The organism is Faecalibacterium prausnitzii (assembly GCF_019967995.1).
Classification (GTDB): Bacteria; Bacillota; Clostridia; order Oscillospirales; family Ruminococcaceae; genus Faecalibacterium; species Faecalibacterium prausnitzii_E.
In genome coordinates, this window is record NZ_CP065377.1 from 113578 (window position 1) to 171248 (window position 57671).

Below are 57671 nucleotides of genomic sequence, written 5' to 3' on the forward strand. Positions count from 1 at the left end.
ACGATGGAAATGCAGTATTTTAAGGATTACAGCCCCGCGCTCGGCCGCGAGATGGAGTGCAAGGTCTACGGCCACGCCGGCCGGCCGATGCTCTACATCCCCTGCCAGGATGGCCGGTTTTTTGACTTCGAGGGCTTCCACATGGCCGATACGCTGGCCCCGTGGATCGAGTCCGGCCAGGTGATGGTCCTCTCCATCGACACCATCGACAAGGAGACCTGGTCCGACACGAACGGCGACCCCTACTGGCGCATCCGCCGCTATGAGCAGTGGATCCGCTACATCGTGGAGGAAGCCGTGCCCAAGATCCGCCACATCGCCCGCGAGCGGAACGGCTGGAACGACGAACCGGGCGTCATCGCCTTTGGATGCAGTCTGGGCGCGACCCATGCCGTCAATCTGTATCTCCGCTTCCCGAACATCTTCTGCGGCTGTCTGGCCCTCAGCGGCATCTACACTGCCCACTACGGCTTCGGCGATTATATGGATGAGCTGGTCTATATGAACTCCCCGGTGGATTATATGGTCAACTTCCCGGAGGACCACCCCTATATGGAGCTGTTCCGGAACCAGAAGGCCGTCATCTGCTGCGGTCAGGGCGACTGGGAGCAGCCGGACACCACCTGGTATCTCAAGCGCATCTTTGAGGCCAAGCACATCCCCATCTGGGTAGACCTGTGGGGCCACGATGTCAACCACGACTGGAACTGGTGGTATCAGCAGGTCGTGTATTATATGCCCTACATTCTGGGCTGAACGCCCCTCGCAGAGGGATGGGTGGAAAGTATAGCGTATCAAAAGAAAGAGGAATCAACAAGACACCATGAGCAATTTTATCTTTATCTCTCCGAACTTCCCGACGAACTACTGGCAGTTCTGCCGGGAGCTGAAAAACGATGGCATGAACGTTCTGGGCATCGGCGACCAGCCGTATGATGAGCTGAAGCCGGAGCTGAAGGCCAGCCTGAACGAATACTATAAGGTCGGCAGCCTCGAAAATTACGACGAGGTCTACCGCGCCGTGGCGTTCTTCGCCTTCAAGTATGGCCGCATCGACTGGCTGGAATCCAACAACGAATACTGGCTGGAACGCGACGCCGCCCTGCGCACCGATTTCCACATCACCAGCGGCTTCCAGACCGAGGATATGCCCCGCATCAAGTACAAGAGCAAGATGAAGGAGTATTATCAGAAGGCCGGCATCGCCACCGCCCGCTACCACATGGTGGACGATTTCGAGGGCTGTAAAAAGTTCATCGACGAGGTGGGCTATCCGGTCGTCGTCAAGCCGGACAACGGCGTCGGCGCGTCCGATACCCACAAGCTCTCCGATGACGAGGAGCTGCGCAGCTTCCTGATCTACAAGAGCGCCCACCATGCCGACGTCTCCTACATCATGGAGGAGTTCGTCCGCGCCGAGGTCAACAGCTACGATGCCATCATCGACGGCAGCGGCAACCCCATCTTTGAGGCGGGCAACGTCAGCCCGATGTCCATCATGGACATCGTGAACAACGACGACAACTCCATCTACTACATCATCAAGGACCTGCCCGACGATACCCGCGCCGCAGGCCGTGCCGCCGTCAAGAGCTTCGGCGTCAAGAGCCGCTTTGTCCACTTCGAGTTCTTCCGGATGACGGAAGATCAGACCAGCATGGGCCAGAAGGGCCAGATCGTGGCGCTGGAAGTCAACATGCGCCCCTGCGGCGGCTTTACGCCCGATATGATCAACTTTGCGCGCTCCACCAACGTGTACAAGATCTGGGCCGATATGATCGCCTTCGGCGGCACCGATATGCCGGTGGGCGAGCACTATTACTGCCCGTTTGCGGGCCGCCGCGACGGCAAGCACTTCGTGTACAGCCACGAGCAGCTGATGCAGAAGTATCAGGCCAACATGCGGATGGTGGACCGCATCCCCGACGCCCTCTCCGGTGCCATGGGCAACCAGATGTACGTCGCCACCTTCTCCACCTTTGAGGAGATGGAGCAGTTCTATGCCGACGTTCTGGCCGTGACCGATGCCGACAACGACACCGTTCAGAGGGAACTGAGCGAGGTGCTGGCCCTCGGCGAGCCTGCCGCCACTACGGCCCTCACCAGAAAGCCGAACCTCTCCCCCGCCGTCAAGCCCACCACGGCCGTGACAAAGACCACGACCAGAGCGGTGACGAAGACGAAAAAACACTGAATCCCAAGGAAAAGGGCCGTCCTGCCGTGCGTTGCAGGGCGGCTCTTTTTGTCAGATTGCTCTAAAAACAGGACGAAAATTTTCCATATCCGATGAACTTTTCAAAAGGCGTTGACAGGAGTTTTGGAAGAGAGTAAGATGAGAAAAAATGGATGGCTTGTTTTGGGGAGTTGTCCATAAAAACAAAATGGAGGAATGAACTATGCGTATGATGAAACGTGTTGCAGTCAGCATTTTGGCGGCGGCAATGGCTCTGTCTCTGATGACTGCCTGCGGTGGCGGTGATGCCCCCAGCGCTCCGGAAACGCCGAGCAATCCGGGCACTTCGCAGGGCGAAGAAAAAAAGGACGATAGCACCGGCGGCAAACCGGAGGACAAGAAAGACGACGAAAAGAAAGACCCGCCCGCAGAGAGCAAGCCGGAAGACAAGAAAGACGAAGAAGTGGCAGATGGCTCGACGATCGAATTCAACAAGAGCCGCACCTATAAGTGGGCGCTGGAATATAGGTCTGCGCAAAAAGTATACATCAAGGTGGAACCGGTAAAACCGGCCTCGCAGGATGTTGTTTGTATGGAATCGGTTGCGGATGGACGAAAGTCGTATACCAAAGTGACCTATAAAAATGGAAAGGCAGCAGAAACGCTTGTCGATTTGTCTCAAAACAATGTTGTGAATCAGTATGAACTGTATTCGAACCAGAAGATCGCGATTATGAAAAGCCATTCTGTGACAGTAACGAATCCGGATGATAACACAGTTCTTGATCCTGAGACGAATTATACTGTGAAGAAGACCACGCGTGTCATCAATGCGGTCCCTTATTACACGGAAGCAATCACGATGGAAGATAAGGATGCGAAGAGGACGGAGACCCAGATGTTCTGCTATGACAATACGGGCAGTCTGGTGTATTTGGTTTCTTCTCCGGATACGGCGGATGAACAGATCGTTCACATTCAGTGCAGTAAGTCGATCCCGGATTCTGCGATCCTGAGCATTCCGAATGGCTGGAGTGTCTATACGGTTACGTACGGTGCAAGCTATAACGATAAGACTGTAAAAGACCAGAACGGTCATGAACTGACAGACGAAGAAAAGGAAGCTCTTGAGAAGAAGATCGGCGGAACCATCTGATGAAAACAAAGGCCCGAACCGGAAATCTCTGCCCGGTTTGGGCCTTTTTGTGCTTATCGCAGCTTCATTTTCAGGTTTCGCAGTTGGTTCAGCTGGTCACGCCGTCCATAGATGACGGCAAGGACCTGGACCCGGTGTGAGTCGGAATCCGGCCAGAAGTAGATCAGAAAATTTCGGCATAGAAGTTTCCGGATGTTTTGTGAATGCCAGGGTTCCTCTTCGACAAGGGGTGCCCGCTGAGGCAGAAGGCTCAGAGAAGCCATGGCCTGTTCCAATGCGGTCAGGAGTGCATCTGCGGTTTCGGGTTCCAGAAGTTCATGTGCGATATGGTGGACGATGGCACGGAGCTGCTGTTCGGCCTGCGGGGTGAGCGCGACAGTATATTCCTCCATGGCTCAGATCTCCGCGCGGAGCCGGGCAAAGGCCTCGTTCAAAGGGGAAGATTCTCCGCGCTTGGCCTGGTCCAGGCCGGTCTGCATCATGGCGTCAAATTCGTCACGGCTCAGAGCATCGCGGGTGGGGAGCCGGGTGGCCAGGTCCAGCGAAAATGGGATGCCGTCCCGCAGGATGACCTGACGGTACGCCATATCAATGAAGACCGAAACGGGAATGCCGAGCTGAGAAAGAATGGCTTCGGCCTGCTCCTTGATCTCTGGCTGGATGCGGGCGGTGACATTTGCGGTTTTTGCGGACATAAAGATCGCCTCCTATTGCTTTTATTGTACCACGATGTACTGCAATGCGCAATACGATAGAAGAAAGCGGAAAGCAAGGTTTGTCCCGCTCGGCAGAATGTGCTATACTGTCCTCAAAGACACTGTTGAGAATGAGGTACAGATATGAAAATTCCCGCAAATGGTTTTACACACGCTGGCAAGTTCCATGCAGACGACGTGTTTGCCACCGCGCTGCTGCAGATCGTCCGGCCGGATATCAAAATTACCCGCGGCTTTGTGGTGCCGGACGACTTCGACGGCATCGTGTATGACATCGGTTTCGGTATGTTCGACCACCATCAGGAGCCGCGCGAGACCCGCCCCAACGGCGTCCCCTATGCGGCCTTCGGTCTGCTGTGGCGGGTGCTGGGGCCGGGGCTGGTCGGTGAGCGGCAGGCACGGCTCATTGATGAAAACTTCATCCAGCCGCTGGACCTGAACGACAACACCGGCGAGCAGAACAGCCTGTGCGACGCCATCGGCTTCTTCAACCCGGTGTGGGATTCGAAGGAAGATCAGGACACCTGCTTCTTCAAGGCCGTGGCCGTGGCCAAGCAGATCTTGGAACACCAGATCGACAGCGCCAACGCCGTGAACCGCGCCGACGAGAAAGTCCAGCAGGCCTACAAAAATTCCCGCGACGGCATCGTCGTGCTGCCCTGTTACCTGCCCTGGAAAAACGGTCTGTACCGGACGGATGCGCTGTTCGTGGTCTACCCCAGCCAGCGCGGCGGGTGGAGCGCCCAGTGCGTGACCGACCACAAGACCAAGAAGCCCAAGCTGCCCTTCCCGCAGTCCTGGGCGGGCCAGCCGCAGGAGGTCATCGAGCAGAAGAGCGGCATCGAGGGCATCAGCTTCTGCCATGCCAGCCGCTTCCTCATCACGGCCAAGGATAAGGAAACGGCTCTTGCAGCCTGCCGTCAGGTGCTGAAAAACAACGGGAGACTGTAACATGAGCGCAGGAACCGAACAAGAGACCGAAGAGCGGGCCTACGTGTATATGGTGCGGTGCGCGGGCGGCCAGCTCTATACGGGCTGGACGAATGACCCCGGTGCCCGCCTGCACGCCCACAAGACCGGCAGGGGGGCCAAGGCCACGCGGGCCATGGGGGCGGAGCGGTTCGCCTATCTGGAACGGTGCGCGGACCGGTCGGCGGCGCTGCGCCGGGAAGCGGCCCTGAAAAAGCTGCCGAAAGCGAAAAAGGAAGCCCTCTGCGCCGGGTGGGAGGAGAAGAACCTCCCCCGCCTCTCGGTGGCGTCCCGCGCCGATGCAAAGGATATCCTGGAACTGTACAACTGGTATGTGCTGCACCACACCGCAACGTTTCAGGTCACGCCCTCCACGCTGGAAGAATACGAGGACTGGGTGGATAATACCCTGAAGGTGGCCCCGCTGCTGCTGGCGCGGGACGCAGACGGCAGGCTGCTGGGCTATGCCTGCGCTCACCGCTGGCACCCGCGCGAGGCCTACGACTGGTCGGTGGAGAGCACCATCTACTGCGCCCCGGATGCCCGCGGCTGCGGGGTGGGCACCCTGCTCTACCGCGCACTGCTGGAATTGCTGGCCGCCTGCGGCTACTGGAACGTCTATGCACTTGTGGCCGACCCGAACCCCGCCAGCGAGCGCATCCATGCGCAGTTGGGCTTTTCCTGCGTGGGCCGCACCCCGCACACGGCATATAAATTCGGCTGGCTGGGTCTGTCTACCTGGTGGCTGGCGCTGCGTACCGGCAACGAAAAGCCTGCCCCCGTCCGGATGGTGACGGCAGAGCAGACGCAGGCCGTGCTCTGCAAATACGGAAAAACAGAATGAAACGAAACGAAGGGCTCCGGCATCTGCCGGGGCTCTTCTGCGTTTCGGAAAGCGGTGCTGAAACCTTGGCACCTGCCCGGCGGGACGGATGAAACGGCTTTCAGAATGTGCAGGAATATATACACCAGAACTGCATAAAGTTTGCATAAATAATAAAATATTTGCATAAACATGCAAAGTGCCACAAACGGCACTGGAAAAGGGCAGAAGGTTTGGCGGTTTTCCGCATTGACGGAAAAGCCGCGCCGCGTATAATAAAAAGCGTGATAAGCAACCGAGAGATCGAGCGCACCGGGAGGGACGCCCGGTGCAGGAAAACAAAAGTGTAAGCATGAAAACAAAGGAGCGTTCATCATGAAAAAGGAAAACATCAAAAAAGTCGTTCTGGCCTACTCTGGCGGCCTGGATACCTCGATCATCATTCCCTGGCTGAAGGAAAACTACAACAACTGCGAAGTCATCGCTGTCTCCGGCGATGTGGGCCAGGGCACCGAGCTGGACGGTCTGGAAGAGAAGGCCAAGAAGACCGGCGCTTCCAAGCTGTACGTTCTGGACCTGAAGAAGGACTTCATTGAGAACTACATCTTCCCCACCCTGAAGTTCGGCGCAAAGTATGAGGACTACCTGCTGGGCACCAGCTTCGCACGTCCCTGCATCGCAAAGGCTCTGGCCGACATCGCCATCCAGGAAGGTGCCGACGCCATCTGCCACGGCTGCACCGGCAAGGGCAACGACCAGGTGCGTTTTGAGCTGACCCTGAAGGCCCTCTGCCCCGATATGGCCATCATCGCTCCGTGGCGTGAGTGGGACATCAAGAGCCGTGACGAGGAGATCGACTACGCCGAGGCCCACAACATCCCCCTGAAGATCAACCGCGAGACCAACTACTCCAAGGACAAGAACCTGTGGCACCTGAGCCACGAGGGTCTGGATCTGGAGAACCCCGCCAACGAGCCGCAGTACAACAAGCCCGGTTTCCTGGAGCTGGGCGTCTCCCCGGAGCAGGCTCCCGATACCCCGACCTACCTCACCATCCACTTCGAGAAGGGCATCCCCACCGCCATCGACGGCAAGGAGATGGGCGCTGTGGAGCTGGTCGAGTACCTGAACAAGGTCGGCGGCGAGAACGGCATCGGCCTGCTGGATATCGTTGAGAACCGTCTGGTCGGCATGAAGAGCCGCGGCGTGTACGAGACTCCCGGCGGTGCCATCCTGTACAAGGCCATCAATGTGCTGGAGACCATCACCCTCGACAAGGAGAGCGCACACCTCAAGGAGCAGCTGGCGCAGAAGTATGCCGACATCGTCTACAACGGCCAGTGGTTCACCCCGCTGCGCGAGGCTCTGGATGCCTTCGCCAACAGCCTGGCAAAGACCGTGACCGGCGACGTCAAGCTGAAGCTCTACAAGGGCAACATGATCAACGCAGGCGTCACCTCTCCGTACACCCTGTACGATGAGCAGACCGCTTCCTTCGGCGAGGACGAGGATTACAACCAGGCCGATGCAGCAGGCTTCATCAACCTGTTCGGCCTGTCCATCAAGGAGCGCGCAAAGCTGTCCAAGAGCTGGCCGAAGGTCGAGGACTAAGCGGCTGAACGAAGCCAACTTTCCCCGCTGTGTGTTTTCTACACTTTCACACAGCGGTTCCAAGACCGGCAGAGTTGCCGGCGGCACCGCCGCAGGAGCGTTTTCCCCTGCGGCGGCTTTGCCGTTTTTAGAGCCCTCTCAGTCTCGCTTCGCTCGCCAGCTCCCCCAAAGGGGGAGCCTTTGGCAGACCGGGAATGTCTGAGCAGGCTGAAAAATCGCTGCGGTTCGTAAAATACATCGCTCCGTTCTCAAGGTGAACAGCGCCTCGGCCGGTTTTGGACGAAGGAATGTCTTCCCGACATGCCAATGCCTCTCACTTTGGGAGAGGTGGCAGCGCGTGAGCGCTGACGGAGAGGGCAAGCCCGACTGAGAGGTTGTACGAAGGACCGCGTTATAAATAGATGTGTTACAATCGAGATAAAAGGAACAGGAACTATGGCAGAACAACTCTGGAAAGGCCGTTTCTCCAAGGCGGTCGATTCGCGCGTCAATGATTTCAACTCTTCCATCCGCTTTGACCAGCGGATGATCGCACAGGATATGCGGGGCAGCGGCGTACACGCCACCATGCTGGCCAAACAGGGCATCATCTCCGAGCAGGATTGTGAGGACATCCTCAACGGTCTGGCTTCCATCGCCGATGATCTGGCCAGCGGCAAGCTGGAGATCGACCCCAACGCCGAGGACGTCCACACCTTCGTGGAGCAGACCCTGACCGCCCGCATCGGCGACGCCGGCAAGCGCCTGCACACCGGCCGCAGCCGCAACGATCAGGTGGCGCTGGACATCCGCCTGACCCTGCGCGATTACAGCCGGATGCTGCAGGGCCGTATCGTCGAGCTGGTCCGGGTCATCTGCAAGAAGGCAGCGGAGAACACCGCCGCCGTCATGCCCGGCTACACCCACCTGCAGCGTGCCCAGCCCATTACCTTCGGCCACGCGCTGATGGCCTATGCCTGGATGCTGCTGCGCGATCTGCAGCGCTTTGAGGATGCCACCGCCCGCATGGACGCGCAGTGCCCGCTGGGCTCCGGCGCGCTGGCCGGCACCACCTACCCGCTGGACCGCGCCTTCACCGCAGAGAAGCTGGGCTTTGCCGCACCCTGCGCCAACAGCCTGGACGGCGTGTCCGACCGTGATTTCTGCATCGAGCTGGCCGCCGCCATCTCCACCTGCATGATGCACCTGTCCCGCCTGTCGGAGGAGATCATCCTCTGGTGCAGCTGGGAGTTCAAGTTCATCGAGCTGGACGACGCTTTCACCACCGGCTCCTCCATTATGCCGCAGAAGAAAAACCCGGACGTCACCGAGCTCATCCGCGGCAAGACCGGCCGCGTCTACGGCGACCTGAACACCCTGCTCGTCATGATGAAGGGCATCCCGCTGGCCTACAACAAGGATATGCAGGAGGATAAGGAGGCCATCTTCGACGCCGTCGATACCCTCGACCTCTGCCTGAAGACCGTCACCCCGATGCTGGACACCATGAAGACCCTGCCCGCCAACATGCGCCGCGCTGCGGCCAAGGGCTTCATCAACGCCACCGACTGCGCAGATTACCTGACCAAAAAGGGAATGCCCTTCCGCGATGCCTACAAGCTGACCGGCTGCATGGTCTCCGACTGCATCAGCAAAGACAAGACCCTCGAAGAGCTGACGCTGGACGAGTTCCGGGGCTACAGCAGCCTGTTTGAGAACGATATCTACGATGCCATCGACCTCATCAAGTGCTGCGAGGGCCGCACCAGCTACGGCGGCCCCTCCGAGGCAAGCGTGAAGAATCAGATCGCACTGGCATCTGCACAGGTGGACGCATGGGAGGCGAACAACGCATGAGCGTGAAAGTTTTTATCGACGGTTCCTCCGGCACCACCGGTCTGCGCATCGCGGACCGTCTGGCGGCCCGGCCTGAGATCGAGCTTCTGAGCATCTCCGCCGAGGGCCGCAAGGACGTGAACGAGCGGGCCAGCGTCATCAACTCCGCAGACCTCGCCTTCCTCTGCCTGCCCGATGCGGCTTCCAGAGAGGTCATGCCCCTGCTCCGCCCGGACGTCAAGGTGCTGGATACCTCCACGGCCTTCCGCACCGACCCGGCATGGGACTATGGCTTCCCGGAGCTGAAGGGCCAGAAAGAGAAGATCCAGAACTCCTGCCGGGTGGCTGTGCCCGGCTGCTACGCCAGCGGCTTCATTAGCATTGCGCGGCCGCTGGTCGAGCTGGGGCTGGCCCCGGCGGACTATCCGTTCAGCTGCACGGGCCTCTCCGGTTACTCCGGCGGCGGCAAAAAGATGATCGCCGAGTACGAGAACCCGGACCGCCCGGCCCACAGCAAGATCGACGCGCCCAAGAGCTACGGCCTCACGCTGGCCCACAAGCACCTGCCGGAAATGCAGAAGATCAGCGGGCTGGCCCACACGCCCGCCTTCGTGCCGGTGGTCTGCGATTACTATTCCGGGATGCAGGTCCTCGTTCCGCTGGACCTGAAGCTGGCGGGCACCACCGCCGGGCAGGTGGCCGAGGGCATCGCCGCCTATTATAAGGACGGCGCGACGGTCTCCGTCCACGCCCTGAACGAACCGCTGCCCGAAAACGGCCTGTACTCCAACGCCCTCTCCGGCAGCGACCGGATGGAGCTGTACCTGACTGTGAACGCAGCAGGCGACCAGATGATGCTCATTTCGCTGTTCGACAACCTGGGCAAAGGCTCGTCCGGTGCGGCCGTGCAGTGCATGAACCTGATGCTGGGTCTGAATGAGACGGAAGGATTAGAGTGAAACCTCTCCGCCATCGCTCACGCGAGGCCGGAAAGGTCGATAGGGGGAAGAACGATATGTCTTACAAGGAAGTATCGGGCGGCATCTGTGCGCCCAGAGGATTTGCAGCGGCCGGTGTCCATTGCGGCATCCGGGCCAACCACAACGAAAAATACGATCTGGCGCTCATCAAAGCGGAAGTCCGCTGCGCGGCCGCCGGTGTCTACACCACCAACAAGGTCTGCGGTGCGCCCATCAAGGTGGACCGTGCCCATCTGAAGGACGGCTATGCACAGGCCATCCTTGTCAACAGCGGCAACGCCAACACCTGCGCCGCCAACGGTGTGGCACTGGCCGAAGAGTGCTGTGCGCTGGTGGGCAAGGCGCTGGACATCCCCGCTGCGGATGTTCTGCCCGCCTCCACCGGCGTCATCGGCCAGCCCATGGTCATTGATCCGTTTGCCCGCGGCATCCCCGCCGCAGCGGCCAAGCTGGCCGCCACCGGGCAGGGCAGCACCGATGCGGCGACTGCCATCATGACCACCGACACCCACAAAAAAGAGTACGCCATCCAGTTCGAGCTGGGCGGCAAGACCTGCACCGTGGGTGCTATCGGCAAGGGCAGCGGGATGATCGCCCCCAATATGGCGACCATGCTGGCCTTCTACACCACCGACGCCGCCGTCTCCCCCGCCCTGCTTGAAAAGGCGCTGAAGACCGTCGTGCCCGGCACCTACAACCAGATGAGCGTGGACCTCGATACTTCGACGAACGACACCCTCATCATCTTGGCATCGGGCCTTGCGGGCAACCCGGAGATCACCGAGGAGAACGCCGATTACCAGGCCTTTGTGGCAGCGCTGACGGCCATTGCCGAGCACATGTGTGCCGAACACGCCGGTGACGGCGAGGGCGCGACCCACCTCATCACCTGCGAAGTCACCCATGCGCCCGACCTGAAGACGGCCCGCGCCGTCTCCCGCAGCGTGGTCTGCTCCAACCTGTTCAAGGCGGCGGTCTTTGGCCGCGATGCCAACTGGGGCCGCATCCTCTGCGCCATCGGCTATACCCCCGGCGACTTCTCCATCGACAAGGTCTGCGTCTGGCTGTCCAGTGCCGCCGGGGAGGTCTACGTCTGCGAGAACGCAGCCTACCACCCCTACAGCGAGGACGAGGCCGCCAAAGTGCTGGCCGAGCACGATGTCCTCGTCAAGGTGGACATGGGCACCGGCGACGCCAGTGCAAAGGCCTGGGGCTGTGACCTGACCTATGATTACGTCAAGATCAACGGCGATTACCGCACCTGAGAAGCGGTTCGAAACAGAGCATCGAGCGGGAAGAGGAAACGTATGAAGAACGAAGAAATGGCCCTCCTGTTTTCGGAGGCGACCCCTTACATCCAGAAGTACCACGGCAAGACCATGGTCATCAAATACGGCGGCAACGCCATGATCAACGAGACGCTGAAGAACGCCGTCATGAACGACCTCGTCACCCTGACGCTGCTGGGCGTTCGGGTGGTACTGGTCCACGGCGGCGGCCCGGCCATCAATGAAATGCTGAAAAAGGTCGGCGTGGAGAGCCATTTTGCCAACGGTCTGCGCGTGACCGACGACGCCACCATGGAGATCGTCCAGCAGGTGCTGGCCGGCAAGGTGAACAAGGACCTCGTGGCAAAGCTGCGCGGCCGCGGCGTCGGCCTGTGCGGCATGGACGGCCAGATGCTCCGCTGCACCGAGCTGGACCCCCAGCTGGGCCATGTGGGCGAGATCATCCATGTGGACCCGACCCTGATCGAAAATCTGCTGAACGGCGGCTACATCCCGGTCATCGCAACGGTCGGCATGGACGACCTCGGCCAGGCGTACAATGTCAACGCCGACACCGCTGCCGCCCAGATTGCCATTGCGCTCAAGGCCGAAAAGCTCGTCTCCATGACCGATATCGCGGGCCTGCTGCGGGATAAGGACGACGAATCTACCCTCATCCCCGAAGTGGAGGTCTCCGAGATCGAGGGCTACAAGGCCGCTGGAGTCATCGCAGGCGGCATGATCCCCAAGATCGGCGGCATGGCCGATGCCATCTATCAGGGCGTCCACGAGGCCGTCATCATTGATGGCCGTGTCCCCCACTCCATCCTGCTGGAGCTGTTCTCCGACCGCGGTTCCGGCACCCGCTTCTACCGCCGGAGCCATCAGGAATAAGGGTTGCTTCGCATCCTCATCTGCTTTATAATGAAAGAAAACGGGCTAGGAGGGCAAACTTATGGATTCCGAAAAAGTCATCAAGCGGGACAATGACTATGTCCTGCATACCTACAACCGCAATCCCATTGCGCTGGAAAAGGGCCACGGTCTGTATGCCGAAGGCCCCGAAGGCCAGAAGTATCTGGACTTCACCAGCGGCATCGGCGTCAACAGTCTGGGCTATTGTGATGTGGACTGGGCCGAGGCCGTTTCCGAGCAGGCCCACAAGCTGCAGCACACATCCAACCTCTACTACACGGCCCCCTGCGGCAAGCTGGCCAAAAAGCTGTGCAAGCGCACCGGCATGAGCAAGGTCTTCTTTGGCAACTCCGGTGCCGAGGCCAATGAGGGTGCCATCAAGGCGGCCCGCAAATACAGCTTCGACCACTACGGCAAGGGCCGTGATGTGGTCATCACGCTGGTCAACAGCTTCCATGGCCGCACCATCGCTACCCTGACCGCCACCGGGCAGGAGGTGTTCCACAACTACTTCGGCCCCTTCAACGAGGGCTTCCAGTACGTCCCGGCGGGCGACCTCGAAGCTCTGACCGAACTGGTGGACCGCCACACCTGCGCCGTGATGCTGGAGCTGGTGCAGGGCGAGGGCGGCGTCGTGGCGCTGGAGCCGGAATACGTGCAGGCCGTCCGCAAGCTCTGCGATGACAGGGACCTGGTCCTCATCGTGGACGAAGTGCAGACCGGCGTGGGCCGCACCGGCACCTTCCTGTGCTGTGAGCACTACAACCTCAAGCCGGATGTCGTCACCCTGGCCAAGGGTCTGGGCGGCGGCCTGCCCATCGGTGCCGTGCTGATGAACGAAAAGGTCGCGGCCGGGATGGGCGCAGGCACCCACGGCTCCACCTTCGGCGGCAACCCGGTGGTCTGCGCCGGTGCCAATGTGGTCGTGGACCGGATGGACAACGGCTTCCTGGCGAACGTCAATGAGCGCGCCGTCCAGCTGCGCACCGGTCTGGCAAAGCTCCCCATGGTCAAGAGCCTGTCCGGCATCGGCCTGATGGTGGGCATCGAATTTTTCGGCGATGTCCGGGCGGCGGATGTCCTCGCCGCCTGCCGCGAAAAGGGCCTGCTGGTGCTGACGGCCAAGACCCGCCTGCGCCTGCTGCCGCCCCTGACCCTGACGGCACATGATGTCGAGAAGGCACTGGCCATCCTGAACGAAGTGCTGCGCGAGATGGCCCAGAAGTCTCCGGAGGAACAGGCATGAAACATCTGCTGAAACTGAGCGACCTCTCCCCCGAAGAGCTGCACCACATCCTCGATGTGGCCGACCGGCTCAAGGCGGAGCAGAAGGCCGGAGGCACGGCACCGCTGCTGCACGGCAGGAGCGTGGCGCTGATGTTCTCCAAAAACTCCACCCGCACCCGTACCAGCTTTGAGGTGGGCGTGTACCAGCTGGGGGGCCTTGGCAACTACATGAACGCCGCCACCGAGCTGCAATCCGGCCGGGGCGAGCCGCTCAAGGATACCGCCCGTGTGCTGGGCCGCTACTACGACTGTGTGGTCTGGCGCACCTACCGCCAGTGCGACCTTGAAGAGTTCGCCGAACTGGCCGGGGTCCCGGTCATCAACGGCCTGACCGACTATGCCCACCCCTGCCAGGTGCTGGCCGACCTGATGACCATTCGGGAGCGCCGCGGCGCACTGGAAGACCAGAAGCTCTGCTTCATCGGCGATGGATGCAGCATGGCGAACAGCCTCATCGTGGGCGGTCTGCTGGCCGGGATGACCGTCAGCTGCGTTTGCCCGCAGGGCTACCGCCCCGCTGCCGATGTGCTGATGTTTGCCCACAAATATGGCCCGAAGTTCCATCTCCTCACCGACCCCGCCGAAGGCGTGAAGGACGCCGACGTGGTCGTGACGGCGGCCTGGAACACCGCCCCCGGCACACCGGAGAGCGAACGCCGCCTGCGCGATTTTGCGGGCTTTCAGGTCACGAGCGGCCTGCTGAGCGGAGCAAAGCCCGACGCGATGCTTCTCCACTGCCTGCCCGCCCACCGCGGTGAGGAAATCTCCACGGCGGTCTTTGAACAGCACGCCGACGAGATCTTCACCGAAGCCGAGAACCGCCTCCACGTCCAGAAAGCCGTTCTGGCCATCCTTCTGGCGAACCAATAAGCGGGAGCATACAGACTTCATAAAACAGCCGTTTGAACGGATAGAAAGAAAACCAGAACGGCGCAGTTGGATCAGCTGCGCCGTTCTGGTTTTCTGCTGTTTGTAAGAGCAGGGGGCGTCCTGCGGTCACAGATTTTCAGTTTCTGAAAATCCTTGCCATTTTGGGACCGCTTCTTGTTGGGCGTACCTGTGCCCAAAACCCTGCTGGGAACGTGTGCGACAAACCGGAAGTTATCGCTTTGTTCCATCCTCATTGAAATTGTTTTTTAATGCCTTTTCCGTCGGGAAAATAGAGCCTATTAAAAATACCAGTTGTATTACAATGATAATAATGCTTAATATTCCTATTGTATCATCACTTGCTCCATAAAAAGGAATATGTATAAGCATTGTAGGTCCCAACAGACCAATACCGACTTTCCACCAAAGTTTTCCTGCATGGTCATGTGCAAATCTCCAAGTATCCATATTTATCATTGACATCTTAGTTCGGTATCCCATAATTCCATTGATTTTCTTTGGACAATGTTTCCACATCATTCTGCCCGCAATTATCATAATCGCTGGAATAAAACAATCACAAATCAAAATGAACCACCAAAACCACATACTATTTCCTCCTCAAATTCCGATTTGTTGAACTAAGCCGAGTATACCACACGCGCGGTCGAATGACCACTCATATCTATGAGAATTTGCCCGAAATGCACCCTTCTGGTACAAAGTCCAGTGTGCGGCACCTTGCCAGCGGTGGATGCGCTTCGGATATGAAAAAGTCCCATGCCGACACCGTGGCGGTGCAGACATGGGACTTGATGCTTTTTCGGCCTGGCCGGGCAGCCGTGACCGATTCGGACCGGCGTTTACAGAGCCTTACACGTCCGAATAGGCGGAGAAGCCGCCGTCTACGGGCAGGCAGATGCCGGTGATGAACTCGGCGGCGTCGGTGTTCAGAACGTTCTTTTCCATAACAGATCTCCTCTTCGTTGCTTAAACTTTGCCTGCGCCCCTGTCCAGGATCTTATCGAACCGGGAGAAGAAGGTAGCGGCGGTGACGGCGGCGGCGATGATGTCGCTGACCGGCTCGGCCAGGAAGACGCCGAACACCGGGTCTGCGACCACATGCGGCAGGATGAAGATGAGGGGGATGAGCAAAATCAGCTTGCGCAGGCAGGCCAGCAGCAGGCTGACCTTGGCCTGACCCAGCGCCATAAAGCTCTGCTGGCAGGCGATCTGGATGCCCAGCGAGAAGATGCCAGCCATGTAGATGCGCATGGCCCAGGTGGTGTACTGGATCAGGGTGGCGTCCGAGGTGAAGATGCCGGCCACCACACCGGGCACCAGCATCATCAGCACCCAGAAGATGGCCGTGTAGCCGAAGCAGACCAGAAGCTGGAAACGGAAGGCCTCCTTGACGCGCTCTTTCTTGCCTGCACCGAAGTTGAAGCTCATCACCGGCTGGCCGCCCTGGCAGACGCCGGAAACCGGCATACTGGCCAGCTGGGAAACGCTGGTGATGACCGTCATTGCGCCCACGGCCACGTCGCCGCCGTAGCGGGCCAGGCTGGAGCTGAAACTGATCGAGAGCAGGCTCTCGGTGGACATCATGACGAAGGTGGAGATGCCCAGCGCCAGGACGGGCAGCACGATCTTCCCTTCGGGCTTGAGGTACGCTTTCTTCAGCCGGAGGGTGGTCTTGGGGCCGGTGAGGAAACGGATGATCCAGATGGCACCCACAGCCTGGCTGAGCACGGTGGCGATGGCGGCACCCCGCACCCCCAGACCAAAGAGGAAGATGAGGATGGGGTCGAGCACGATGTTGATGACCGCACCGATGACGGTGGTCAGCATACTGATCTTGGCAAAGCCCTGTGCGGTGATGAAGGGGTTCATGCCCAGCACGATGAGGACGCAGACTGAGCCGAGGATGTAGATGCGGCTGTACGCCAGCGCATAGGGCAGGGTGGCGTCGCTGGCACCGAACATCCGCAGCAGGGCCGGTGCAGCGGCGTAGAACACGACGGTCAGAAGCACCGAGAAGATCAGCAGCATGGTGAAGCTGTTGCTGACGATCTTTTCCGCCTGGTCTTTGTCGCCCTGGCCCATGGCGATGGCGGTGCGGGGCGCACCACCGGCACCGATGAGCATCGCAAAGGCGTTCAGCAACATCAGGATGGGGGTGAACAGGCCCACGCCGGTCAGCGCGGCTGCGCCGATTCCGGGGATGTGGCCGATGTAGATACGGTCCACGATGTTGTACAGCAGGTTGACGATCTGGGCCACTACGGCCGGGATCATCAGCTGGAGCAGCAGCTTTTTGACGCTGCCGGTGCCCATATCTCCTTGTTTTTTCTGTGTTTGTGCCATTGGTTTCTCCTTGCATGAAAAGGGCGGCCAGCACCGAAAAGAGGTGCTGACCACCGCATATTTTAATACGACAGGCCGAAATTCAACTCATAGTAATTGCCGGCGGCGTCACGGTAAGCGTAAGCCTTGCCGTTTTCGTCCTTCATGCTGTCGGGCATGTAGGCATCCTTGGCGTAGCCGGGCACATCGTTGGGGCTGATGCAGACGCCGTCTGCATTGACGGCCAGCACTTCGTCGCCCTTGGGCAGGGTCAGCGGCAGCTTGCCGACCGGGGCAAAGCGGCCGAACAGGACGTCCAGCGTTGCGGAGGGGTAGGTATCGAAGCCGACGGTCAGCGCGTCGGAGACTTTTTCGATGTTGCCGACTTCCCAGGCCAGCGGGCAGTTGATGTTGGAAACGACCTTGCCGCCGTGTGCGTGGACCGCCTCGGCGATGCCGGGGATGCGGCTGGCACCGACCAGCGTGGTCTCCTGATGGGCCTCGGCGGTGGGCTTGCCGCTTTCATCCACGTTGCAGACGGTCTTGCCTTCGCAGATGTCCAGCTCCAGATAGCCCGGCGTTGCATTGAAGTATGCACCGGACTGCGGGCTGACCATCAGCAGGGCGACATCGGCCTCGGCGGGGTCGGCCACCAGCGTGACATTGCCCAGCATCTCGCGCAGGGCCTTGGTGGCAGCTTCGCCGGCCTCGGCGCTCTTGCCGAAGGCCTCGGCGTAGACCTTGCAGCCATCCTTCAGGGGCAGGGTGCCGTCATTCTTCAGCAGGACGACGCTCTCGCGGTGGACACGGCTGGCCTCTTCCCAGTCGGCCTTGGTGGCCACGACCTCGGCAGCCTTCCGGGGGTCTGCATAGGGGTCTTCGAACATGCCCTGACGGAACAGCTCGGTCAGGGTGCGGCGGACGGCGCGGTTCAGGCTCTCGTCGGTCAGGACAAGGTCTTCCTTCCGGAAGCCTGCGGGCACCTCGTGGGTGTCGTAGTAGCCGTTGGCAGCACGGGCGTAGCTCTCCTCGCCGAACGCATTGTCCAGCAGACCGGAGATCAGGTCCACGCCGCTCTGGGTAACGGCGTAGCCGATGCGCTCCGGCTCATCCAGCATATCGACGCCCCAGCACATGTTGTGGACGATGCCGGTGTCGGAGTTGATGTAGCCCTTGAAGCCCATCTGGCTGCGGAGCATCCCGTCGATGAAGACCTTGTTGTAAGCGAAGCCATAGGGGTCCAGCGCGATGGGGTTGCCCTCGAAGTCCTCCTGCGGGGCGCTCTTCTCAGCGGACGGCTTGGAGTAGTAGGGCATGATGGACTCGGCGTTGTGGCGGATGGCCGCACGGAAGGCCGGGATGTGGTACTTCTGCAAGGAACCGGGGGTGGCGTAGATATTCCACTGACCTGCTGCATAGTGGGGGTCGAAGCCGTTTTCACGGGCACCGCCGCCGGGGAAGTGCTTCACAGTCACGGACACGCCGTCTGGGGTGACGCCGTTGCTGCCGCCCTGGATGCCGGGGATGAGGTGGTCGAAGATCTCCTCGATCAGCTCCGGGTCCTCGCCGAAGGTGCCGAAGGTGCGCTGCCAACGAGGGTCGGTGACGCAGTCGGCCATGTACATGTAGCCCTTCTTCAGGCCGCAGGCGTTCCACTCGCGGCGGATGGTGTCGGCGAACTTGTCGATGATGTCGATGCGGGCGGTGCCCTTGACGGCCGCTGCGATGCCCAGAGTGCCGGGCCAGGTGGCGAAGACACCGGCGGCATCGTTCATGCCGAAGACGACCTCACCGTTCTCGTTGCGGCTGTTGGACATGACCTGCATGGGCACGAAGTGCTCACAGGTCTCGGTCAGGTATTGCAGCTGGTTCAGATAGTCTGCCAGATCTTCGGGGGTGGGGTTCTCGCGCAGGATGACGTGGCGGTTGAAGCACTTTTTGACCATGTCGGAGGTGCTGGGCAGCGCCTGATGGCCGAAGATGCTGTCGGAAACGTCCACCGGTGCCTCATCCAGCAGGCCGGAGTCATCGCCCACGGGCTTGTGGCCGTTGGCGGCCAGACGGGGCGAGGGGTACTTGGGGCCCATCCGCCAGTCAGAGGTGAACAGCTGGCCGATCTTCTCGCTGGTGGTCAGGGTCTGGACATAGGCTTTGGCGCGCTCTTCAGGGGCAAGGCGCCAGTCGTTGACGGCGCTGACGGTGCCGGTGCCGTCGATATCCTTGAAATAGAGGCCGTCCTGTTCGATGACCCGGCGCTCCACCGTGCCGATGGTGGGGCCGTTTGCGTTGACATAGCGCTGGACGCGCTGGGATGCTTTCGTTGCCATGTGATTTCTCCTTTTTATTTTACGCCGTCTGCGGTGGGGTTCGTGATACCTATATTATAATGGCAGACCCCAGAAAGGGATTAGAAAAATTTTTGGAAAAATCCGCACTTTCCTAATATTCTTTTCCATGCAGGTCCATGCAGACGGAGAAAACTGGCAATGTGCTGTACTAGTATATCAATGCCATGTGCAATTTGACCAATAGGTTTTTGGAAAGTTGTGAAAATTGCTTCAAAATAGTAAAATCGTCCTGTTTTACCTCAAAATATTACTAACAGAATTTCAAAATATCGTTCATAATAAGGACATAAAGTCCCGATGTGCCGCACAGTGGCAGGTGCGGTTTTCAAACGGGGCAAAAACGGAGAACGCCTTGTTTACAAATTAAGGAGAGAAAACGAAATGGCAAAAACGAGAAGTCTGCCGGATAAGTACTACGACAAAGACTACGAGCACAACGGCATCCACCGCGTTCCGCTGTGGCGCATCGCATGCTTTGCACTGAACAACACGGCTACCAACCTGTACATGATGATGATGGGTTACGCTACCTACTACCTGATGGGCTGGGTCGGCGTCGGCATGATGATGGCCTCTTCCCTGAGCATGATCATGCGCATCTGGGACGGTGTCACCGACCCGTTCGTGGGTTTCATGGTCGATAAGACCAACGGCAAGTTCGGCAAGAACCGCCCGTTCATCGTCATCGGCAACATCATTCTGGCTGTGACCAGCTTCATCCTGTTCCACGTCACCCACCAGCTGCCGCAGGCAGTCCGCTTCCCCTTCTACGTTGTGGTCCTGATGATCTACTATCTGGGCTACACCTGCCAGTGCGTCGTTACCAAGTCTGCACAGTCCTGCATGACCAACGACCCCAAGCAGCGCCCCATGTTCGCTTCCTTCGACGGCGTGTTCAACACCGTTCTGTTCGCTGGTCTGGCGGTCGTGTTTGCGAATATGGCAAACAGCTACAAGGATGTCGGCGGCTATGCTTCCACCCAGTTCTTCCACAGCCTGTGGGTCATGACCGCCATCGGTTCCGGTATCTTCACCCTGCTGGCTGTCATCGCCATCGCCCCGAAGGACCGTCCGGAGTTCTTTGGCACCGGCAAGCCGGTCAAGGTCGGCCTGAAGGATTACTGGGATACCCTGAAGAACAACCGCGCCATCCAGATGCTGATTCTGTCTGCATCTACCGATAAGCTGGGCTCCTCTGCCCGTACCAGCGCTGTCTCCGTTGCAATGTTCGCCTGCATCGCCGGTTCTACCGTTCTGCAGGGCAACGTGACCGCTCTGACCACCATCCCCAGCGTCATCGTCACCTTCCTGGCCATCTCTCTGGTGGCTACCAAGTTCGGCCAGCGCAAGGCCATGATCATCGGCTCCGTCGGCGGTCTGGTCGTCAACGCTCTGACCATCGCCCTGTGGCTGCTGGGCGACCCCACCACCATGACCTCTGACCCCGCTAAGGGCACCCTGAACTGGGGCTACTTCCTGATCCTCCATGTTGGCCTGAGCATCATCTACGCAGGCTTCCAGGGCATCTCCGGCAACATCGTCATCCCCATGACTGCGGACTGCGCCGACTACGAGGTCTATCGCTCCGGCAAGTACGTCCCCGGCCTGATGGGCACCCTGTTCAGCTTCGTTGATAAGCTGGTCTCCTCCTTCGCACCCATGATCGCCGGTGTCATGTTCACCATCTGCGGCTTCGCTGACCACAACCCCGTTGAGGGCGACGTGGCTACCATGAAGCTCCGCATCGGCTGCGCCTTCTGCTACAGCGGCATCATCATGATCGGCCTGCTGTGCAACCTGATCGCCATGAAGTTCTATCCCCTGACCAAGGAGAAGATGGCTGAGATCCAGGACGAAGTTGCTGCCATCAAGATGAAGGCAATGGCTGAAAACGCATAATCAAGCTGCCACGCTTTCTGATTCTGCGGAAACTACATCCCATGGGAAAGACCGCTCACCGGCCAAGTGCGCAGTGGGCGGCTTTCCCGATTTTATGAGACAAAGACAGAGGTACGACAATGGCAAATACCCAATGGATAAAAGACCCCGACCACGGTTTTATCTGGAATTCCATCGAACATTACTTCTATTGGAAGGAAAACCGCCAGCGCCATGAGGTGAACCGGAAAAAGTATCTCCGCCTTTGCATTCTGGGGGCCTTTGGGGCGCACCAGTTCTACGCCAGGCGCCCGGTTTTGGGGGTGCTGTATCTGGCCACCTTCTGGACCGGCTTCTCGGCAGCCATGACCATCGTGGATGCTGTCATCGCGGCCCCCATGAAGCCGGACGAGAACGGCAGCATCTGGCTGTGACCCCCACCTCTTCTGAGCGGTTCCGCCGGGACCGGAAAGGTACAGTTCTATGAGCAACGTTTTGCAGACCCTGTTCAATACCAATCACGAGCTGCCTGATCTGCAGGTCATCGTGATTCTGGCCATCCTTGCGATCGTTGCGCCCTCGGTGGCCAAGTATCTTCATCAGCGGCGTTCCAGCGGCAGCACCAAGACCTCTGCCGCCTCGGCAAAGCCCCGCGCTCAGCACAAGAAAAAGCGCTGAGCGGCTGAACGTTCTACGACATTTCCCTCTATTCATTCATCTCATTTACCTCCTTTCTTTTCGAAGAAACACCAGAAGCCCGCAGCTTTCGCTGCGGGCTTTTGGCGTTGCGGCCTCACCTCTCAGGTACTCTGGAAGGGTTGGCAAGGTGCACAGCCGCTGCCCGTTCCGGCGGAGCCCGGCAGCCTGCGCAAAGACGAGACCTTGTTCGTCCAGCACAGCCAGCACCGGCCTGCCAAGGCCTCTCCCTCCGGGAGAGGTGGCAGCGCTTGCGCTGACGGAGAGGGCCGTGTGTGAAAGAAGGTGCCGCCGAACAGGATGACAAAATGCCCCGGCAGGTGCTGCACAGCATCTGCCGGGGCGGTTTTATGGGGCTTTAACTTTGGGTCCTATCCGGGAACGCTCAGACCTTCTTGATCTTGATGAGCTGTGCGTTCAGGCTCTCCAGGAAGCCATCGGGCAGAGCCATGACGTTGCCCAGATTCTCCGGGGACATGGTCTTCAGCATATCCCACATACCGGAGCCGGGCTTCACATCAAAGTTGGTGGTCAGCTTCACGACCTTGGCAACGAGGGCGAAGGCTTCGGGGCACTTGGAGACTTCTTCCATGTTGTCCTTGATGCTGTAGTAGCCTTCCGGGAACTCCATGGGAGCCTTGAGGTCCAGATCCAGGCTGCCGACCTGCTTGAACCAGTTGGCAACGCCCTCCTGGCGCGCGTTGAACTCCGGCAGGGTGTAGTAAGCGGGCTCCTCGGCGACCTTCTCCAGGGTGATGGAATCCTTCACATCACCGGCCACAGCCAGGATGGTGTTGAAGCCTTCGTTCAGAGCAACGTCGAACTTGAAGACGCGGTGCGCGGTCTGCTGGCCGACTTCCTTGCCGTTGACGTACAGAACGACGGTGTCCTGGTTGGAGTAGACCTTGATCTCGGTGGTCTCGCCTGCGCGCTGTGCGTGGCGGCGGCCAGCGATGTGGACCATCGGGGTCTGGGTCCAGTAAGCCTGATAGACAAAGTAGCTGTCCTTCTTGGTCTTGCGGTCCATGGTGACGAGGCCCTTGTTGTTGCGGCCGCTCACGCCGCCCTCGTTACGGGCAGCGCAGCCGAAGTCGAACATATTCCAGACGTGGGAAGCCCACACCCAGGGACGGTCCTCGAAGACCTGTGCCATGTGCTCGTGGTACAGTGCCTGATACTCCTCGGTGTAGTCCTTGCACTCCGGCGTGTTGCTGTGCCAGTTGATGATGCCCTCGCAGCCGTACTCGGAAATGCCGATGCAGATGTCGGGGTGGTCGGCGTGGAACTTGTCCAGCCAGGGGCCGTTCTGCTCCATCTTGCCGCCGTACCAGCCGAAGTAGTGGTTGTAGCTCTCCAGGTCGGTGATGTGGTGCATGGGGCCGTCCACGGGGGTGTGAGAAACGTGTGCAATGGTGGTCAGGCGGGTCGGGTCAAGCTCCTTGCAGAGCTTTTCCAGATCGTGGTGGGTGTCCACCAGCTCCTGAGAGATGCCGCCGATCAGGATCTCGTTGGAGATGCCCCAGAACATGATGGAGGGGTGGTTGTAGTTCTGGATGATGAGCTCCTTCATCTCCTCCATGACGTGGGTGTGTGCGCCCTCGCCCTTCTTGAAGACGCTGATGAAGGGGATCTCAGCCCAGACGGCGAAACCGATCTCGTCGCAGGCATCGTAGAAGTCCTGGCTGTGCTGATAGTGTGCCAGACGGATGGTGTTGGCGCCCAGCTCCTTGATGAGCATGGCGTCGTCATAGTGCTCCTCGGCGGTTAGAGCGTTGCCCTCGAACACGCGGTCCTGATGGCGGGAAACGCCGCGCAGCGGGGTGGGCACACCGTTGATGGAGAAGCCTTCGTTGGGCGTGACCTTGAAGGAACGGACACCGACGTTGGCGCAGATCTCATCGACGGCCTCGTTGTTGCGCTGCAGGGTCGCAGTGACGGTGTACAGGTTGGGCTCGTCCATGCTCCACAGCTGTGCATCGGGCACGTAGATGGTGACTTCGGTCTCGGCAGAACCGCGGACAGCGGAAGCGACCTCGCGGCCGAAGCAGTCCTCGATGCTGTACAGAACGGTCAGGTCGTCAGCGGGGTTGGTGACGAAGCTCTTGATGGTGAAGTTTGCACCGCCGTCCTCCGTGGGGACCGGGGTGACCATGATGCCGGGGCCGCCGTAGTAGTCCAGATCAAAGTGTGCATTGGGCACGCTGATCAGGTTGACGCCGCGGTACAGGCCGCCGTAGAAGGTGAAGTCGGCGGAAGCGGGGTACATGGACGGGGTGTCCTCGTTGGAGACCTCGATGGTCAGCTCGTTCTCACCCTCGTGGCACAGATCGGTGACATCGGTACGGAAGATGGAGAAGCCGCCCTCATGGGTGGTGGCGACCGTGCCGTTGACCTTCACGGTGGCGTTCAGCGCAGCAGCGAGCACCTCAACATAGGTGCGGCCGCCCTCACGGGGCTGCTTGGGCTGCTCGAAGGTGCGGGTGTAAACGCCGGTGGTGCGCAGGTAGCTGCCGTTGCCGTCGTTGCCGTCCACAGCGTTCCAGGTGTGGGGCAGGTTGACCTGCTCCGTCACATGGTCGCCTTTGGGGAAGGACAGGGTCCAGTTTTCGTTCAAGGAAATGATCTCTCTCATTGATACGACTCCTTCTCAGTTTTTTCTCTGTGTGGGTCTGCGGTGCAGACCTTGTTGTGAGATTAGTATATCACAGGAAACCACCGGAACGTTTGTACAAAATCGCGTCAAAATAGTAATATTTTGTGAAAATTCCAACGACCGGCCCGCTTTTGTGCAGAAGAAAACGGCCCCGGCAGCTGCCGGGGCCGTTTTCAGGCTTGCATCAGATCCCGCATTCGTCCAGGATGCCGCGCAGGGTGTCTGCGGACTTCTTGAGATCGGCGGATTCCTTCTCGCTCAGTGCGATGGGGACCAACTCTTCGAGGCCGTCGGCACCCACCACGGCGGGCATGCTCAGAACGACATTGTCCACGCCGAAGTCGCCGTGCATCATCGAGGAGATGGGCAGGATGGACTTCTCGTCCCGGATGATGACCTCGCAGATGCGCTTGACGGCCATTGCGACGCCGTAGTAGGTGGCGCGCTTCTTCTCAATGATCTCGTAGGCGCTGTTCTTGACCTTCTCCGCGATGTTCTCCTGCGACTGGTCGTGGTTGTAGTGGCCGCGCATCTCGCAGAAATCGTCCAGCGCAATGCCGGAGACGTTGGCGCTGCTCCAGGCCGCGATCTCGCTGTCGCCGTGCTCGCCGATGATGAAGGCGTGGACGCTTTTGCTGTCCACGGACAGGTGCTCGCCCAGCTGATACTTCAGGCGGGCGGTGTCCAGCACGGTGCCGGAGCCGATGACCCGGTGCTCCGGGAAGCCGGACAGCTTGATGGCGGCATAGGTCAGGATGTCCACCGGGTTCGCCACCACCAGCAGGATGCCGCGGCATTCCCGTTTGGCAATCTCCGGGATGATGCTCTTGAAGATGTTCAGGTTCTTGTGCACGAGGTCCAGCCGGGTCTCGCCGGGCTTCTGGCCTGCGCCTGCCGTGATGACGATGATGGCGGCATCCACGATGTCATCGTAGGTGCCGGCATAGATCTTCATGTTGCCCACAAAGGGGATGCCGTGGCTGATGTCCATGGCTTCGCCTTCGGCCTTGGCGTGGTCTGCGTCGATCAGGACGATCTCCGAGAACAGCTTGCTCTGCATCAGCGCAAAGGCGGACGCCGAGCCGACGAAGCCGCAGCCGATGACGGCGATCTTGCGTAAATTGACGTTGTTCATAGGTTGCTTTCCCTCTTCTGCCGCCCACGGCGGCTCCATTCATTCCAAGACCTCTCCCGCCGGGAGAGGCTGCCGGGCGAAATCGTTAAACTTTTGCCAAGCTTGGATACATTACCAGAAATCACGGCATCTGTCAAGTGCAGGCGCAACGACGCCGCTGCTTTTTCACAGGATGCCGCACAGCCCCTGAAAATATACCCGGCAGACGCAGAAGAAAACCAGTTGACGGAAAGCGGGAACTTTGTTATAATAATAGGGCTATCAAGCGGCTCTGGCAGCTTCTGCCCGCCGCTCCGAAGCGCGAAGTGAATAGGGAGATGTATCGAAGTGGTCGTAACGAGAACGACTCGAAATCTAACTGGCTTTTTGGAAGTGGATTTCCGATTTTGCTAGGTTTCATGCGGGTTTTCCGGCTTCGAGAGCGAACGATTTTCGGTCGTTCTCTCCTGAAATTCTCTCCAAAATTTTCCCAGAATGCACGGAGCATTCTAAAATTTAATATGTGGAGCATTACTCAAGTGGTCGTAAGAGGTCGCACTCGAAATGCGATAGGCCGGGAGACCGGTGCCAGGGTTCGACTCCCTGATGCTCCGCCAAATCGAATGGACAGATGAATTTTATTCGTCTGTCCATTCTTTTTTGCCGGAACATCGCCCGTCCACCCTGTCTTTGGGACGTATGGCATCATGCTGACGCATTGCCATAGCCCAGCCCTTCCAGCATCGCCTGTGCAGACGAGAGTTTGGAAGCATAATCGAGGTGGGCGTAGATGTTGGCGGTGGTGGAGAAGTCGCTGTGACCCAGCCATTCCTGAATCTGCTTCATAGGAACGCCGTTTGCCAGAAGAAGGCTGGCGCAGCTATGACGCAGGTCATGAAAGCGGATAGGACGCAGACCGTTTTTCTCCAACAGCTTCGGGAACTGCTCGGAAACATAGTTGGGGCGGATGATGTTCCCGATCTCGTCCACACACAGATAGCCCAGATACTCCCGGTTGTAGCTTTTACCGCACAGGCGGCGGTAGGTTTCCTGCTGACCTTTCAGCATCAGCAGGCGGTCACGGATGGGCGGCACAAGGGGCAGCGTCCGCAGGCTGGACTTGGTCTTTGCACGGTCTGCCTGCACCAGAACCTTTTTGCCGTCGATGGATGCCTGCGTGACGATGTGCTTGACCTCCAGCGTGTTGGCTTCAAAGTCGATGGCATCCCATTTCAGACCCAGCACCTCGCTGCGGCGCAGACCGTAGAAGGATGCCAGCAGAACCGGGATCTCCAGCTTGGTGCCCTCTGCGATCTCCGTCAAAGCATGAATCTCATCGGCACTGTAATAGCTGCCTTTGAACTCGTTCTTCTTCGGACGCTCGACCTTATCTGCCGGATTGGTGGGGATCAGGTCGATCTTGACCGCATACTTCAACGCCTTGTGGATGTTTGCGTGATAATGGATCACGGAATTTGCCTTGACCCGTTCAAGCTGCTTGGTGTAGAAGTCCTGCAAGTCGGTGGCTTTCAGGTCTACCAGCTTGATGCCGCGCTTGCGGAAATACGGAACGATGATGCGCTCCACCATTCCCTGATAGCTGGCATAGGTTGTGATCTGGATAGAGCTTTTCGTGACTTCCAACCATTTCAGCATGAAGTCCGAAAAGAGAATGTCATCGTCTAAGCGAATTTCCGCAGGTGCGGTAGGAACCATGAAGTTTCTCCGACGTTCCAGCAAAAGAGCCTCGGCTTTCTTCTTGTTCCTCTTGACGGACAGACCGGTGGCTTCCCACTTGGTCTTTCGCTTTCCGTCTGTGTCCTTGTAACTCAGAACGATGTAGTAGAAGTCGTTTTTTTCTTGCAGATGCCCTGCTACCATAGTGTTACCTCCTGTCTTTGCATCCACTTGAATATGTAACTTCTGCCGCTGACACCATCAGTGTACCCAACGGCAGGAGAGAATGCAAGGATGTCACGCCCGGACAGCGTGACCGGGGTGCGAATCCGATGAGATAAGTCAAAAGATGTGCCTTGGGGATGCGGTAGGAGCGTCCGACCTTCAAATGCTGGACGCTCCCTTTTTTCAAAAGAGCATACCCGGTTTTTGTGCTGACGCTCAATATCTCGCACATCTGGTCGATGTTCAGCACGTCCGGGTAATCCCGGAGCATCACACGGTACGCATCACGGGGATTCAAATTTTCCTCACCCAAACAGATTTCCCCTTTCCGGATTCATATTTTCCCGATCCAATGCCAGACTGCATTTCAGGGCTTTTTCAATTTGCGCCATCTCCCACTCACTGGTCATCCCCATAAAACTGTTGATGCGCTCTTTATCAATGGTGAAGATCTGTTCCAGCAGCACCACAGACGGACGGCTGAACGCAGGGTTCTGCTCAATGAGAACATGGGTGGGCTGGTTTGGCTTTTTGGAGACTTTTGAGGTTACAGCAGCCACGATCACAGTCGGCGCAAATTTATTTCCTGTATTATTTTGGATCACAATAACAGGACGTTTACCACCCTGCTCGGAACCATAGTGCGGGTCAAGGTCTGCAAAGTAGATCTCGCCCCGGCGAAAGCCGAAATTCTTCGTTACATAAACGGTAGCAATCATCCCCCTTTTCCTTATGTAGGCAAAAGCCGCCCTGCGGACGGCTTCTGCGACGTTTTAGGACTGTTGCCATAGGAGAGAACATCACTGCTTGATAGGAAGGCTCCTAGAACGGCTGGAGCCGTTGTAGACCTTCAGGATCTGGTGCATATACTTCTGATAGTTCGGGCCGCTCATCGCCTGCCCGCTGCGGTAGATCGTCAGGGGGCTGATGCGTTTGAGCTGCTTGATCAGACGAATCGGGTCATACTCGTGGTCGTACAGCGCAACGAAACGGGCAACGCCCTGCAGCACCTCAGAACGGAGCGAGTTGATGTCACCCTCCCATGCTTCTGCCAGAACACGAAGTGCATCTGTGTAAATGCGTTCGCCGTGCTGCCGATATTCGGCAAATGCGGTAGCGATGCAGGCAATCTTCCACTTGGCGTGACTCTGGTTGAAACTCAGACCAAAACCGGCGCGCTGGGTAGCACTCTGGAATGCGATGGCTTCCGGGTCGCCGCCGTGGATCTTGGCACGCAGCTTTGCACCGGCTGTAAGCGGCGCCGAAATACCCGTCTGCTGTGCAAACAGCATGGCTTCTTGCTGCTCGGTCAATCCCGAATAAACCTTGCAGACGATGTTCAGATCGCAGTTGTTATTCAGCAGCTTGCGGGCGGCAATGGTGTGTTGACCATCGAAAACATAGTAGTGACCGTCCCGGTAGCTGACCTTGGGGGCATTGGCGATGCGCTCGTCAAACTCGGCGGCGATTCGCTTGACACGGTTGGCGTTGAGAGTCCGCTGGTAGTAGCTGCGAGGCACCTCCAGAAACTTGCTGTTGATGACCATTTCGTGATGAACAAGTTTAATCATAGGCAAATTCTCCTTCCAGTTTTACGATATAATCCTTTGCTTTCTGCAAAAGTCCAACGACTTTCTGACGGATTTTTGGGTTTTTGAGGAATTCCGGGTAATTTTCAAAACAGACATCCAGACGGTAGATCATCGTATCTGCCGCTGATGCCACTTCGCTGAGCATTCCTTCTGCATCAGCTACTTGTTCGACCGATTCCATTTTTGCGGATAATGAGCGAATCGTTTGTAGCGCAGTCTGGTTTTGCTTTGGTTGAACAATCTGTTCGGATGGAACTTCAATAACCGGTGGCTCTGCTTGTGATTCACACGGAGTAGTCGAAGTCGCGGACTTTTCAACATTCTTTGCTTTGGATGTTGATTTACTGCGGGGCCTTTTTGTTTCTTTTGGCGCACAGATTTTCTCAACAAGAGCAGGACGATCTTCGGGAGGTGCACGGGCAACAGATGCAATCTCGGCGGCGGTCGGCTTGACCTCGCCGGAAAGCACTTTCTGGCGTGTGCCGGGAACGGCTTCTTCAGCGGCATCTACACCTTTTGCAAATTCTTCAGATCGTCGAACAAATATTGGAGTTGCACCTATTTCTGTTGCGATTTTCTCGCAGGTTTTCTGACGTTTTAGTTGGTGCTCATTTTGAGCACCAACTAAAACTGTATATCGATTCGTTCCTTTTTCATTAGGAACGAGTGCCTTTTCTGCTTCATATTGCTTTCCAACGAGATATTTCTTTTGCTCGACTGTCAGGTTGCGCCGCCCAAGCTGGTTTTTACAGATCCAGATGATGGCTTCATAGCGGTCTGCAAACTCTTTCTCGTGGACGGTATAAGGGATGTCGGGATGCTTCCTGAGAATCGTGTATCGGTTATGACCGTCTACGATCACGCCATTCCAGACGATGATGGGATTGATAACTTTGCCATCGTTGACAATGTTCTTCTCCAGCTGTTCCAGCTCCTCAAAAGTGAGCGGCGGGATCTTGCCCTGAAACTCCGGGTCAATCTTAAGCGCATTCAGATTCATCATCAAACCGTCCCTTCTTAAAGTAGGTGGATTTCGGGCTGCTGGGCTGGATGTAGTAGTCGTAGCCGAAGCTGGTCTGGCAGTAGGTGCAGGGTTCCTTTACGATCTGACCGGGGTCTGCACGGCGGACACGGATGCCACGGGTGTTCCGAAAGGCATTCAGGCAGCGGGGGCAGAGGGTGGTCAGGGTCGATTCATCGGTCTTGTGGGTAAAAGTACGGCTCATAATCAATACCTCCGTGTCATCAGAATGAATATTCGGTATGGAAAAAGCCCACTGCCTTGATTCAGAAGAATCCCGGTGGTGGGCTTTGAAGTTTTGCTTTAAGTTTTTCCAACCTATTTGTCCTCGACGCCCGTTGGATTTGGAATGCACCTCGGTAAGTGGGGACTTGCACCCACACTCCACATTGGCTTCTTCAGCCACCCCGTCTTCTTTATGACCGGGCCGCGAGTTACGGAAGTTTCATTATTTTGTCCGAGGGAATGATATTCAGTTTTCAAGGTACGCTTTACAGCTCCGGGCTTCTCCCCGTCTGGGGTGTTGCCCTTGCTGTGACCATAGTGTACCTGAAAACTGAATGCTTTTTTAGGACGTAACAGGTCCGCTTTTTCACTCTAAAACCGGACCTATCACGTCCGGTTTTGTATAAAATCATACACACTTACGTCTTGTTTTGTTTTGCAATTTTCAAAAATGCGATTTTGCTTTTTTTCAAAGAAAAAAGCCCTTCCAGATAGCAGCTCATTTGAGCCGACTATCCAGAAGGGCAGTCGTGTGTAATTATAAATCGTCCGCAACGGCATCTAAGCTACGCGCGATACGATGCAATTTTGTACAGATTTTCTTCCTTAACAGTTCTTCTTCCTCAGAGGGGGACTTTCCCACAATCAAGTAGTCCAGCGTGGTACGAAAAGTCTCCTTGATCTCAACAAAAAGGTCAATCGACGGTGCTTCTTCCCCTCGTTCAATTCGACGGAGATGACGGTCACTGATATTCAGTTTGATTGCCAACTCCTCCTGCGTCATGCCGTTGACCTTGCGCAGGTACTGGATACGTTTGCCGGCGGCGTAAAAATCAAAGTACATAAGTCAGCCCTCCGACCACAGTGCAACGCAGTCGCAAGCTGCGCCATAAGGTCGGAGTGCAAAGATACAGTCGGCGGCGAACCAAGTTCTGGTTGCCGGGGCTCAGTTGGTACTCGATCAATCTCCTTTTCATAGTTCTTCGTCCTTTCTTTGTCGATGATGGCAAGGCGGGCGGAGTATGAAGGACGTACAAAATGTCCCTCATAATAGTAAAAGAGCCGAAACTCTATTGCTATCCATGTAAAATCAGGGAATCGTATTCAGCAAATTCAAAAAAGCTTCCTGCTGGTCAGGGCGAAGTATCGACCATTTCTCAATGACTTGCATCTGCTGGGGCGTAAGTGCCACCGGGACAGACTCACTTCCCTCTGCCTTTGCAAAAAACTCGGAAAGTGTGATCTGAAAGGCATCGCAGATCTTTACAAGCGAAGGAATGGTCGGGATCGCATTGTCATTATACCATGTAGAAATGGTGGAAGATTTCAGCTCGGCGTGAGTCGCTAAATCGTATAGCGACCATTTGCGTTCTTCACGGTAGGCGGTTATGGTATTCAGAATGTTATCCACCGCCACTCCTCACTTTCGTACAATAAACTTTTCGCTTATTATACCGTACTACGCACAAAATTATAATCCTTTTCGCCGTATAAAAAGTACGGAGTTCGGGAGTGGCAGATACCTTGCGGTGGGGGCTATTTCTTATGATTTGCACACTAAAAACAAATGCCGCCCGAAGGCGGCATGGGAATTTTATTGGACGGAAAACAGAGTGCGATATTGAAATACCTTACATAGCATATACTGCCGGTTTATGGCGGCAAAATCAAAGTGTTTGAGCAAGGTATTCCACGTTCCGTGCGGGCAGCGGAAATCAGCGCCGAGGGCAAGAGTATCTTTGCCCATGACCCCAAAGGCAAGGTGGCGGAAGCCTACCGCGCCCTGACAAAGGAGGTGCTGCGCAATGCCGAAAAACGGCGCAAACATCAGCTTGAGCAGCTTCGATGATATTTTTTCCACCGACGAAAGCCGCAATGTTGAAAAAATCCAGCAGATTTCAATTTCAGAACTGCATCATTTTAAAGACCACCCATTCAAGGTGCTGGACGATGAGGCCATGCAGCGGACGGTGGAGAGCGTGGCACAGTTTGGAGTATTGGCTCCTTTGATCGCCCGCCCCCGGGAGGACGGGGGTTATGAGATTATTTCGGGCCACCGGCGGCAGCACGCGGCAGAGTTGGCCGGGCTGAAAACCCTGCCGGTAATTGTCCGCAATATGGACGATGACCAGGCGGTGATTCAGATGGTGGACAGCAATTTGCAGCGCGAACACATTCTGCCCAGTGAGCGGGCCTTCGCCTACAAAATGAAGCTGGAAGCTATAAAAAGAACGGCAGGCCGTCCTTCTAAAAATGTGTCCCAAATTGGGACACAAAAACGTTCGGATCAAATTATGGCTGAAGAAATGGGTGAAAGCCGTAACCAGATTCAACGGTTTATCCGCTTTACCAACCTGATCCCGGAACTTCTGGACCTGGTGGACCAGAAGAAAATCTCCTTCAATCCTGCTGTGGAGCTGTCCTATCTGGCAGACTCGGAACAGCAGGATTTTTTAGAGGCCATGCAGGACACCCAGAACGCTCCTTCCCTGTCCCAGGCTCAGCGGATTAAGAAACTGAGTCAGGAGGGCCAGTGCAGCTACGAGGCCATCTTCGACATTATGGGCGAGGAAAAGAAGGCCGAAATGGACCGCGTGACCATCAAGAACGACGTACTGCGCAAGTATTTTCCCAAGTCCTACACCCCGAAACAGGTGGAAGATACCATTCTGAAACTTTTGGAAAAGTGGCAAAAGAAACGCCAGCGCAGTCAGGAACGCTGACTATCTGGCATCAATCACAAAATACAACACAAAAATTTGGAGGTAACGCCTATGGCAACCAAGAAAACTACGTCCACCATCACTACCCGGCAGGTTTATGAGAAGGTCTGTGCCGTAGAGAAGATGCTCAAGGAGTGTTTGGAGATGCCGCCTTCTTCGGCTTCTGCAAAGCAGCGCTAGCGGCAACTCCCCAAAAAGCTCGAAGGGGTACGCTTGAGCAGCTCGATATCCAGATCGTCGGTCAGCAGCTTGCCCAGATCAACCACCCGTTCTTCCAACAGACCGGCTACGCCATTGCACATACCGTACACCACCTGAGCGCCGCGGCTTTTGCAGCTCTCAAATACGCCTGCAAGGCTTGCGTTGATGACCGAAGTCGGGCCGCCGGACTGTCCCACGATAGCATTTTTACCCATGATGATTTCTCCTTTTTGTTGTGTTCCGTCTCTGCTTTTATTCTATTGCAAATGCAATAAAAACTGAATAGGTGGCATCGCCTGGATTCATAGCACTACTCAGTGGGCATATGAAACCCCAAGGGATGGATCTTAGGCCAACCATCCTATTGAGGATAGCGGCAAAGCCTTGCTGATCAGGAAAGACAGTGGATATGTTGCCCACACTCTGTTGGGGAGAATACAAGCTTATTCCGAGTTGCTGTGCGCAGCTCAATACAGGAAGTGACATTTTAGAGGACAAAACAAACCGGATGCCAGAGAAAATCATCTATATAAATGATTTTTTATCTCTTACTGTGGATTCAAGACGAGTCTATTGTAACGTTTTTGTTGTATGCAAGTCCTGAGCGGTCAAAAAATTAAAATTATAAAAAAATGGAACCTCAGCAAAAGAACCGTTCAGGGTTTTTACTGAAGTTCCACCGGAGGCAAACAGCTCAACAGGCTGTCCACTGTACCGAAAGCCGGGAATTTTGATTTATAATTTGGGAATCAATTTTGTGTGTAGGCCACAATTTTGGAAATTTCAGCCGCAGCAGCCTTTAGGTCATTGGCCATCTGGAGATAGTTTTCGTTTGATTCAGCGATGTCTGCCAGAGAAATTGCAGCTACAGCGTTACCTTGAGAATCAAGGATCGGAACACTGCAACACGCAGTCAAGTGGCCCAATTCAGCAAATTCGGTTGCATAACCCTGCTTTTTAATCTGTTCCAACTGTGCAATAAATTCCTCTTTAGAAGAGATGGTCTGATCGGTATAAGAGGTGAGTTCTATGTTATCAATCAGTGTGCGTTGCGCTTTGGGTGGGAGAAAAGCAATCAGCGCTTTGCCAAGAGCTGTCGCGTGGGCCGGCTTGCTGGAGCCGATGGAGCAGGTGGCAAGCCGTGCGTTTTCTGCGACATATTTATAAAGATAAACCACATTGGAGCCGTTCAATATGCCAAGAAAGGCAGTCTTGTTGTATTTTTCAGCCAGCCCGGGGAGATGAATGACACACTGCTGAACGAGGCTTTGATTGTTAGCATACTTCATCCCGAGCGCAAAAGTCTCGACCCCCAAGCAGTATTTTTTATCATTGTTTTCAACCGTGCTGATGTAGTTCAACTCCAATAGGGTATGGACAATTGCAAAAGCACTGCTTTTTGCCATGTCCATTTGATTGGCAATTTCCTGCAGGGTAATGCCATGCTCGCTATTGGCAATAATTTTGAGGATTGCCAAAGTGCGCTCAACGGTTCGATTCATGATTTACTACATCCTCCTCCAGGCCAAAACAACTTTAAGCTAGAATGTATATTATCATTATATCGTTCTGTCGTCAAGCACTCCTGCCTAAAGTGCCTAAAGAGAGGGGAGTGCCGTATATGCACGAATGGTTTTGAAGGATACCATAGAAACTCAGGCAGACGTATCAGACCAAGATCCATAATCAGGCTCAAAAGATTCAGTGAGATTCTTATGATCCCCTACAGGTTGCACAATTCGCAAGTTGAATCTTTGTCAAAATGCGAGAAAAAGAAAAAACGGGTTGACAGAATCAGGCGAATTTGTATATACTAAAAATGCGGAACTTAGTTCTTAAATACGAACCGCAAAGGCTTAACGATTCAGCAGTCATCATATAAAATAGTGGTTCTGGATGAACCACTATTTTATCGCTCCGATAAATGAACCGGGCTCTTAATTAAGAACCCATGCAGAGAGGAATCAACATGGGCTTGCAGGTAGATCCAAAAGAACTTAAAAAAAGGCAATTCTTTTTAGAGGGAAATATACCCAAGGCAGTTCTTTCTGTCTGTTTGCCCATGGCACTGTTCCAGCTGATCAATGAGTTGTTTCGGGTGTTTGATCTTGTAATTACCTCTCAGATCAACCCTGAATCCGTCTCGGCGGTGTCGTTTTTCAACCAGCTTAACAACTCCATCGTCTCGGTGGGGACCGGCCTTTCCATCGGTGCAGGGATTCTAATTGCTGGTTTGTATGGAGCTGGGGAGTATGAGAGGTTAAAAACCACCGTAAATACCACCTTTTTTTTGGCCGGAGCCGCTGCCCTTGTCCTGGTGGCAGGGCTTATCCTGGGGGCTAGGCCTATTCTGCGTTTGGCAAACACTCCCGCCCAGCTTGTGGAAATCGGATTGAACTACTACCGGATCACTGCGCTGAATCTGGTTTTCACCTTCTTCAATAATGTCTATATCGCCATTGAAAAGGCCCGTGGGAATGGTTCCAAGATCATGCGGATCAACTTTGCAATGGCACTTACCAAGTTCTCGTTTTCCGCCTTTTTTGTTCTGGTACTCCACCAAGGGATTGTCATGATCGGAGTGGCCACCCTACTTTCCAACCTGGTGGTAACAGCAATCGGCCTTTATAATCTGCGTAACCCTGAAGATGTCTTTGGGCTGTCGCTCCGATATGTCAGGCTAAAGAACGACATCGTCAAAAAGATTGTTGCCATTTCCCTTCCGGTTATCGCCGAAAAATTCTCCTTCAGTGCAGGCAAAGTGGTTGTCAACTCGGTTGGCGTGAACTACGGCACCCAAACTGTGGGTGCGCTGGGCGTTTCAAACAGCGTCAGCGCTCTGTCTACGGTCCCGGCAGGAAGCATTGGAGATGGTGGGGCTGCTTTGATTCGACAGAACATCGGCCATGGAAATCCACAGCGAGCCCTGAAAATTTTTCGGTGCGTCTTTATAGTAGATTTTGTCTGGGGCGTTTTGGGATTCATTTTGACTTGGGTGTTTCTGGATCCGATCCTTGCGAGTTTCTCCAAAGGGGATGTGGCCTTTGCAGAGCTGATTGCACAGATCTTTACTCTCGAAATGATCTCAAACGTATTTTTGGCAATCCATTCGGCAGTTATGGCACTGTTGTATGCCTTTGGATATACCAAATTGTCCTTCTATGTAAATTTCGCAAGACTCTTTGTTTTCCGGATTCCGATTCTCCTGTTCTTCCAGCATTGTACAACGCTTGCGGGCGGTCAGGCGATGGGTTTGGTGATGATGATCAGCAACGGCATGACCGGTCTGCTTGCTTTGGTGGTCGCTGCGGCGGTGCTGCACAAAGAATATGGAGCGGGCTGGACGAAGCAACTGCTCAGTACTTGAATGAGTCTGATGCCAAAGTTGAATGCAGTACAGAAGAAAGGCGGTGACACTGTAAGATAGCGGGATCCCAGCAAAAATTTGCCCGAAATGCCTGGCGCAAACGGATTGCAAGCGGTATTTCTGGGCGCACGACAAGGAGGACGACACAAAGAATGGATCAACTTAAAATTAAGATGCGACAGCCGCACGGCAAAAAGCTCTTGCAGTCTTTGGTCAGTGATTGGCAGATCTATGTGCTGCTGTTGCCGGTGGTGATCTGGTTTGCACTGTGGGCCTATAAGCCGATGGGCGGTTTGCTCATCGCCTTTAAGCGATTTGATTCCAGCCTGGGCGTATGGAACAGCGACTTTAAAGGCATTGCAAACTTTATGACCCTGGTATCGGGTGTCTACCAGACACAGTTTTGGCAGGCGTTCCGGAATACCTTTGTAATTAACGCATACAGCTTGGTATTTGGTTTCCCTGTGCCGATTATCCTGGCTATCCTGTTTGCGGAGATTGGCAACAATTTTGTCCGGAAATTGACCCAGACGGCGACCTATCTGCCCCACTTTTTGTCTGAGGTTACCATCACCAGCATTACCATCATGCTGGTGTACAGCGGCGTAAACTCTACAGGCGTTCTGGCGGCATTGTTCCAGAGGCTGGACCTCATTGAACCGGGCGTTTCGCTGCTTTCCAACGCGAACTATTTCCGTCCACTGTACATTGCTGTTGGAATCTGGAAAGAGAGCGGCTACAGCTCGATTGTGTATTTTGCCGCCATCATGGGTATTTCGCCCACATTGTATGAAGCTATGAAGGTGGACGGCGCAAACAAACTCCAGGAACTGCGGTATGTCACGATCCCAGGCATGGCACCGACCTTGATTATCATGGTGATTATGCGAATCGGCAACATGCTGTCTATCGGTTATGAGCGCGTCCTGCTGATGTACAACTCCAACATCTATGTGACCGCAGACGTTCTGTCTACCTTTGAACAACGCATCGGTATCCTTTCGGCCAACTATGGCGTTGGTGCGTCGGTTAGCTTGTTTAACTCTCTCATCGCCTTTGCGCTGGTGATTGGGGCAAACACAATTAGCCGGAATATTTCGGATACATCTTTGTGGTAAGGGGGGAAAAGAAAGATGGACCTTCTCAACCGAAGCGAAAAAATATTTAAAGTATGTGCGTATCTGCTGGTAATCGCCTTTGCAGCCGTGACGCTCTACCCGATCGTGTATGCGTTCAGCGTCTCCATCAGCGGCCGGGTGGCCTACGAGAGCGGGAGCATCGTGCTCCTGCCCAAGGATGTGACCCTGCAGGCTTACGACATGGTGCTCCACAGCAAGGGTTTCTGGATTGCCTATGCAAACACCCTGTTCTATACGGTGGTTGGCACGGCGTGGAGTATGTTTATCTCTCTGACCGGTGCCTACGCCCTGCAAAAGAAAAAGCTCAAGTTCCGCCGTCAATGGAACTTTTTGCTGGTGTTCACCATGTGGTTCAGCGCAGGCATGATTCCGCTTTATCTGAACTATAAGAGCATGAACGTGGACAACCGCTGGGGCATGATCATTGCCTTTGGCGTGCAGGCCTACAATATCATCCTTCTGCGGAACTATTTTGACAGCATCCCCAAGGAGATCGAAGAGGCTGCCCTGGTGGACGGCGCTACCGAATTCCAGCTGTTCTCCCGGATCTATGTGCCCATGTCCACGGCCAGTATTGCAACGGTGACCCTGTTCTATGCCATCAGCCGCTGGAACGGTTACTATTGGTCGAGAATGCTCCTGGCCGACCCGAACCAGCAGCCCCTCCAGGTTTATCTGCGGCAGCTGATCGAAAACTACCAGAAGTTGTACGACGAATCTCCGGTGGTTCTTTCCTATTCAGCAGACAGCCTGGCCTATGCAATCATCGTCTGCTCTATCATCCCGGTTTTGGTCATTTATCCCTATATCCAGAAATATTTTGCCAAGGGCGTCAACGTCGGCGGCGTAAAAGGATAACTTTTTAAAGAATAACACCCTGATAGAAGAAAAGGAGAAAAACATGAAAATCAAACGGAGTGATTTTTTAAAGCTCATGTCTGTGACCGCTGCTTCGGCAGTTCTGGCGGGCTGCGGCTCGTCTGTCGTAGAACAGGCGGCCCAGAGCACGGCCAATTCCCAGGCTAGCAGTGGGCCGGCCCCGGCGGCTGAGCTGGATCTCAGCGAGAACATCGCCCTGAAAATCAACTATGCTGCGGGCAACAAATCCCGGACCATCACCTATAACCAGGAGTCTCCCTTGAATCTGCCCGACGGCACCAATGTCACCGCCGGTATGCTCAAGCCGGTGTGGAGCCACCTGCAGCAGGTGCTGAATGTGACCATCACCGATGTCACCACCCAGGACCAGAAGGCTACCGAGATGATCGATACCGCCTCCACCACCAACTTTGCAGAGGCAAATATTTTTGGCGGTAACTCCATCGCAGATGATCTGATGTACTATGGCACCGAGGGCAAATTTGTCAATCTGAGCCAGATGATGGATCAGGGTTACCTGCCCAATTTCCAGAATTATTTGGACGAGAATCCTGACGTTCGACGTGCAATCACCGCATACGACGGTAACATTTATCACATCCCCTACATTGCAGAACTGAATAACTTTGCTCGCTCGTTCTGCGCCCGCCAGAGCTGGGTCGTGATGCTGCTGGATGTAAACAACGCCCCCTACGACACTGCCACCGAGCTGACCTGCCATTACAAGGGCTTCTATGCTGGCGCAAACGCCCGCTATGGCGCCAACGGCGGCAGCGTGTCTCCCATGGAAGGCGTCACCATTACCAAAAAGACCGATCAGAACATTGTGGAGTTGCAGAACGCCCTCTCGGTGAAAAACGGCGAAACTCTGACCAAGACCTTTATCCAGTACATCAAGGACAACTACGACTACGCTTCTCCCTCCGAGCTGTTCCTGGGCGAGAAGGCCGCCTACGACATCGACGAGCTGGTGGCCCTGATGCGCTGCATCAAGGCAAACCCCGGCTACCTGACCGACGGAAGAGCGGATACGGTCTGGCCCATGTTCACCCGTCAGTCCAGCTATCGGGAGGATCTGCTGCGCCTTAGCACCTATTTTGACGGCGTGAAAGCACACAGTGCGGACTCCTACACCGCTCGCTGGTACATTGATGCAGATAATAATGTGCAATACACCTACTCCACCGAGGGCATGTACAATGTGCTGTGCTATCTGTCTGATATGGAGGCCGAGGGTCTGATCTACTCCGATTGCTATGACCTGACCAACAAGACCAACTTCCGCAGCACTCTGTGGGGAACGGATTCCAGTGACGCGCCTTCCTTTGGCTTCATCACCTTCGACTGGCAGGCATCCTCCACTGCGGACTCGCTGAACAGCGATGTTGTGGTGATCCTGCCGCCGGTCGCCAAGGTGAACGGCGTGTGGCAGTACTACATCGACAACGGCCGCGCCATCAAACCCGACGGCTGGGCAATTTCGGCAGCGGGCTGCACGGACGAAAAGACTCTGCGCCGCGCCTGCGCTCTGTTTGACTACTTCTTCACCGAAGAGGGTTCCACGCTCCAGAACTACGGCCTGCCGATGAACTTGGAGGAGAACGGCAGCTACCAGGGTCCGGATGGGACCTCCTATCCCAAGTTTAACCAGTGGATGGTGGACACCTGCAATGCGGTGGCCAAGGGTGACTTGTCCACTTTTTTGCGAGACTGGATGGGCAGCCTGATCCCCATTGGATACCAGAAAGACATCGGCTTTGAGTACCAGTATACTTCCGAGCGCGGCTTTGAGGGCTGGGTGCTGCTCCAGGGTTCCACCACGACCTTTGCAACCTACGCCGGCGAGGGCCCCAAGGGCGACAACCCCAATTATTACAAGATGATTCCGCCGGTCTTCTCCCTGACGCTCCGGCAGAAAGAGACGATCTCTGAAACCACTGCCATGGATGAAGATGACGTCGTGGAAAAGATGTTTAACATCGTACGGTACAAGACCCGCAACAATCCCCCGCAGGGAATTACGATTCCGGCCAATTATGAGGAGTATCTGGCACAGTTCGAGGCGCGCAATCTCGCGGACTATGTTGTGGCCTACCAGCAGGCCTATGCAGCGATGCAGGCCGCAAACTGAACTCTGCAAACTGTATTCGGGGCAGGGCCTTTGGAATACAGAATTAGGAGGAACTTATGAGAAAACTTTTCAAAGGGCAGCGGATCCTTTCTGTGCTGTATATTCTGGCTTCCATCGGAATGTTTCTGTTTGCCCTGGCCTTTATGACGGAATATAGTGATTTGTTTGGACTGAAACTGCCGCAGAACCAAGAAATCGCAATGTTCCACGACGTGATCCTTCAGACGTTTAACCGCCAGATTTTTGCCTGGTCGCTGGTGGGTGTGATCGGGATTGCTCTGATCGTTTTTCTGGAGATTCTGTCTTGTGTTCCGGATCGTTTTGCATTGGTTGTAATGTTGCTGCTGATGGTTGCCTGCTGTTATGGCGCAGCCAACTCGATCATGAATTTACAAGCAATTTCTGTTTACTATCAGGGATTGGATTTTCAGTACCTGTCTCTGGAGGGGCTTGAAAACTATCAGCTGCAGTTTACAACATTCCGGCTTGGAGTGGTGTTTAACGCACTTTACATCTTGGTGTGCGGCGCATTGGCGATCGATTTGACTGCGAGCCATTTGACATTTGTCCGCTTGAAAAAGGAGGGTGTTTGAGTATGCTGAAATCCATTCCTCCCGAAGAAAAGAAAACCTATGTGACGCTTTATAAAACGAACGGCTATTCTTACACCATGACGCTCCTGGCGATCATTGCCGAGTTTGTATATGTCACCACGATTTTGGATTCGATGCCCGTTAATTTCTGGATGGGTTTAACGGTCATCATGAATATCTTCGTGCTGTTTCTGGTATTTACTTGTGCAGTGAAGATCAATGTGTACAGTTCGCGATGGGCCGTGATCACACTGGCCGTTGGGGTGTACTTCCTTGTGAGGCAGTTCTTGATCGTGCCGGTATTTCTCCAGCCCTATGCACACGAGACGATTCTGCTTGTTTCCAACCTGATCGGATCCGTTCTCTTAATCATCGCAGGAGTGACCGGCACAGCCAAGGCGAAAAAACGCCAGGCTCTCCGGCAGAAGCTCGAGCGTATTGGTTCATAAAATCGGAGGCGTGTAGAGCAAATGGGAAAAATTCAATTCAAAAACGTTAATAAAATTTACCCAAATGGCTTCCATGCCATTCACGACTTTAACCTTACCATTGATGAAGGGGAATTTATCGTGTTTGTCGGCCCCTCCGGGTGCGGCAAATCCACGGTTCTCCGAATGCTGGGCGGTCTGGAGCAAATCAGTTCGGGAGAAGTGATCCTGGATGGAAAAGTCGTTAACAAATGCCCCCCGGTAGAGCGTGATATTGCGATCGTCTTTCAGGATTACGCCCTGTATAGCAACATGTCGGTCTACGAGAATGTGGGCATCAGCATGAAAGTCCAGCACGAAAAGGACACGGTTATCCTGGATAAAGTGCTGGAAGCTGCGGATACGGTTGAAATTACCGAATATCTGAACCGTCTGCCCAAGCAGCTGTCCGGCGGCCAAAAGCAGCGGGTGGCACTGGCCCGTGCCATTGTCCGCAAGCCGAAAGCGTTTCTGATGGACGAACCCTTGTCGAACCTGGATGCCAAGCTGCGAAATTCCACCCGAATCGAGATTGTACGGCTGCAGCAGCGCCTTGGAGTGACAACCATCTATGTTACCCATGATCAGACCGAAGCCATGACCATGGCGGACCGGATCGTTGTCATGAAAGAGGGTGTGATCCAACAGGTGGGTACCCCGCAGGAGATTTACGCCGCTCCGGTCAACCTCTTTGTGGCCAGCTTTATCGGCACACCACAGATGAACTTTATTCCTGGCAAGCTGAGTGAAACCGGCTTTGAAAATGAAAGCTTCCGGCTTTCGCTGCCGGACGCGCTGAAAGCCAAGCTCCGCTCTTCGATCGGGAAAGAGGTTATCCTGGGCTTGCGCCCGGAGGCACTGGCAGTCTCGGAGGGTATCCAGGAGAATACCATCCCGGTGCGTCTGGAGGAAGTGGAGTATATGGGCCGGTACCAGATCGTTCATGCCATGGTTGGAGGCAGTTCACTGGTCCTGAGCGTTCCCTCCGACGTAAAGATCAATCCGGAGTTTTACGTCAGTCTCTCCATGGACAAGGCACATTTCTTTGATGGAGAGACAACCAGGAGTCTGTTGTGCAGAGAGGTGGAGGAAAATCATGCGTAAAGAAACCTCTAAGATCCAGATCACCGCAAAATTGCTGGTGGCTGCAGCGGCAATTGTGCATCTGATTTTCACCTATGTCCACACCAACGCCCTGCTGCTTCTGGAGGATCAAATTTGCGGGTTCATCATGTTCCTGTTTGTATTGCTGGGTCTTGTAACTCTGTTTGAAGCTACCCAGATCCACGGAGAAAGAATCCGAGAAGAGGTATTGACTGCGCTGCTCTGTGTGGGCACCATCGCTCTGGGGATGCAGCTGGTTGGTATCTACCAGCAGGCGATCCAAATTCAGAGCAGCTTGGATGTCGCGGTGGTACAAAAAGCAATTCTGTTCAGTGCGGGCCTGATGACCGCTTTTGGAGCAGCAGGGATTTTGCTGATGGTCGATGCAGTCAAACGTTATTTTGGGAGCGAAAAGGTATGAAGAAGTTCCTGAAGAATTGGTTCACGGACAACCGGAAAGCCGGGCTGATGCGTTGGTGGCTGGCGGGAATGTGCTACTTCATGATCGGCTTTGGAACACAAGTAGGCGGATATTCCAGTCCGATTGATTTCATCTTCTTTTTAGGAGTTGGGATCGGCCTGGTGACAATCGTGGTCTATAACCCGATTGCCTACAATGTATTCCGGCTGACCCGGAATGGAGAGATTTTAAACCACACCTATCGCAACATTTCTGGTGCAAAAAAAGCAGCTCGGAATTTGGTGGAAATAGCCGCCAGCATGATTACAGTAATTTTGGTTTACCTGACCTATCAGAACCTGAATTTGCTGCTCAATCAGATGCTGGAACTCCCGGTTGAAACAGTTCTGATTCCAGGAGAACCTTTTGGCTTTGCAACACTGTATCTGCTGTTCTATACGGTCCTTTCGGAACTGGCTGCAAAGCTGCGGGACCGCAAAAAGAAAAAAGAGGCAAAAGAGTGAAATGAGGCGAGCCATTTGATTTTTATCGGAGACTTGGAACCCTATCGCAAAGAAATTGCGGGAAAGCGAAAAAAACAGTATCAAAGGCTTCTTGAGCAGGCCGATCGCTATAAAACGATGGTCCTGCCTGAGGAACATCCCAAAGAAAGCACAACTTATATGGGCATTGCGATCCCCAATCTGGCGCTGGCCTATTGCCTCAGCGGTGACGAGGAATATCTGCACCAGGCGAAGCGGTTTATCCGCACCGTACTCTCTTATGAAAAATGGGGCAACGCCCATTTGGTGAATGTTGATCTGTCTGCTTCCTGGATCCTGTTCGGGCTGTCACTTGGGTACGACTGGCTCAAGCCCTGGCTCTCCCCTGAGGAGCAGTCGAAAATTTCGGCCAAAATCCGGCATCACGCACAGATCATGCTGGATTACCGGCGCGAGACCCACGGCAAGGGTTGGTCCACCAACTTCTACCAGAACCATAACTGGATCAATATGACAGGTCTCGCCGCTGCGGGTTACGCCCTGCAAGGGGAAGATGAAGCCGCTGCACAGTACATTCAGGAGGCCAAAGAGGACTTTGCGCGGGTGTTCGCGCTGATGCCGGAGGACGGGTCGAACTATGAGGGCGCGACCTACTGGCGCTATGGCGGGATGTGGCTGTTTGTCTATGCCCATCTGCTGAAAGTACAGGAGAGCGTGGATTGGTTCCAGAAGAGCGAATATCTCAAAAATACCTTCTACTACCGGCTTTATCAGTCCTGTGCGGACCTGAAACGCCAACTGAACTATGGGGACTGCCATGACCGGTACAGTTCTCATACAGCCTGTGTGTATTATAAGGTCGCCGCAGAATATGGCGATGGCTACGCACAAAAGTTGGGAAATCTGGTGGTCGATGAGTTTTTGATGGAGGAAGCCCAGAACAGCAAGGTGAAACCCGGGATTCTGCCGGAAGCGGTGTTCGAGTTCTTGTGGTATGCACCCGATGTACCGGAAAAAGATCTCTCCAACCTGCCGCTGGTGCGCTACTTCGATGATCTGGGTCTACTGACGGTTCGCAGCAGTTGGAAACGAGATGCCAAAGTCCTGACTATCAAGTGCAGTCCGCCGGGCGGTATCAAGCAGTGGAGAGAAGGCTGGAAGATTCGGAACGAAGAGGGGATCGAATTGTTCTCCCTGTCCCATCATCATCCGGATAACCTCTCCTACATCTTTACCCGCGGGAGCGATTATTTCACCTGTGAGGATGGATATAACCGCAACCTGATGCCGGACAACCACAATGTTCTGTTGGTGGATGGCCTTTACACCGATGCCGTAGATGTAAACGATGCGTATATGAGCAGCGTCCGGCAGCGTCTGGTGGCGGGCGAGCCCTTCTGCCCCGAACAGTATGCAGGGCGGGTGACCAAATTCCAGACGGAGGGCAGCCTGGTGCTCTATCGCGGCGAGACGGCCGGCGTGTACCCCGCCAAACAGGAAATGCAGGAAGTCAGCCGGGCGCTGATCACCGACGGTCTGCGGTTCTGGGTGTTTGTAGATCTGCTACGCAGCACACAGTCCCACACCTATTCTCTGATCTGCAATACGGACCGAAGGGCGCAGTTGGATGGGCAAACGGCCGTATACCCGCTGATGGGCGGAGAACTGTCTTACCAGGTCTATTCGGACCGGCCTGTCTGCCAAAAGCAGTATCAGCAGCAGGTGGAGAGCGTCATGACCACCCAGGAGCAGGACAAAAAATGCCGGACAGAGATCCAGACCCTGGCAACCTGCTCTTCTGCGCCGGAAAAAGAACAAGTCTTTTTTGAGTGCTTTACCTTCTCGGATGATCCTGTGAAAGTTCAGCACACGGGGCGGTCTCTTTTCCTGGAGTGCGGTGGTTGTTCCTATGAGGTAAAGGTTGGATACTGTGATTCCGCATCCAACACTACACCGATCCAAGTGGTATGTCAATCCAAGACGAAACAGGAATATTCCTTGTAAAAAGGGGTATCCATCACCATAGGAGGGCTTTTGTGAATTATGTAAACGATCGGTTTCAAGAGCTGATGGGGCTGGAGATGAACCAGAAGGCGCTTGAAGTCATGAAGAAAGATGTCGATGCATTTATGCCCGGCTTTTCCGATTCCCCGGAGAAGCTGAGCCGATGGGGTCACCATTACTTCTGCGACGACGATGGCGGCCGCCTGATCTTTGACCTGAACTCGCCGAAGGAACACCGCTGTGTTGTCTGTGGGAAAGTCTATCGGGACGAGACGCAGAACGGCGTTTGGATTACCTTCTATCGCAACCGGGCTGTTGTGATGACTCTGGTTTCTGCCCTGATCTACAAGGCCACCGGCGAGACCAAGTACCGGGATTATGCGGTCCGGGTCATGGAGTTCTACGCAGAGCATTATCAGGAGTTCCAGCTGCACAACAAAGAAAATGTTCTCTGCGAAAGTTACGACAACATGGTGTGGGGCTGCGGTAAGATGATGCCCCAGGGTCTCAATGAGGCGATCGTAGCCATCCGGTTTATCCAGACCATCGAGATTCTGCGAGATGAGCTGGATTCGGCCTGGCTGGAGCGTATCCACCAGAAACTGTTCCGCGAGATGTTCCGCTTGATGGCTCCGCAGGCGGTTGCCATCCACAACATCAGCTGCTGGTCGCTCTCTGCAATCGGTGTTATGGGCTTGGCCATGCACGATCAGGAAATGATCGACTACGCCTTCAAGAGCCAGTTCAATATGCACGAGCAGCTGAAAAAGGGCGTCACCAAGGACGGCTTCTGGTACGAAGGGTCAATTCACTACAACTTCTTCCTCTTGGAGGGCGTTTCCTATCTGTTCCTGTTCAGCAAAATTTACGATTACGATTTTGGTCAGGAAAGCACCGCTATTTTGGAGCGGATGTTTGTGCAAGCGTACCAGTACGCTTTTGACAATCTCTATCTGCCGAATCCCAACGATGGCTGGCCGGATCTGAATCTGAAGACCTTCAGCTATGTTTATCATACGGCAGCCCGGGCCTTTGGCGAGTACAGCCCGGTAGGAAATATCCTCAAAATCATTGAGGCAGATCCCGCGCCGAGAACCACTTTGCCGCTGTCGGAGCCCTATTACTGCTGCGGAACCATCTGCCTGGAGCGGCTGCTGTTCAACATCGATTTCAATTATGCGGACTACAAGCCCGTTCCCCACAGCTCGACGACTTTCCCCACTTCCAACTTTGCTATGCTACGGAACGATTCCTGGAATGTGTTCTTGAAGTACGGCCTGAATGGGCGTTCTCATGCCCACCCGGACATCATGAACGTTGAGGTAATGTACAAAAAGCTTCGCCTGTCTCGGGATCTGTCCAACGCGGGCTATCAGTCGCGGCTATGCAACGAGTGGCACCGTAAAACCTTGGCACACAACACAGTGTGCTGGAACGGAACCGACATTACCTCGGTCGAACCGGGCAAATGCCTGCTGTTTGAGAACGACCGGGTGCGCTGCAAGGCCGAGAACGTTTATGAGGGTATCGACTACACAAGAGAGCTGAAGATCACCGAGAATTCCGTTCTGGATTACTTTCAGGTGGAGGGCAAAACCGGCGTTTACGATTATACCTTCCACTTTGAGCCGGGGATTGAGCTGTCCTGCGACCTGCCGACGGAAGCGGCGGACCTGGGCTTCTCGGAGAACGGCTATCAGCACGTTCTGGAAACCAAGAAAGTTAAAACAGATCAGAACGCTGTGGTTCTGCGGGCTCAGCTTGGGGCAGAGTCGATGCAGGTTCGGGTCGATCTCCAGGAAGGGCAGGAACTGTTCCTGCTGAAAACCAAGGACAACCCCGTGAATCGGATCCGGAATACGGTTTTGATCCGAAGTGTGGGGGACAAGGCTACCTATCAAATGCAGTTAACCGTTTAAGGTTACAATAATTTTTTACTTATGATGGAGGTTTTATTATGAGAGCAGTTATTACTGGTGCAACCGGCGGCATTGGTGGCGCAACCGCAGAGGCACTGGGCCGGGCAGGATACGAGGTCATCATTACCGGCATCGATCTGGAGGCAGGTAAAAAGGTGATCGATAAGCTGGAGAGCCAGGGCATCAAGGTCCACTTCTATGCCTGCGATGCTACCAACGAGGAGCAGGTGAACGAGACCTTCGCCAAGATCGGCGAGGAGTTTGGTTCTCTGGATCTGCTGGTCAACAACGTAGGCGGCCTGGGCGGCCGGCAGCGTGTGTCCGAGATGGAGACCGGCTTTATGCGGAAGGTCATGGCTCTGAACTTTGACAGCGTGTTCTTCAACACTCGGGCCGCCCTGCCCCTGCTGAAGAAGGGCAAGGACGCCTCGATTGTCAACTTCAGCACCATCGCCGTGACCAGTGGTGCCGGCATCGGCGCTTCCATCTATGCAGCTTCCAAGGGCGCTGTCCAGAGCTACACTCGTGCTCTGGCAAAGGATCTGGCCGAGTTCGGCATCCGCGCCAACATGGTCTCTCCCGGTACCATCGACACTGCCTTCCACGCTGCGACTGACCGCGCCCTGGTGGAGAGCTGGAAGGACAGCATCCTGATGAAGCGGCTGGGCGACCCCCGCGAAGTGGCGGATGTGATCGTCTTCCTGGCATCGGAGAAGGCTTCCTTTATCACTGGCGAAGTGATCCAGATCAACGGCGGCCAGGCATTCATCTAAGGCTTCAGGCTGAAAAACTAGAAACAGGGGGTTCCCTATGGTATTGAAATATGAGGACATTCAGCCCACCTGCCCGGCTCCGGGGATCACCCGCCGGATCCTTGCCCATGGCGGCGGGATGATGGGGGTGGAAGCGAGCTTTCAGAAAGGTGCTGTGGGCGAAGCACATCGTCATCCCCATGAGCAGGTGAGTTATATTCTGTCCGGCTGCTTTGAATACGAAGTAGAAGGTCAGAAGTACATCCTGCACAAAGGCGACAGCTATTATGTTGCTCCCGATCTGCTTCACGGTGCAGTGGCCCTGGAAGAGGGCGTAATTCTGGACATCTTTACTCCGCAGCGGACGGATTTTCTCTAAACCGCAGACACTAACAGCAGGGGGCTGGAGCGTGACGTTTACCCCATTGTGCAGTACGAGATCTTTTCCAGTGTTGGTGCGACTTGAGTTGAACTTGAAATAGCACCTGGCTTCCTGGATTTCTTCTCAACACGCAGACACAAAACTCTAATTCTCTCCCAAACAAAATACGAGCATTATCACAAACACTTCTCCTTACATTTGCTTCTTCTCCCTGAAAAAGCCGGTACAGAAGCCCGTCGCCATCGACGCGGGTCTGTACCGGCTTTGTGTGTTTGGTGGAACTTTATAAAATAGCGTGAAGCCAGCCCCGTGCACCCCAAAAGGGCTCAGCGCAAGAGAGCCAGCCCCAAGTTCTGAAAAAGGTGGGAGGGTGGGTGTTCAGATGAAAAGACGCGGATTTTGCCAAAGCATAAACTCCCGGAACGGATGCAAAATGCAGGTTGATTTTTATTTTTGGTACATAAGGTCGTAGGCTTCTTGATGATTTTCCAATACGGTTTCGATCCCCATTTCTTTCAGCTGCCGATAAAACTGGTCAAAGGTATCCAGGCTTTCTACGCCCATCACGTAGCGGTTGAATTGCTGGGTGACATAGGCAGAGACTTCACGCATACAGGGATCAGCCCTCGTAGCCCATGGTAAACCTTTTCTGTTTTACGGCGGTAGTTCTGATTCATTCTTCACAGCTCCTTTGCGCAAGATACAACCATTTATCTTATTATAATAAATCTTTGCGCTGTTTTCAAGAGCAAATACAACAACTATTAGCGATGAAAAAATATACGGCTATATTTCAGTGTGAAGCCTGAATATAGCCGTATTTCTGCTTTATGGAAGATTTAATTGTTCTCCTCAAAGTTCTCGACCTGCTCCATGACTTTTTTGAAAACTTCGGGGCTGTACTGTGTTCAGCTTTTCATTCGGACTGCGACCCAAAAGGAACGCATTGTTGTGGCAAGCAGTGCAGACGTATATACATCTGCTTATTTTGCGTTGCAAAATGCTTGTTGGGGAGTGCCCCAAGCCCCTTTGATCTGCATTTTCCAATGCAGGCTGCGCATCCCTGCGGGACGCTTTTTACCCGGTGATGCTTTCCGGGTCATTGAGAACTTGCATAAGGTGAGAAGCGGCTTCTGCCAGAGAAGCATACTTCATCTGTTCCGGGACAGGCGCATTCAGAAGCGAAATGCCCCATTCCTGCATACATTTCGCAAGCTCCTTCTGCGCCAGCAGTGCAGCCTCCCGGCGCACTTCCGGGGAAGCGTCTGCATCCAGAACGTAGGCAGCATGAAATCCGCCGTTGCGGTCTTCCGTCAATTGCACCATAGAATTGTGGTCAATCCAGAAGTGGCAGAACCAGACCCTGCCGCCGATTTCTTCCATTCCGGAGCGCAGTTCTTCTTCATCGCTCCATTGCGGCACTTCGGAGAGAATACTCTGCAACTGCTCATACGCCTGCTGTTCAGCAGGGGTGACTTTCTTGCAGTGGTATTCCCGCTGAATGGCGCGCTGCCAGTACAGCGCCAGCTTGCCCTGTTTTGCTCGCTCGATTGCATCCTGAACATCAGCTAAAATGTTGTACTGCGGTTCTCTCATTTTGGCACCCCCAAACAATCAACTCTTTAGGAAACAATGCATTCCATAAGAATGATTATAGTCGAAAGGAATGCAAAAGAAAAGCGCACCGGCTAAATTTCAGCCGATGCGCTTGCAAAGTTTGTGGTTTATTCCTCGTTTGTGAGGTAAGGGAGATTGCCGATATAGGTATCCAGCAGATCGAGCGCCGCTTTTTTCTGGACGGGGGTCAAATGTTCCAGCCGCTTGCGGATCTCGTCATCGGTCACATGGGATGCACTGGGGACCAGATCACACAACAATGTGTCTGCGGAAATATTCAGAGCATTCAGAAGTTTAACAATAGTGGCAAGACCGGGTTCCTTTAAGCCACGCTCTACCATGCCGATATAGTTGGAGGAAAGCTCGGATTTTTCCGCAAGCTGTTCCAACGTCAACCCATGCTTTATACGCTGCTCCCGTAGTCGCTGTCCAAAAAGCTCTTTCATAGTGCAACCTCATCCTATCGTGTTCTTTACACTCTATAGGATACCTGCTGGTCGCACCAACATACACAATCCAAAGAGATAAACAATTCCGTTAAAGATTGAATCAACAAAAAAGATTGCCGGAAACCGACCACTCACGGTCAGTTCCCGGCAATCTGCTTTTATCGAGCCTGCTCGTTCTCCTGTGCTGGTTTTTCCTCCGCAAAAAATCGTTCCACATTTTTCTGTGCCCGAACCAGTTCCTGCATCTCGTTCCGTGCCTTGCGGTATTCCGGGTAGGCTGCTTTCTTTTTTGTCAGCAGCTCTGCGAACTCCGCATCCAACGCCTTGACCTTGGGCAATTTTTGCAGCCCGGCTTCGTCAAAGGCAGCTTTCGCCGCCTTGTGCAGAGCAATCTCCTCCCGGTGGGCTTCCAAAAACTTTTTGCTGTATCCCGACTTACGGTAGGCATCATAGACCGGGCGGGTCTTGGCGTAGTTGATGATGTGGGTTTTCAGGACGGCAATCTCCGTCAACCTCGCTTCTGCCGCCTTGATGGAATCTCCCAAGGCATGATACCGTTCCGTTGCCGCCGCTGCACGTTCCCGCAGTTCCTCGGCGCTGCTGATTTTCTGCTCCTGCAAGAACAGCAGAGTCTTAGACATCTCTTTCAGGTTGAACTTCGTTGCCCACTTTTTGTAGCCGACGCTTTTGCCCTCGGCCATTTTTCTCTGAATGTCCACCAGCAACTGGAAGGGCTGTTCTTTGGGCGGCTTCTTCTGGTACGGCTGGTGTTTCGCCCTGCCCTCCAGCACCGCTTTAATCTCGTCCTCGCCATAGCCGATGCCCAGTGTGCGGAAACGGATAAAGCGTTTCTGCCGCACACCCTTCACCGCCGTGTGCTTGCCACGCTTCACCTCATAGCCCTGCTGCTCCAGCTTTTGCAGAAACGCTTCGTAATCCTCCGGCTTTTCTGCAAGGATGGTGTCGATGATTCCGCACAGGCGGTCACGGTTGCTTTCTTTGGGCGGGTAGACGATGCGCTTCTGCCGCTCCCGGTAGGGCTTCTTTTCAATGACGGACAACTGGTGCTCTAAGCAAATCAGGTCACTCAACCGCTGCACTGCCAACGCCGAAAAGAAAAAATCCCGGAACTTTCTGGTGCTATCCATCGCTGTGGAGTTGAAGATCACATGGTTGTGGATATGCGCCCGGTCGGTGTGGGTGGCAACGATAAAGGCGTGTTTACCCTTCAAAAATCGCTCGGCAAACTCGTAGCCGATGCGGTTGGCTTCCTCCGGCGTAACTTCTCCCGGCTTGAAGGATTGCCGCACCTGATAAGCAATCACATCGCTTTTCTGCCTGCGCCCGGTCATCAGTTCATACTGCCGCTTGGACAGCATAAATTCCTCGTCTGCGGTCAAATGGCTGCACTGGTAGCTGCTGACCAGCGCTCCCCTATTCGTTTTGTCAGGATTCTTCGCATAGTCCGTGCGGCTTTTCAGACAGGCCGCAACCGACTTGCCTTTGTTTTTGTGCAGCGCAATCAGCCGTGTTGCTGCCAGCATCATCACCCCCTATTGAAAAGAAAAAATGCCGCACATCGGCGGCATCGAGATCATTTGGATAATTTTTCGTAATCGGCAGCACCTGCCAGATACATCGCCTTGTAACGGGCACATTCCAGCTCGTTGCAGATTCCATCTAAGACAAGGTATTGCTTCCATGCTTCTTGGCTGATGACGCTCTGCAGGGCTTTTTCAGCCGCTATTTTGGCTTTTTTCAGCCGCCGATAGTTTTCATTCTCACCCAGCATTTCAGAAAAAATCGTGCTGCTGTGCTCAGAATAGTATTCCTCTATCTTCTGGTTTTCCATAGCACCCCTCACAATCCGGCAACCCAGCCACTAAAACGTTCTGCTGCATCTGCAATCAAAGCGCCCATAAAAATCAACACAAAGCATCCAAACTCTGCTACCAGCAAAATCAAAAATTGCAGCCACTCCCGGCAGTACAGCGTATAAAGACCGCAGCCGAAAACATACAGCATGGGCAGAGCCAGCACAAACGCCGACAGGTTCAGCGTCCATTTCAGCATCAGCGCAAGGAAAGCCGTAAGCAGCCAAAACGGGAAAACGATCATCTTAAAAACGAACCTCATATCTAGCACCCGCCTTTCTTTCACCCCGATTATAAAGGTATCAACGATTGCTTTGCAAGGATGTCAACCCTTATGTAGCCCCGCAGCCCTCCAACTGCGGGGTAAAATTTTAGAGTTCTGCCAATTTGGAAAGGATCTGTCTGCCAATGTCGATCAGCTCATCCAGCCGCTGCCGCAGGTCCTCCATGTCGGTTGCGTAGATTTTGCCGCTCTCATTGGCACGTTTGGCGTACTGGTTCAGATTGTTGCTGCACATCTGCAAAAGATACGACATGCGCCGCAGTTGCGGCAGGTCGAGGTTCAGGCAGTAACCATCCAGTGCCATTTTGCGGATATAGGCACTCAGGCTGCGGATACCCATGCCCAGCATTTTCTCATAGATGCGGTTCTTCTCCGCTTTTGTGGTTCTCAGGATGATGATCTCGTCGCGCTTTTCCCTCACCGGGCATCACCATCCTTGTCGTAATAACTGCGAAAAGGCTTCACCGGCTCCGGCTTATCCGACTTTTCTTCCAGTGCCGCCAGCACCGAGGGGCGGCGAGGGGCATCCTCCTGTTCTTCCTCGTCCTGTTCCGGCTCGTGATTTTTCTCGTCCACATCCAACTGGGCGTTCAGTTCCGCAAGCCGTGCGGACTTCTCTGCCAGTTCTTCCTCCTGCGGAAAGGGTTTCTCCACCTCGATTTGCGCCGCTGCCTGCTGCTGATGCAGGGTGGTCAGCTCGTTTTCTGCGGCGGTGATGCGCTCCGGAAAGCTGTTCAGGGAGTTATCCAGACGAATGATGTTGCCCAGCGGGTCGGTGCCCAGTGCTACCGGGTACCTCCGCTCACCCTTCAGAATCGCCTGATATTCGCTGCGGAAGGTATCGAACCGCAGAGACAACTCAAAGCCCCGGTAGCTGCCGATGACTTTTTCTTCGGCGTTGGGCAGTTCGGAGCAGGCAAGCACCAGACGCTCACCGGCGGTCTTTTTCTCATCGTAGGTCACGCCCTTGATGGTCATGCCGCAGAAACCCTCTTGCACCTGCGGGTGGGCAGCGGCAAGCTGTGCGTCCGCTTTCACCCCAGCAATATAGGCGTTCGTTTCCCGAATGTCAGCCGGGAATTTGGTCAGCAGCTTGTCTTGCAGGCGGAATTTTTGGCTCTGGTGGTCGGCTTTCAGCACCTTCAGCTTGGCGACCTGAACGTCCAAGTCCATCTTCTCTTTGATGAGCGGATTTCCGGCGCACAGTGCCTTGATCTCCGCATAGGAAAGTGCCTGTTCATCTACGTCCTCGCAGGAGCGCACCGGGGACTTGCTGGTCATAATCTGGCTGATAAACCGCTGTTTATTCTCAAGGGTCTGAAAGAGGTAGCTGTCAAACGTCCCTTCCGTGACGTAATTGAACACCTTGACTTCCTTATTCATGTTGCCTTGACGGATGATGCGACCATTGCGCTGGGTCATGTCGCTGGGCTTCCAGCCAACATCCAGATGATGCACCGCCACAAGCCGGGACTGGACGTTGGTGCCCGCTCCCATTTTTGCAGTGCTTCCGAGCAAAACTCGCACATCGCCAGAGCGCACTTTGGAGAACAATGCCGCCTTTTTCGCTTCGGTGTCGGCGTTGTGGATAAACTCGATCTCATTTTCCGGCACACCGGCAGCAACCAACTTCTTGCGAATGTCATCGTAGACGTTGAAGTTACCGTCATTTTTCGGGGTGGAGAGGTCGCAGAACAAAAGCTGTGTCAGCTTCTGATCTTTGCCCTCATCCCAGATCTTCAGCACGTTCCGCACACAGACGTTCAGCTTGCTGTTGGGGTCATCGGGCAGCATGGGGTTCATCAGGCGCACATCCAGACCGATCTTTCTACCATCATTGGTGACGCAGAGCATATTGTCCACGGACGCATCCACCGTGCCGGAGTGGATTTCTGCCGCACGTTTGCTCAGTTCCTGCACCATTTCCTTTTGGATCTCTGAGGGTTTTGCCACCACCGTTTCAAACTTCGCTTCCGGCACAGGCAGGTGGAGCTGGTCGCTGGTTTTAATGTCCGCAACCTCCTTGAACATGGACATCAGTTCCGGGAGATTGAAAAACTTTGCAAACCGGGTGCGGGCACGATAGCCGGTTCCCTCCGGGGCAAGCTCAATGGCGGTGGTTGTCTCGCCAAAGGTGGATGCCCAGCAGTCGAAGTGGGTCAGCTTTTTCTGCTGGAGGGTGCTGTATTGGAGATACCGCATGACCGTGTACAACTCGGTCATGGAATTGCTCACGGGCGTGCCCGTGGCAAACACCACGCCCCGCCCGCCGGTGATCTCATCCAGATAGCGACACTTGCCGAACATATCGCTGGATTTCTGCGCTTCGCTGGTGGATAATCCTGCGACATTCCGCATTTTTGTGGTCAAAAAGAGGTTCTTGTAAAAATGGCTCTCGTCCACAAAAAGCCTGTCAACGCCCAGTTGTTCAAAGGTGATTACATCGTCTTTACGCTCATCGGAGCGCAGTTTTTCCAGCTTGGTTTCCAGCGTTTTCCGGGTCTTTTCCATCTGCTTGATGGAGAAATTCTCACCTGCGTGGACTTTCAGCTCATTGATGGCGGCAAGCGTTTCATAAATTTGCTCCTGAATGATACGTTCCTGCCGCTCAAAGGACAGCGGGATGCGCTCAAACTGGCTATGCCCGATGATGACAGCATCGTAGTCGCCGGTGGCGATGCGGGCACAGAATTTTTTGCGGTTGGCAGTCTCAAAGTCCTTGCGCCGTGCTACCAGCAGCTTGGCATTGGGGTAGAGGTTCAGGAACTCCGAAGCCCACTGCTCTGTCAAATGGTTGGGCACTACGAAAAGGCTTTTCTGGCACAGCCCCAGCCGTTTTGCTTCCATGGCGGATGCCGCCATTTCGTAGGTTTTTCCTGCGCCAACTTCGTGCGCAAGCAGCGTATTACCGCCATAAAGCACATGAGCGATGGCGTTGCGCTGGTGCTCTCGGAGGGTGATCTCCGGGTTCATACCGACAAAATGGATGTGGGAGCCATCGTATTCACGGGGTCTGGTGCTGTTGAACAACTCATTGTACTGTTTTACCAGCGCAATGCTCCGCTGGGGGTCTTGCCAGACCCAGTTGGCAAAAGCATCCTTGATGACCTGCTGTTTCTGTTGCGCCAGCATGGTCTCCCGCTTGTTCAGCACACGCTTGGGCTTGCCCTCGGCATCCTCGATGGTGTCATAGATGCGGACATCTTTCAGATTCAGGGTTTCCTCCAAAATCTTGTAGGCGTTGGCACGGGATGTGCCGTAGGTCTCGGAGGAGATAATATCGCCCCGTCCCGTAGCGGTCTTGCCCTCCACGCGCCACTCTGCGGTATAGGGAGAATAACGCACTTTGACAGCATGGCGCAGATAGTAGGGGATCTGGAATGTCTCGGTCATAAACTTCTGGATAATGTTCGGGTCCAGCCATGTTGCACCCAGCCGCACATCAATTTCAGATGCTTCCAGTTCTCTGGGCTGTGCCTTGGTCAGCGCATCCACATTGACCACAAACTCCGGGTTCGTTTCGGCGGCGAACTGCGCCATTCGCAGCTTTGCCCGGACATCGCCGGACAGGTACTCGTCTGCCATCTGCCAGCCTGCTTCAGGGTCGGTGGGGTCAGCGGCAGGATCTTTGAAGATCACGCCGGAAAGTTCGGTGGTAATGCGCCCGTACTCGCCGGGTGTACCCAACAGTTCTGCCATATAGGGCAGGTCTACTTTACCGTGTTCCCCGATGGACACCGCCAACGCTTCGCTGGGGGTGTCCACGCTGGTAACGGTACGCTCCGGGCGGATAGTGCGCTTGGTGAACATTGCAGCCTTGCTCTTGAGCTGCCCCTGCTCGTCCAGATTTTCCAGCGAGCACAGCAGATAATACGAGGAATCCTGCTCAAACAGCCGCCCGTTTTTGCGGTCGTTCAGCAAGCCGTACTTTGTGGTAAAGGCATCGTAGGCGGCGTTCAAACGCTCCTGCGTTGCCTTGATGTCGGCATCGGGGTAATCCTCCAATTGCTGCTGAATCAGCTCGTTGACGATCTGCCGCAGCTCCACCATGCCGGTGACACGCCCCTTGGCGGTGTCGGACAGCTCCACCTGCGTCATCACGGAGTTTTCCCGGTAGAACACCTCGCCGTCCACCACGGTGTAGGAGAAATTCTTCACCTCCGGGTCGGCCGGGAGAATGTGCTTCTCATTTTCGGCATCCGCAATATCTGGTGTTTCCACCTCAACTTCGGCGTATTGCCCCTCAATATGCTGTACTGCTTCTGCAAGTTGGTCGGCAAGGCTGGTGCCCTCAAGGGGCGCAACGGTCAGTTCCTCTCGTCCGTACTGGGTGCTTTCTGCGGTCAGTTCGCCCAGCACCATCTCCGGGTGCTCAACAAAGTAGCTGTTGACAGCAAAGCCATCATCGGTCTTGCCAAGCTGCATCCATGCAGGTTCAATATCCGCAGGGCGGTCACGCTTCTGCAAAAAGATAATATCGCTGACAACATCCGTGCCTGCATTAGCCTTGAACGCATTGTTGGGCA

54 protein-coding genes, 1 tRNA gene and 2 pseudogenes (1 of these 57 running past the window's edge) are annotated in these 57671 nt (G+C 55.0%); 32 read left to right on the forward strand and 25 right to left on the reverse strand.

The window, feature by feature from the left end:
• Positions 1-3: 3 nt before the first annotated feature.
• The 3 genes from I5P96_RS00555 (at position 4) to I5P96_RS00565 (ending at position 3329) form a co-directional block, all read left to right on the forward strand.
• Positions 4-756: an esterase family protein gene (locus I5P96_RS00555; protein ID WP_223382722.1), complete on the forward strand. Its 753-nt coding sequence runs from the start codon at positions 4-6 to the stop codon at positions 754-756.
• 67 nt (positions 757-823) lie between these two features.
• Complete coding sequence (locus tag I5P96_RS00560) at positions 824-2194, forward strand: acetyl-CoA carboxylase biotin carboxylase subunit family protein (RefSeq protein WP_223382723.1); 1371 nt, start codon at positions 824-826, stop codon at positions 2192-2194.
• Positions 2195-2396: 202 nt separating this feature from the next.
• Positions 2397-3329: a hypothetical protein gene (locus I5P96_RS00565; protein ID WP_223382724.1), complete on the forward strand. Its 933-nt coding sequence runs from the start codon at positions 2397-2399 to the stop codon at positions 3327-3329.
• Positions 3330-3382: 53 nt separating this feature from the next.
• On the opposite strand, the gene I5P96_RS00570 is transcribed toward I5P96_RS00565, so the two are convergent.
• Together I5P96_RS00570 and I5P96_RS00575 are read right to left on the reverse strand one after the other, a co-directional pair.
• Positions 3383-3721, reverse strand: a complete 339-nt coding sequence (locus I5P96_RS00570) for a type II toxin-antitoxin system RelE/ParE family toxin (RefSeq protein WP_223382725.1) — start codon at positions 3719-3721, stop codon at positions 3383-3385.
• Between the two features lie 3 nt (positions 3722-3724).
• Entirely contained in the window at positions 3725-4024 is a 300-nt protein-coding gene (locus I5P96_RS00575; RefSeq protein ID WP_223382726.1) for a type II toxin-antitoxin system RelB/DinJ family antitoxin, read from the reverse strand.
• 144 nt (positions 4025-4168) lie between these two features.
• Between I5P96_RS00575 and I5P96_RS00580 the strand changes: the two genes are divergently transcribed.
• The 9 genes from I5P96_RS00580 (at position 4169) to argF (ending at position 14583) form a co-directional block, all read left to right on the forward strand.
• Positions 4169-4996 (forward strand): MYG1 family protein, encoded by an 828-nt coding sequence (locus I5P96_RS00580; RefSeq protein WP_223382727.1) that lies wholly within the window; start codon positions 4169-4171, stop codon positions 4994-4996.
• A gap of 1 nt (position 4997) precedes the next feature.
• Positions 4998-5858 (forward strand): GNAT family N-acetyltransferase, encoded by an 861-nt coding sequence (locus I5P96_RS00585; protein ID WP_097791200.1) that lies wholly within the window; start codon positions 4998-5000, stop codon positions 5856-5858.
• A gap of 354 nt (positions 5859-6212) precedes the next feature.
• Entirely contained in the window at positions 6213-7448 is a 1236-nt protein-coding gene (locus tag I5P96_RS00590) for an argininosuccinate synthase (protein ID WP_223382728.1), read from the forward strand.
• A 435-nt stretch (positions 7449-7883) separates the two neighbouring features.
• The gene (argH, locus tag I5P96_RS00595; protein WP_207686873.1) at positions 7884-9284 is read left to right on the forward strand and encodes an argininosuccinate lyase; all 1401 of its coding nucleotides are present in this window, start codon (positions 7884-7886) and stop codon (positions 9282-9284) included.
• Positions 9281-10222, forward strand: a complete 942-nt coding sequence (gene argC / locus I5P96_RS00600; protein WP_223382729.1) for an N-acetyl-gamma-glutamyl-phosphate reductase — start codon at positions 9281-9283, stop codon at positions 10220-10222. The genes argH and argC overlap by 4 nt, the downstream gene beginning before the upstream one ends.
• Before the next feature lie 56 nt (positions 10223-10278).
• Positions 10279-11508: a bifunctional glutamate N-acetyltransferase/amino-acid acetyltransferase ArgJ gene (gene argJ / locus I5P96_RS00605; RefSeq protein ID WP_223382730.1), complete on the forward strand. Its 1230-nt coding sequence runs from the start codon at positions 10279-10281 to the stop codon at positions 11506-11508.
• Positions 11509-11550: 42 nt separating this feature from the next.
• Positions 11551-12405: an acetylglutamate kinase gene (gene argB / locus I5P96_RS00610; protein WP_118553753.1), complete on the forward strand. Its 855-nt coding sequence runs from the start codon at positions 11551-11553 to the stop codon at positions 12403-12405.
• A 61-nt stretch (positions 12406-12466) separates the two neighbouring features.
• On the forward strand, positions 12467-13672 hold the full coding sequence (locus tag I5P96_RS00615) for an acetylornithine/succinylornithine family transaminase (RefSeq protein ID WP_223382731.1): 1206 nt from the start codon (positions 12467-12469) through the stop codon (positions 13670-13672).
• Positions 13669-14583: an ornithine carbamoyltransferase gene (gene argF, locus I5P96_RS00620; protein WP_207686876.1), complete on the forward strand. Its 915-nt coding sequence runs from the start codon at positions 13669-13671 to the stop codon at positions 14581-14583. Before I5P96_RS00615 ends, argF begins: the two co-directional genes overlap by 4 nt.
• 231 nt (positions 14584-14814) lie before the next feature.
• On the opposite strand, the gene I5P96_RS00625 is transcribed toward argF, so the two are convergent.
• The 3 genes from I5P96_RS00625 to I5P96_RS00640 form a co-directional block, all read right to left on the reverse strand.
• Positions 14815-15192 (reverse strand): SdpI family protein, encoded by a 378-nt coding sequence (locus I5P96_RS00625; RefSeq protein ID WP_223382732.1) that lies wholly within the window; start codon positions 15190-15192, stop codon positions 14815-14817.
• A 381-nt stretch (positions 15193-15573) separates the two neighbouring features.
• A complete protein-coding gene (locus I5P96_RS00635; RefSeq protein WP_223382733.1) occupies positions 15574-16950 on the reverse strand; it encodes an MATE family efflux transporter in 1377 nt (458 codons plus the stop codon).
• A gap of 62 nt (positions 16951-17012) precedes the next feature.
• Positions 17013-19256 (reverse strand): glycoside hydrolase family 3 N-terminal domain-containing protein, encoded by a 2244-nt coding sequence (locus I5P96_RS00640; RefSeq protein WP_223382734.1) that lies wholly within the window; start codon positions 19254-19256, stop codon positions 17013-17015.
• Between the two features lie 402 nt (positions 19257-19658).
• Here I5P96_RS00640 and I5P96_RS00645 point away from each other — a divergent pair, with 402 nt between their 5' ends.
• The 3 genes from I5P96_RS00645 (at position 19659) to I5P96_RS00655 (ending at position 21833) form a co-directional block, all read left to right on the forward strand.
• Positions 19659-21176 (forward strand): MFS transporter, encoded by a 1518-nt coding sequence (locus I5P96_RS00645; RefSeq protein WP_223382735.1) that lies wholly within the window; start codon positions 19659-19661, stop codon positions 21174-21176.
• A 119-nt stretch (positions 21177-21295) separates the two neighbouring features.
• A complete protein-coding gene (locus tag I5P96_RS00650; RefSeq protein ID WP_118553747.1) occupies positions 21296-21589 on the forward strand; it encodes a TM2 domain-containing protein in 294 nt (97 codons plus the stop codon).
• Between the two features lie 49 nt (positions 21590-21638).
• Positions 21639-21833 (forward strand): hypothetical protein, encoded by a 195-nt coding sequence (locus I5P96_RS00655; protein ID WP_207686880.1) that lies wholly within the window; start codon positions 21639-21641, stop codon positions 21831-21833.
• A 403-nt stretch (positions 21834-22236) separates the two neighbouring features.
• Here I5P96_RS00655 and I5P96_RS00660 read toward each other — a convergent pair whose 3' ends face one another.
• Both I5P96_RS00660 and I5P96_RS00665 read right to left on the reverse strand, forming a co-directional pair.
• Positions 22237-24483, reverse strand: a complete 2247-nt coding sequence (locus I5P96_RS00660) for a glycoside hydrolase family 2 protein (RefSeq protein WP_223382736.1) — start codon at positions 24481-24483, stop codon at positions 22237-22239.
• Positions 24484-24688: 205 nt separating this feature from the next.
• A complete protein-coding gene (locus tag I5P96_RS00665) occupies positions 24689-25639 on the reverse strand; it encodes an L-lactate dehydrogenase (protein WP_223382737.1) in 951 nt (316 codons plus the stop codon).
• 504 nt (positions 25640-26143) lie between these two features.
• On the opposite strand from I5P96_RS00665, the gene I5P96_RS00670 reads away from it, so the two are divergent.
• Positions 26144-26235 (forward strand) — tRNA-Ser (locus tag I5P96_RS00670).
• Between the two features lie 88 nt (positions 26236-26323).
• Here I5P96_RS00670 and I5P96_RS00675 read toward each other — a convergent pair.
• The 8 genes from I5P96_RS00675 to I5P96_RS00710 all read right to left on the reverse strand — a co-directional run bounded on the left by I5P96_RS00675 (position 26324) and on the right by I5P96_RS00710 (position 31769).
• On the reverse strand, positions 26324-27499 hold the full coding sequence (locus I5P96_RS00675; RefSeq protein WP_223382738.1) for a tyrosine-type recombinase/integrase: 1176 nt from the start codon (positions 27497-27499) through the stop codon (positions 26324-26326).
• 4 nt (positions 27500-27503) lie between these two features.
• Positions 27504-27791 carry a helix-turn-helix domain-containing protein gene (locus I5P96_RS00680; protein ID WP_223383767.1) on the reverse strand — a complete coding sequence of 96 codons (288 nt, stop codon included), beginning with the start codon at positions 27789-27791 and terminating at the stop codon, positions 27504-27506.
• Between the two features lie 34 nt (positions 27792-27825).
• Positions 27826-28239, reverse strand: a complete 414-nt coding sequence (locus tag I5P96_RS00685; RefSeq protein WP_223382739.1) for a type II toxin-antitoxin system PemK/MazF family toxin — start codon at positions 28237-28239, stop codon at positions 27826-27828.
• A gap of 81 nt (positions 28240-28320) precedes the next feature.
• The gene (locus I5P96_RS00690; RefSeq protein ID WP_223382740.1) at positions 28321-29091 is read right to left on the reverse strand and encodes a DUF6551 family protein; all 771 of its coding nucleotides are present in this window, start codon (positions 29089-29091) and stop codon (positions 28321-28323) included.
• Entirely contained in the window at positions 29084-30115 is a 1032-nt protein-coding gene (locus I5P96_RS00695) for a hypothetical protein (RefSeq protein ID WP_223382741.1), read from the reverse strand. Before I5P96_RS00695 ends, I5P96_RS00690 begins: the two co-directional genes overlap by 8 nt.
• Positions 30093-30338 carry a hypothetical protein gene (locus I5P96_RS00700; protein ID WP_223382742.1) on the reverse strand — a complete coding sequence of 82 codons (246 nt, stop codon included), beginning with the start codon at positions 30336-30338 and terminating at the stop codon, positions 30093-30095. The genes I5P96_RS00695 and I5P96_RS00700 overlap by 23 nt, the downstream gene beginning before the upstream one ends.
• Before the next feature lie 558 nt (positions 30339-30896).
• Positions 30897-31202: a helix-turn-helix domain-containing protein gene (locus I5P96_RS00705; RefSeq protein ID WP_117526682.1), complete on the reverse strand. Its 306-nt coding sequence runs from the start codon at positions 31200-31202 to the stop codon at positions 30897-30899.
• Positions 31203-31448: 246 nt separating this feature from the next.
• Complete coding sequence (locus tag I5P96_RS00710) at positions 31449-31769, reverse strand: helix-turn-helix domain-containing protein (RefSeq protein WP_117526684.1); 321 nt, start codon at positions 31767-31769, stop codon at positions 31449-31451.
• 243 nt (positions 31770-32012) lie between these two features.
• Between I5P96_RS00710 and I5P96_RS00715 the strand changes: the two are divergent.
• The 3 genes and pseudogenes from I5P96_RS00715 to I5P96_RS14160 all read left to right on the forward strand — a co-directional run.
• Positions 32013-32207, forward strand: a pseudogene (locus I5P96_RS00715) (ParA family protein); the annotation flags it as partial.
• Positions 32164-33081 carry a ParB/RepB/Spo0J family partition protein gene (locus I5P96_RS00720; RefSeq protein WP_223382744.1) on the forward strand — a complete coding sequence of 306 codons (918 nt, stop codon included), beginning with the start codon at positions 32164-32166 and terminating at the stop codon, positions 33079-33081. The pseudogene I5P96_RS00715 and the gene I5P96_RS00720, both read left to right, overlap by 44 nt.
• 51 nt (positions 33082-33132) lie before the next feature.
• Positions 33133-33261, forward strand: coding sequence for a hypothetical protein (locus I5P96_RS14160; protein ID WP_263286022.1), 129 nt, complete (start codon positions 33133-33135; stop codon positions 33259-33261).
• Here I5P96_RS14160 and I5P96_RS00725 read toward each other — a convergent pair.
• Positions 33261-33497: pseudogene (locus I5P96_RS00725) on the reverse strand (6-phosphofructokinase); the annotation flags it as partial. The gene I5P96_RS14160 and the pseudogene I5P96_RS00725 sit on opposite strands and share 1 nt — an antisense overlap.
• A gap of 534 nt (positions 33498-34031) precedes the next feature.
• Positions 34032-34784 carry an IclR family transcriptional regulator gene (locus I5P96_RS00730; RefSeq protein WP_223382745.1) on the reverse strand — a complete coding sequence of 251 codons (753 nt, stop codon included), beginning with the start codon at positions 34782-34784 and terminating at the stop codon, positions 34032-34034.
• A gap of 467 nt (positions 34785-35251) precedes the next feature.
• Here I5P96_RS00730 and I5P96_RS00735 point away from each other — a divergent pair, with 467 nt between their 5' ends.
• From I5P96_RS00735 to I5P96_RS00795, 13 genes are all read left to right on the forward strand, one after another.
• Positions 35252-36649 carry an MATE family efflux transporter gene (locus I5P96_RS00735; protein WP_223382746.1) on the forward strand — a complete coding sequence of 466 codons (1398 nt, stop codon included), beginning with the start codon at positions 35252-35254 and terminating at the stop codon, positions 36647-36649.
• A gap of 152 nt (positions 36650-36801) precedes the next feature.
• On the forward strand, positions 36802-37767 hold the full coding sequence (locus I5P96_RS00740; RefSeq protein ID WP_223382747.1) for an ABC transporter permease: 966 nt from the start codon (positions 36802-36804) through the stop codon (positions 37765-37767).
• A 15-nt stretch (positions 37768-37782) separates the two neighbouring features.
• Positions 37783-38646, forward strand: coding sequence for a carbohydrate ABC transporter permease (locus I5P96_RS00745; protein ID WP_117526696.1), 864 nt, complete (start codon positions 37783-37785; stop codon positions 38644-38646).
• Between the two features lie 43 nt (positions 38647-38689).
• On the forward strand, positions 38690-40798 hold the full coding sequence (locus I5P96_RS00750) for a hypothetical protein (protein ID WP_223382748.1): 2109 nt from the start codon (positions 38690-38692) through the stop codon (positions 40796-40798).
• Between the two features lie 56 nt (positions 40799-40854).
• Positions 40855-41391 (forward strand): hypothetical protein, encoded by a 537-nt coding sequence (locus tag I5P96_RS00755; RefSeq protein WP_118527497.1) that lies wholly within the window; start codon positions 40855-40857, stop codon positions 41389-41391.
• A gap of 2 nt (positions 41392-41393) precedes the next feature.
• Positions 41394-41840, forward strand: a complete 447-nt coding sequence (locus I5P96_RS00760; protein WP_223382749.1) for a hypothetical protein — start codon at positions 41394-41396, stop codon at positions 41838-41840.
• Between the two features lie 21 nt (positions 41841-41861).
• Positions 41862-42962: an ABC transporter ATP-binding protein gene (locus tag I5P96_RS00765; protein WP_117526704.1), complete on the forward strand. Its 1101-nt coding sequence runs from the start codon at positions 41862-41864 to the stop codon at positions 42960-42962.
• Positions 42955-43383: a hypothetical protein gene (locus I5P96_RS00770; protein WP_223382750.1), complete on the forward strand. Its 429-nt coding sequence runs from the start codon at positions 42955-42957 to the stop codon at positions 43381-43383. Before I5P96_RS00765 ends, I5P96_RS00770 begins: the two co-directional genes overlap by 8 nt.
• Complete coding sequence (locus tag I5P96_RS00775; protein ID WP_223382751.1) at positions 43380-43886, forward strand: hypothetical protein; 507 nt, start codon at positions 43380-43382, stop codon at positions 43884-43886. Before I5P96_RS00770 ends, I5P96_RS00775 begins: the two co-directional genes overlap by 4 nt.
• 159 nt (positions 43887-44045) lie before the next feature.
• Entirely contained in the window at positions 44046-45869 is a 1824-nt protein-coding gene (locus tag I5P96_RS00780; RefSeq protein ID WP_223382752.1) for a DUF4962 domain-containing protein, read from the forward strand.
• Positions 45870-45901: 32 nt separating this feature from the next.
• Positions 45902-47788, forward strand: coding sequence for a heparinase II/III family protein (locus I5P96_RS00785; RefSeq protein WP_223382753.1), 1887 nt, complete (start codon positions 45902-45904; stop codon positions 47786-47788).
• 38 nt (positions 47789-47826) lie between these two features.
• Positions 47827-48561 carry an SDR family NAD(P)-dependent oxidoreductase gene (locus I5P96_RS00790; protein WP_117526714.1) on the forward strand — a complete coding sequence of 245 codons (735 nt, stop codon included), beginning with the start codon at positions 47827-47829 and terminating at the stop codon, positions 48559-48561.
• 37 nt (positions 48562-48598) lie between these two features.
• The gene (locus tag I5P96_RS00795; RefSeq protein WP_117526716.1) at positions 48599-48919 is read left to right on the forward strand and encodes a cupin domain-containing protein; all 321 of its coding nucleotides are present in this window, start codon (positions 48599-48601) and stop codon (positions 48917-48919) included.
• 450 nt (positions 48920-49369) lie between these two features.
• On the opposite strand, the gene I5P96_RS00800 is transcribed toward I5P96_RS00795, so the two are convergent.
• From I5P96_RS00800 to I5P96_RS00835, 8 genes are all read right to left on the reverse strand, one after another.
• Entirely contained in the window at positions 49370-49534 is a 165-nt protein-coding gene (locus tag I5P96_RS00800; protein WP_223382754.1) for a hypothetical protein, read from the reverse strand.
• Positions 49535-49999: 465 nt separating this feature from the next.
• Entirely contained in the window at positions 50000-50518 is a 519-nt protein-coding gene (locus I5P96_RS00805; RefSeq protein WP_223382755.1) for a hypothetical protein, read from the reverse strand.
• A gap of 128 nt (positions 50519-50646) precedes the next feature.
• Complete coding sequence (locus I5P96_RS00810; RefSeq protein ID WP_223382756.1) at positions 50647-50985, reverse strand: helix-turn-helix domain-containing protein; 339 nt, start codon at positions 50983-50985, stop codon at positions 50647-50649.
• 161 nt (positions 50986-51146) lie between these two features.
• The gene (locus I5P96_RS00815; RefSeq protein ID WP_223383768.1) at positions 51147-52529 is read right to left on the reverse strand and encodes a relaxase/mobilization nuclease domain-containing protein; all 1383 of its coding nucleotides are present in this window, start codon (positions 52527-52529) and stop codon (positions 51147-51149) included.
• Between the two features lie 53 nt (positions 52530-52582).
• Positions 52583-52840 carry a hypothetical protein gene (locus I5P96_RS00820; RefSeq protein ID WP_223382757.1) on the reverse strand — a complete coding sequence of 86 codons (258 nt, stop codon included), beginning with the start codon at positions 52838-52840 and terminating at the stop codon, positions 52583-52585.
• Positions 52841-52848: 8 nt separating this feature from the next.
• A complete protein-coding gene (locus tag I5P96_RS00825) occupies positions 52849-53124 on the reverse strand; it encodes a hypothetical protein (protein WP_223382758.1) in 276 nt (91 codons plus the stop codon).
• A gap of 109 nt (positions 53125-53233) precedes the next feature.
• Positions 53234-53566: a plasmid mobilization protein gene (locus I5P96_RS00830; RefSeq protein ID WP_223382759.1), complete on the reverse strand. Its 333-nt coding sequence runs from the start codon at positions 53564-53566 to the stop codon at positions 53234-53236.
• On the reverse strand, positions 53563-57671 hold the 3' portion of the coding sequence (locus tag I5P96_RS00835; RefSeq protein ID WP_411703352.1) for a DEAD/DEAH box helicase family protein. It continues 2194 nt past the right edge of the window; the window shows 4109 of its 6303 coding nt (coding positions 2195-6303); the start codon falls outside the window, past its right edge — the gene reads right to left on this strand; the stop codon is at positions 53563-53565. The genes I5P96_RS00830 and I5P96_RS00835 overlap by 4 nt, the downstream gene beginning before the upstream one ends.

Coding starts and splice junctions, on each gene's coding strand:
- I5P96_RS00555 (WP_223382722.1), top strand. CDS start 4: ATGGAAATGCAGTATTTTAAGGATTACAGCCCCGCGCTCGGCCGCGAG.
- I5P96_RS00560 (WP_223382723.1), top strand. CDS start 824: ATGAGCAATTTTATCTTTATCTCTCCGAACTTCCCGACGAACTACTGG.
- I5P96_RS00565 (WP_223382724.1), top strand. CDS start 2,397: ATGCGTATGATGAAACGTGTTGCAGTCAGCATTTTGGCGGCGGCAATG.
- I5P96_RS00570 (WP_223382725.1), bottom strand. CDS start 3,721: ATGGAGGAATATACTGTCGCGCTCACCCCGCAGGCCGAACAGCAGCTC.
- I5P96_RS00575 (WP_223382726.1), bottom strand. CDS start 4,024: ATGTCCGCAAAAACCGCAAATGTCACCGCCCGCATCCAGCCAGAGATC.
- I5P96_RS00580 (WP_223382727.1), top strand. CDS start 4,169: ATGAAAATTCCCGCAAATGGTTTTACACACGCTGGCAAGTTCCATGCA.
- I5P96_RS00585 (WP_097791200.1), top strand. CDS start 4,998: ATGAGCGCAGGAACCGAACAAGAGACCGAAGAGCGGGCCTACGTGTAT.
- I5P96_RS00590 (WP_223382728.1), top strand. CDS start 6,213: ATGAAAAAGGAAAACATCAAAAAAGTCGTTCTGGCCTACTCTGGCGGC.
- argH (WP_207686873.1), top strand. CDS start 7,884: ATGGCAGAACAACTCTGGAAAGGCCGTTTCTCCAAGGCGGTCGATTCG.
- argC (WP_223382729.1), top strand. CDS start 9,281: ATGAGCGTGAAAGTTTTTATCGACGGTTCCTCCGGCACCACCGGTCTG.
- argJ (WP_223382730.1), top strand. CDS start 10,279: ATGTCTTACAAGGAAGTATCGGGCGGCATCTGTGCGCCCAGAGGATTT.
- argB (WP_118553753.1), top strand. CDS start 11,551: ATGAAGAACGAAGAAATGGCCCTCCTGTTTTCGGAGGCGACCCCTTAC.
- I5P96_RS00615 (WP_223382731.1), top strand. CDS start 12,467: ATGGATTCCGAAAAAGTCATCAAGCGGGACAATGACTATGTCCTGCAT.
- argF (WP_207686876.1), top strand. CDS start 13,669: ATGAAACATCTGCTGAAACTGAGCGACCTCTCCCCCGAAGAGCTGCAC.
- I5P96_RS00625 (WP_223382732.1), bottom strand. CDS start 15,192: ATGTGGTTTTGGTGGTTCATTTTGATTTGTGATTGTTTTATTCCAGCG.
- I5P96_RS00635 (WP_223382733.1), bottom strand. CDS start 16,950: ATGGCACAAACACAGAAAAAACAAGGAGATATGGGCACCGGCAGCGTC.
- I5P96_RS00640 (WP_223382734.1), bottom strand. CDS start 19,256: ATGGCAACGAAAGCATCCCAGCGCGTCCAGCGCTATGTCAACGCAAAC.
- I5P96_RS00645 (WP_223382735.1), top strand. CDS start 19,659: ATGGCAAAAACGAGAAGTCTGCCGGATAAGTACTACGACAAAGACTAC.
- I5P96_RS00650 (WP_118553747.1), top strand. CDS start 21,296: ATGGCAAATACCCAATGGATAAAAGACCCCGACCACGGTTTTATCTGG.
- I5P96_RS00655 (WP_207686880.1), top strand. CDS start 21,639: ATGAGCAACGTTTTGCAGACCCTGTTCAATACCAATCACGAGCTGCCT.
- I5P96_RS00660 (WP_223382736.1), bottom strand. CDS start 24,483: ATGAGAGAGATCATTTCCTTGAACGAAAACTGGACCCTGTCCTTCCCC.
- I5P96_RS00665 (WP_223382737.1), bottom strand. CDS start 25,639: ATGAACAACGTCAATTTACGCAAGATCGCCGTCATCGGCTGCGGCTTC.
- I5P96_RS00675 (WP_223382738.1), bottom strand. CDS start 27,499: ATGGTAGCAGGGCATCTGCAAGAAAAAAACGACTTCTACTACATCGTT.
- I5P96_RS00680 (WP_223383767.1), bottom strand. CDS start 27,791: ATGCTCCGGGATTACCCGGACGTGCTGAACATCGACCAGATGTGCGAG.
- I5P96_RS00685 (WP_223382739.1), bottom strand. CDS start 28,239: ATGATTGCTACCGTTTATGTAACGAAGAATTTCGGCTTTCGCCGGGGC.
- I5P96_RS00690 (WP_223382740.1), bottom strand. CDS start 29,091: ATGATTAAACTTGTTCATCACGAAATGGTCATCAACAGCAAGTTTCTG.
- I5P96_RS00695 (WP_223382741.1), bottom strand. CDS start 30,115: ATGATGAATCTGAATGCGCTTAAGATTGACCCGGAGTTTCAGGGCAAG.
- I5P96_RS00700 (WP_223382742.1), bottom strand. CDS start 30,338: ATGAGCCGTACTTTTACCCACAAGACCGATGAATCGACCCTGACCACC.
- I5P96_RS00705 (WP_117526682.1), bottom strand. CDS start 31,202: ATGTACTTTGATTTTTACGCCGCCGGCAAACGTATCCAGTACCTGCGC.
- I5P96_RS00720 (WP_223382744.1), top strand. CDS start 32,164: ATGCCGAAAAACGGCGCAAACATCAGCTTGAGCAGCTTCGATGATATT.
- I5P96_RS14160 (WP_263286022.1), top strand. CDS start 33,133: ATGGCAACCAAGAAAACTACGTCCACCATCACTACCCGGCAGGTTTAT.
- I5P96_RS00730 (WP_223382745.1), bottom strand. CDS start 34,784: ATGAATCGAACCGTTGAGCGCACTTTGGCAATCCTCAAAATTATTGCC.
- I5P96_RS00735 (WP_223382746.1), top strand. CDS start 35,252: ATGGGCTTGCAGGTAGATCCAAAAGAACTTAAAAAAAGGCAATTCTTT.
- I5P96_RS00740 (WP_223382747.1), top strand. CDS start 36,802: ATGGATCAACTTAAAATTAAGATGCGACAGCCGCACGGCAAAAAGCTC.
- I5P96_RS00745 (WP_117526696.1), top strand. CDS start 37,783: ATGGACCTTCTCAACCGAAGCGAAAAAATATTTAAAGTATGTGCGTAT.
- I5P96_RS00750 (WP_223382748.1), top strand. CDS start 38,690: ATGAAAATCAAACGGAGTGATTTTTTAAAGCTCATGTCTGTGACCGCT.
- I5P96_RS00755 (WP_118527497.1), top strand. CDS start 40,855: ATGAGAAAACTTTTCAAAGGGCAGCGGATCCTTTCTGTGCTGTATATT.
- I5P96_RS00760 (WP_223382749.1), top strand. CDS start 41,394: ATGCTGAAATCCATTCCTCCCGAAGAAAAGAAAACCTATGTGACGCTT.
- I5P96_RS00765 (WP_117526704.1), top strand. CDS start 41,862: ATGGGAAAAATTCAATTCAAAAACGTTAATAAAATTTACCCAAATGGC.
- I5P96_RS00770 (WP_223382750.1), top strand. CDS start 42,955: ATGCGTAAAGAAACCTCTAAGATCCAGATCACCGCAAAATTGCTGGTG.
- I5P96_RS00775 (WP_223382751.1), top strand. CDS start 43,380: ATGAAGAAGTTCCTGAAGAATTGGTTCACGGACAACCGGAAAGCCGGG.
- I5P96_RS00780 (WP_223382752.1), top strand. CDS start 44,046: ATGGGCATTGCGATCCCCAATCTGGCGCTGGCCTATTGCCTCAGCGGT.
- I5P96_RS00790 (WP_117526714.1), top strand. CDS start 47,827: ATGAGAGCAGTTATTACTGGTGCAACCGGCGGCATTGGTGGCGCAACC.
- I5P96_RS00795 (WP_117526716.1), top strand. CDS start 48,599: ATGGTATTGAAATATGAGGACATTCAGCCCACCTGCCCGGCTCCGGGG.
- I5P96_RS00800 (WP_223382754.1), bottom strand. CDS start 49,534: ATGCGTGAAGTCTCTGCCTATGTCACCCAGCAATTCAACCGCTACGTG.
- I5P96_RS00805 (WP_223382755.1), bottom strand. CDS start 50,518: ATGAGAGAACCGCAGTACAACATTTTAGCTGATGTTCAGGATGCAATC.
- I5P96_RS00810 (WP_223382756.1), bottom strand. CDS start 50,985: ATGAAAGAGCTTTTTGGACAGCGACTACGGGAGCAGCGTATAAAGCAT.
- I5P96_RS00820 (WP_223382757.1), bottom strand. CDS start 52,840: ATGGAAAACCAGAAGATAGAGGAATACTATTCTGAGCACAGCAGCACG.
- I5P96_RS00825 (WP_223382758.1), bottom strand. CDS start 53,124: ATGAGGTTCGTTTTTAAGATGATCGTTTTCCCGTTTTGGCTGCTTACG.